This is a genomic window from Hymenobacter sp. M1-2 (assembly GCF_057808495.1).
This window is the reverse complement of sequence record NZ_JBTYZO010000035.1, coordinates 1-52,843: the sequence shown is the minus strand read 5'-3', so window position 1 is coordinate 52,843 and position 52,843 is coordinate 1. Positions and strand designations below refer to the sequence as shown.

At 59.4% G+C, this 52,843-nt stretch carries 22 protein-coding genes; 5 read left to right on the top strand and 17 right to left on the bottom strand.

Annotated features, from left to right (window positions below; translation table 11 throughout):
- Positions 1–628: 628 nt before the first annotated feature.
- Positions 629–1,696 carry a hypothetical protein gene (locus tag ACYSMN_RS23950; protein ID WP_488926457.1) on the bottom strand — a complete coding sequence of 356 codons (1,068 nt, stop codon included), beginning with the start codon at positions 1,694–1,696 and terminating at the stop codon, positions 629–631.
- A 205-nt stretch (positions 1,697–1,901) separates the two neighbouring features.
- On the opposite strand from ACYSMN_RS23950, the gene ACYSMN_RS23945 reads away from it, so the two are divergent.
- A complete protein-coding gene (locus ACYSMN_RS23945) occupies positions 1,902–3,992 on the top strand; it encodes an alkaline phosphatase (protein WP_488926456.1) in 2,091 nt (696 codons plus the stop codon).
- Positions 3,993–4,081: 89 nt separating this feature from the next.
- On the opposite strand, the gene ACYSMN_RS23940 is transcribed toward ACYSMN_RS23945, so the two are convergent.
- From ACYSMN_RS23940 to ACYSMN_RS23890, 11 genes are all read right to left on the bottom strand, one after another.
- Positions 4,082–4,711: a nucleotidyltransferase family protein gene (locus ACYSMN_RS23940; protein ID WP_488926455.1), complete on the bottom strand. Its 630-nt coding sequence runs from the start codon at positions 4,709–4,711 to the stop codon at positions 4,082–4,084.
- Positions 4,708–5,889 (bottom strand): XdhC family protein, encoded by a 1,182-nt coding sequence (locus ACYSMN_RS23935; protein WP_488926454.1) that lies wholly within the window; start codon positions 5,887–5,889, stop codon positions 4,708–4,710. The genes ACYSMN_RS23940 and ACYSMN_RS23935 overlap by 4 nt, the downstream gene beginning before the upstream one ends.
- A 15-nt stretch (positions 5,890–5,904) precedes the next feature.
- Positions 5,905–6,153 carry a hypothetical protein gene (locus tag ACYSMN_RS23930; protein WP_488926453.1) on the bottom strand — a complete coding sequence of 83 codons (249 nt, stop codon included), beginning with the start codon at positions 6,151–6,153 and terminating at the stop codon, positions 5,905–5,907.
- A gap of 182 nt (positions 6,154–6,335) precedes the next feature.
- Positions 6,336–7,358: an FAD binding domain-containing protein gene (locus ACYSMN_RS23925; RefSeq protein ID WP_488926452.1), complete on the bottom strand. Its 1,023-nt coding sequence runs from the start codon at positions 7,356–7,358 to the stop codon at positions 6,336–6,338.
- 165 nt (positions 7,359–7,523) lie between these two features.
- Positions 7,524–10,010: a xanthine dehydrogenase family protein molybdopterin-binding subunit gene (locus ACYSMN_RS23920; protein ID WP_488926451.1), complete on the bottom strand. Its 2,487-nt coding sequence runs from the start codon at positions 10,008–10,010 to the stop codon at positions 7,524–7,526.
- A 5-nt stretch (positions 10,011–10,015) separates the two neighbouring features.
- Entirely contained in the window at positions 10,016–10,669 is a 654-nt protein-coding gene (locus ACYSMN_RS23915) for a (2Fe-2S)-binding protein (protein WP_488926450.1), read from the bottom strand.
- Between the two features lie 417 nt (positions 10,670–11,086).
- The gene (locus ACYSMN_RS23910; RefSeq protein ID WP_488926449.1) at positions 11,087–12,418 is read right to left on the bottom strand and encodes a family 1 glycosylhydrolase; all 1,332 of its coding nucleotides are present in this window, start codon (positions 12,416–12,418) and stop codon (positions 11,087–11,089) included.
- Between the two features lie 188 nt (positions 12,419–12,606).
- Complete coding sequence (locus tag ACYSMN_RS23905) at positions 12,607–14,283, bottom strand: GMC family oxidoreductase (RefSeq protein ID WP_488926448.1); 1,677 nt, start codon at positions 14,281–14,283, stop codon at positions 12,607–12,609.
- 192 nt (positions 14,284–14,475) lie between these two features.
- Positions 14,476–15,054: a gluconate 2-dehydrogenase subunit 3 family protein gene (locus ACYSMN_RS23900; RefSeq protein ID WP_488926447.1), complete on the bottom strand. Its 579-nt coding sequence runs from the start codon at positions 15,052–15,054 to the stop codon at positions 14,476–14,478.
- Between the two features lie 159 nt (positions 15,055–15,213).
- Positions 15,214–16,161, bottom strand: coding sequence for an SDR family oxidoreductase (locus ACYSMN_RS23895; protein ID WP_488926446.1), 948 nt, complete (start codon positions 16,159–16,161; stop codon positions 15,214–15,216).
- Between the two features lie 231 nt (positions 16,162–16,392).
- On the bottom strand, positions 16,393–17,163 hold the full coding sequence (locus ACYSMN_RS23890) for an SDR family oxidoreductase (RefSeq protein ID WP_488926445.1): 771 nt from the start codon (positions 17,161–17,163) through the stop codon (positions 16,393–16,395).
- A 148-nt stretch (positions 17,164–17,311) separates the two neighbouring features.
- Here ACYSMN_RS23890 and ACYSMN_RS23885 point away from each other — a divergent pair, with 148 nt between their 5' ends.
- The gene (locus tag ACYSMN_RS23885; RefSeq protein ID WP_488926444.1) at positions 17,312–17,701 is read left to right on the top strand and encodes a winged helix-turn-helix transcriptional regulator; all 390 of its coding nucleotides are present in this window, start codon (positions 17,312–17,314) and stop codon (positions 17,699–17,701) included.
- 181 nt (positions 17,702–17,882) lie between these two features.
- Positions 17,883–21,890: a T9SS type A sorting domain-containing protein gene (locus ACYSMN_RS23880; protein ID WP_488926443.1), complete on the top strand. Its 4,008-nt coding sequence runs from the start codon at positions 17,883–17,885 to the stop codon at positions 21,888–21,890.
- Positions 21,891–22,248: 358 nt separating this feature from the next.
- Here the strand turns inward: ACYSMN_RS23880 and ACYSMN_RS23875 are convergent, their stop codons facing one another.
- The 5 genes from ACYSMN_RS23875 to ACYSMN_RS23855 form a co-directional block, all read right to left on the bottom strand.
- Positions 22,249–23,229, bottom strand: a complete 981-nt coding sequence (locus tag ACYSMN_RS23875; protein WP_488926442.1) for an NAD(P)/FAD-dependent oxidoreductase — start codon at positions 23,227–23,229, stop codon at positions 22,249–22,251.
- A 332-nt stretch (positions 23,230–23,561) separates the two neighbouring features.
- Positions 23,562–26,822, bottom strand: a complete 3,261-nt coding sequence (locus ACYSMN_RS23870; protein ID WP_488926441.1) for an SdrD B-like domain-containing protein — start codon at positions 26,820–26,822, stop codon at positions 23,562–23,564.
- A 517-nt stretch (positions 26,823–27,339) separates the two neighbouring features.
- A complete protein-coding gene (locus ACYSMN_RS23865) occupies positions 27,340–33,564 on the bottom strand; it encodes a right-handed parallel beta-helix repeat-containing protein (RefSeq protein ID WP_488926440.1) in 6,225 nt (2,074 codons plus the stop codon).
- Positions 33,565–34,444: 880 nt separating this feature from the next.
- The gene (locus tag ACYSMN_RS23860; RefSeq protein WP_488926439.1) at positions 34,445–41,467 is read right to left on the bottom strand and encodes a cadherin-like domain-containing protein; all 7,023 of its coding nucleotides are present in this window, start codon (positions 41,465–41,467) and stop codon (positions 34,445–34,447) included.
- Positions 41,468–41,767: 300 nt separating this feature from the next.
- A complete protein-coding gene (locus ACYSMN_RS23855) occupies positions 41,768–44,509 on the bottom strand; it encodes a 4-alpha-glucanotransferase (protein WP_488926438.1) in 2,742 nt (913 codons plus the stop codon).
- Positions 44,510–44,694: 185 nt separating this feature from the next.
- Here ACYSMN_RS23855 and ACYSMN_RS23850 point away from each other — a divergent pair, with 185 nt between their 5' ends.
- On the top strand, positions 44,695–49,914 hold the full coding sequence (locus ACYSMN_RS23850; RefSeq protein ID WP_488926437.1) for a translocation/assembly module TamB domain-containing protein: 5,220 nt from the start codon (positions 44,695–44,697) through the stop codon (positions 49,912–49,914).
- Positions 49,915–49,968: 54 nt separating this feature from the next.
- A complete protein-coding gene (tamL, locus tag ACYSMN_RS23845) occupies positions 49,969–52,356 on the top strand; it encodes a translocation and assembly module lipoprotein TamL (protein ID WP_488926436.1) in 2,388 nt (795 codons plus the stop codon).
- The last annotated feature ends 487 nt before the right edge of the window (positions 52,357–52,843 follow it).

The following is a 52,843-nucleotide window of genomic DNA, read 5'->3' as shown; positions in this document are numbered from 1 at the left end:
TTCCTTCCCCATCCCCTCCCCCCGCTCCCGCTCCTGCCTGGCCCAAACCCCCCCCCCCCTTTCCCCCCCCCCCCCCCCGCTAGAATGTTGTGGGCCTCGTGTTCTACAACCCTGCCGCCGCTACGCGGCTACTCCGCACACTTGGGTTAGCTAAGTGGATTTGATTGTATGTCAAGCAGGACGGTTTTTAGCTACTTCAGACTGCTCGCTGCTTGTGGCACGGACTTCAGTCCGTCGCCCCCCACTTACTTATACTCGTCATGGAGTGAAGTGCGAAAAGCAGCCGCCTGCGGTAGCGACGCGACCCTTCGGGTCTCGGCGTTGCACGAGGCCCGTAGGAGGGCCAACCGGCGCGGCCGCCGAGACGCGAAGGGTCGCGTCGCTACCCCCGTTCTCGCAAACCATTTCGTAACGAGTATAAGTTACTACACACAACCGCGACCGGGGGGGCCGTACGCTTCTTTGGCTTGCGCTTGCACGTAACTTTCCACTCAGTGAAAACTCTACGCGGCCAGCCCTTTCTTGCCGGCACCGCCGCGGCGCCATTTTACACCTGCTCAGGCGGGGTGGGCAGACGAGCATCTACTAGCTCGCCTGCCGTTAGTGGCGCTGCTATATTCTTAGCGGCTTATTTCGCGGAGGCATCCATCTTGCGCGCGGCTACGGCTGGTGTTGTGGCCTGCTGGAAAGCTTTGGCCTTCCACACGCTCACCTCCTCGGCTCCTACCACCCATACCCGGTGCTTTTTGTCCACGGCCAGTAGGCTAGGAGTAGCCGACGCGCCCGGCACCGTTAAGGGAACGAGGACCTGGGGCGTGGCTACTTTATCGGTAGTGGCTTCGAAGCCGGCTAGTTCGCCATCTGGCTGGTCGGGCAGCAGCAGCAGGCCCATGGCTGTGGCAAACACATACCCCTGGCCGGGTACTTGGGCCACACTGGCTACTTCGTTGCCGGGCCGCCCGATGTACTTGACGGTGGGCAAATGAGCCTCCCTCGCTCCCGCCCGGCCGGGGCGCTCGAACACGCTCACGCCTTCCGACATCAGTACCCACAGATTACCGCGGTTGTCGAGCAGCAGGTTGTCCACCAGGTTGTCCGGGATTTCGGCGTTGGCTACTCCTTCTTCGTTGAAGCGCGTCCATGCGCCGCGCTGCCAGCGGTGCAACCCGATATTCGTGGCAATCCAGACGGAGCTATCTGGGGAGGTTAGCCCGGCATTGACAGTAGGAACGCGCAGTTGCGCCTGCCACTGACCAGCCACGAACTGATAGGCCCCGTACCCAAACGCCCCCGCCCAAAGGTGACCAGCCGCATCCGCAAACAAGGTGGTGACAGCCGCCTGCGCGGCCGGTTCCGGCAAAGCCGAAGGGTGGCCGCGCCAGTTCTTGGAGCTTATCATCAGCAGCCCTTGGGGAGTACCCAACCACAAAACCGTATCCGTAGCCAGGGCGCACCGGATAAGAGCAGGACTCTGGTAGCGCCGCACGAAGCGGCGGCCTTCCTGCCGGAAGATGCTGCGTTCCGTGACCAGGTATGTGGCTTTGCTGGCCGTGAGCAAGGCCACGGGTTTTTCGTGGCCTGCCAGCGAGTAACGCACCGGGCGAGCCAACAGCCCCTGGGGCCAGCTACTCGCCCACAGGCAGAAAGCAAGTAGCAACAGCAGGCCGCGGACAGCGGGCGTAGGAATCGAGTTCATGGTTCTGGGGTGGGAGTGGCCACTTGCAAAGGTAGATTTCTGGAATGTAGAGTACTTGTAACCATTGTGTTACCAAACCAGATTCCTCGGTGGATTTTGTAACACACAAGTCACGCTGGCATAACCTCACCGTCACACGCGGGTGGGACTTTTACGAACCGATAGTTCTCGTTCCCGCACCTCACCAAAACCATTTTCTAGGCTCATGAAAGGTAAAATTCTACTCAGTGCCTGTCTGCTCACCGTTGCGGCAGGCGGCGTGCCGGCCCAAGCGCTGGCGCAGGCCGCAAACAGCAACGTGATCATGTACATCGGGGATGGCTTCGGGCTGGCTCCCAAAACGGCGGCCCGCATGGCGATGGGGCAGGGCCGCGATGGTAAGCGCTTCACCACCGATGCCAACTTCCAGGTGTTGGCGCTCGACAAGCTCAAGCACAACGCCACCGTTACGACGCACTCCCTCAACTCCTGGATAACGGACTCGGCTCCCGGCGCTTCGGTGTATGCCTGCGGCAAGCGCGGCAAGCAAGACAACGAGGTGATTTCGCTGGACCCGGCCAACGGGCAGAGCATCGAGACCATTCTCGAAGCGGCTAAAAAGCAAGGGTACGCCGTGGGGCTGGTGAGTACGGCCCGGATCACGCACGCTACTCCGGCCGCGTTTGCCAGCCACATCTGGTACCGGGACCTGGAAGATTATATCGCGGCCCAGTACATTGCCTCCACTCAAAGCCAGTACGAGGCCATCTTCAACGCCAGTCCGACGGCGGCTTTTCGCTATACCGCGGCCCGCGACTGGGTGTTGCCGACGCCTAAAGTAGGCGTGGAACTCGATGTTATTCTCGGGGGCGGCTCGCGCCACTTCCTGCCGCGCAACGTGGCCAGCCCGTACGAAGCCATCGTCGATGCCGCTGGCCAACCCATCAACAGCCCCGCCGGCACGCCCGCCACGCTGGGCCGCGGGCGCCGCGCCGACGACGTGGACCTAGTGGCGTACGCCGTCAACCAGCGCAACTACGGCTTCGTGAACAGCCGCGATGCGCTGCTCAACCTAAACTTGGCGCAGTACGGAGTAGGCGGCAAAAAACTGCTGGGCCTGTTCAACGCCTCCCACGCCAGCTTCGAGCAGGACCGGCAACTCGCCGCGCCCTACGAGCCTTCGCTCGCCGACATGACGCGGATGGCCATTCAGGTGCTGCAAGCGAAAAGCAACGGCAAAGGCTTTTTCCTGATCGTGGAAGCCGGCCGCATCGACCACCTCGAGCACGCCAATACGGGCGGTATCTCGGTGGTGGCCGGCGCCGGCGGCAACCAGTACACCGTAGACGCTGACAAGCCGGTGTACCAGGGCGGCGGCGAAGCCAACTACGTGGCCACGCCCGCCACGCCCCGGCTCAGCAATGTTTACGCCTCAGACTACATGATCAAGGAAGTGCTGGCCTTTGACTACGCCGTGGCCGAAGGACGCGCGCTCATGAACACGCCCAACGCCGGCCGGACCCTGCTCTTCAGCACCTCCGACCACGAATGCGGCGGCTTTACCGTAACCGGCTTGCACGACGAAGCCGACGCGCAGCAGAACGGTACCAAAATCCGGACTTACTCTGGCCAGATCACCAAATCGGTGGCGGCCGAAGCCGGATACGCAACGCCTTCCAACCTGGTCCGCGGGGACGGCGGCGTGGGTGGTTGGTTTCCCGAGTACGTGATGACTTCCTTCCAGGGAAAAGACTACCCCAACCCTACTTCGGCTACGGGCAAGCGCATTGTGGTGGCCTACGGCTCCAACCCGCTCACCAACGGCAACGGTACCCGCGCCAGCACGGGCGCCAGCGGCAACCAAGGCGCTACCCCTGGCAACCACACCCCGCAGGACGTGTGGGTGGGAGCCGAAGACAACACCAACACCCACGCCTCACAAATCGGTGGCCGGGGTCTGCTCGACAACACGGCCCTAACGCCCATCATGGCCAATTTTATGGGTCTGACCATGTTTGAGCAAACACTAAGCCTGCGCGGCGGCAGCCGCGACGAGCCTTCAATTGGCCTGCAACTGAGCCCGGTGCCGTTCGAAAATAGGTTTAAGGTTTCGTTTACCGTAGCCACTCCTTCGGCCGTCAAGGTGGAACTCTTCAACGAGATGGGCCAGAAGGTGCGAACGGTCGTTAATCAGCAAAACTACCGCAGTGGCAACCACACCGTTGCCGTGGACGGCACGGGTCTGAGCAGCGGCCTTTACATTGCCACAGTCACGGTAAACGGCCAAGTCGTTTCCAAGAAAACGATCAAGCTGTAGAGAATCAGAACAGAGTATTTCGTGGAGATTATCAAGAGGAGCGGCTACGTCGCTCCTCTTGCATTATAGCCGTTTCGGGCAAGGGCGAACTATTGTCCACCTACCCCAGTACGCTGCAGCAGTTGCTCGTACTGGGCGGGTGTGTCCACGTCCATCTCGCCGTCGGGGAAGGGCACCGAGGCTACCTGATCCTTTAGGTTTTGCAACAGGCGACGGGCACCTTCGGCGGGAGGTAGCGCGTGCAGCAAGGGAAAGAGGCGGCGTTGGAATAACGCTGGCACTCCAGCGGCGCCAGCGTACACTGTAGCGGCGGCAGGACGACCAGTGCGGCTGGGCTGCTGCGCCAGTTGCTGCAATAATTCGGGCGTTATCAGTGGCTGGTCGCATAGCATAATAAGCACGGCGCCTAACTGAGGGAAGTCGTGTTCTAAAGCGGCCAACCCAGTTTGCATAGAAGCGCCCATTCCGGCGGCCCACTGCTCATTGCGAACAATAGCATGGAGCGGCAACCCAGCAGCTTCGGTTACCAAGGCTTCGTGCACGGCTCCCGTAACCATGGCCACGGGTCCTAGCTCGGCGGCTAAGGCTACTTCCAGCGCGTGCCGGAGCAACGTGCGGCCCCGGTACGGCAACAATTGCTTGGGCTGCCCAAGCCGCGTAGAAGCACCGGCGGCCAACAGCACTATTCCAACCTGGCCTTCTCCTTTTTCAGTCCTCATACTGCTACGGGCGCCTGGGCTCCTGGCAGCGTGGGCAAGATCGTACCGGCGCGTTTAGCATGAATAGGCCCCGGTGCCGCCCGCAAAAAGCCCCCCGGCGTCTGGGTTAGCACTGCTTGGATTTCAGCCACGATGGACACCGCAATTTCTTCGGGGGTCTCGGCCCCAATATGAAGGCCGACCGGGCTGTGCAAACGGTTTTCCAGCAGGCCGCTCGTGTCGTAGCCTTCGGCGCGCAGGTCGGCCAGCATTTGTTCGGCTTTTTTGCGCGGGCCAAGCAAGCCGATGTAAGGCGTACTGCTTGGTAATACATGGCGCAGCACTACTAGCTCGTACGGGTAGTTGTGGGTCATGAGCAGGACAAACTCTCCCGTTACAGGCGCCGAAGGTACTTGAGCCAATGGCACTACTGTCACGGCTTCTGCCTCGGGGAAACGAGCCGGCGTGGCTAGGGCCGGACGGCCATCGGCTACGCGTACTCGCCAGCCCAGGGCCGCCGCCATCCGCACCACGGGTTGTACGTCGTTGCCGGCACCGTACACGGCGAGGCGCACTGGCGGCCGGAGCCACTCCAAAAACACGCGCAACGAACCGTGCTCCGTAGGGTAATCCTGCGAGGCGGAAACACCTCGCTCCAACACCTGCCGGGCCGCGCGCAACAGCCATTCCGTCGGCGTGTGACCTTCGGGCTGCAACTGCCCATACACAACTCCAACCGAGGTTAGCAACAGACGCCCATCCAGCCGCACCCGCGTGGCGCCGGCTAGCTGGAACACAGTGGCCAGCACGGCGGGTTGGGTTTGCTCATCGGCTACCCGCAACAGTTCTACGGGGTTGGCAGGATCGTCAAAATCCAACGGCTCAAGCAGGATCTGAATGATGCCGCGGCAGCCTAGTTGCGCACCTTGGTTCAGGTCGTCGTCGGGGTCAGTGGAGTCGTAGGTTACGAGGGTGGACTGGCCCCGCAAAATGGCTTGGCGGGCCCGACGCCGGGCGTCGCCTTCGAGGCAGCCGCCGCTGATGGCGCCCGTCAGTTCACCTTCAGCCGTCACGAGCATACGGGCACCGGGGCTGCGGTAAGCCGAGCCTTCTACGTGCACCACCGTAGCCAGCGCGCACGCCCTACCAGCGGCCCGGCAGGCATCGTAGGCAGCAAGCAGGCGGCGAAGCTCGGACATAATTACACGCTTTGCTTATTGCTTATCGGGTGTTGTGGCCGGCGCGTAGCAAGTACGGCCCGGCCGGCAGCTCAAGGGTTCCGCGAAGTCATCATCGGGCCCAAAGGACTCCATCGTACGCAGACACCACGAGGTAGCCGTCATTGGGTCCACGAGCAGCCACGGGTCATCACCACCTTCGTTGGTGCCCAAGCCGGTTTTGCTGCGCAAAAATCGGCAGATGTTTTCGTGGACTTCGAGTTGAACGGGAATGTACTCCGGCATGTGGGGCCTTAGCTGACCTCACCCCCTAGCCCCCTCTCCAAAAGAGAGGGGGAACTAGCTTTTAGAACTAGCTCCCTTCCTCAGATGAGGAGGGGTTGGGGGTGGTTGATGACCGTTGAACGACTTATTAGAAACTAGAGCTAGTTCCCCCTCTCTTTTGGAGAGGGGGCTAGGGGGTGAGGTCACCCTTGCGCTGCTTTCAAAATAGCCCGCCGGATGATGGCCGCGAAAACAGGCACTTTGTAGGCGTTTTGCTGTAAAGGCGTCACGCCTTGTACGGCGGCTTGGGCGGCGGCGCGGGCGGTGTCTTCCGTGACGGGCTTGCCAACCAAAGCTGCTTCTGCCGCGGGTACGCGCAACGGAACCGGGGCAAACGCGCCGAGCACGATGCTGGCTTTGGAGCATTGTCCGTTTTGCTGCTCCAGCACCACAGCTACGTCGGCCACGGCCCAGTCGTAGCTTTCCCGCTCACCGAACTTGATATACCAGGAGCCGGTGCCCGCCGCTGGCTTGGGCAGCAGCACGTCGGTGATAAGCTCGTTGGGCTGAATGCTGTTTTCGCGGCGCACATCGGTTTCGGGAGTCACGAAAAACTGCTCCAGCGGCAGCTTGCGGGTGCCTTTGGGGCCGGTCAGTTCCAGTTGGGCGCCCATGGCCAGCAGCGCCGTACTGATGCTGGACCCGTGCGGAGCTGAGCAGACTTGATTGCCGGCAATGGCGTGAAATTTATTCTCGGCGTTGGGCAGGTTGGCGAAGCACTCGGTCCCACCCTTTTTGCGACACACGAAATGCTCGTTGCGGAAGTACCAGCAGTGAGGCCGCTGCATGATATTGCCGCCCAAAGTGGCCGCGTTGCGCACTTGCGGCGTGGCCGCGTGGGCGGCGGCTTCGGCCAGAGCCCGGTAGCTTTTCCGTAAGTCGGGGCTGCGCTCAATGTCGGCCAGCGTGACCAGGGCGCCGAGGTGGGTACCTACGGCGGCGTCCACGTCGATGCGCGACATTTTGGGCAGATTTAGCACACTCACTATCCGGGCCGGCTGCAAGATGTGCTCCTTCATCAGGTCCAGCACATCCACACCCCCGGCTTTGAAAATGGTGGCCGACTCGGGCTTGGAAGTGGGCAGCATGACGTCGGCTACCGGCAGCGTGTTCTCGGCCGTGGCCTGCTTAACGCTCGTGGCGTCGGTCCATTGGAAAGCATTCATGGAAGTAAGAACCTAGAAGTGAGAGCTGAGAACTTAGAAGGCTGGAGTGAAGAGGTGAACATTAGGGTCGAAAAGCAAGCAGAGACGTGTGAAGCGAGACAAGCCATTGGCTCAGTTCCTTCTCTAGGCTCTCACTTCTAACTTCTCAATTCTATAATCTCACATCTAGCTTCTCTTTTCCGCCAGGGCGTTTAGAACCCGTTGCGGCGTAATAGGCAGCTCGCGGATACGCACGCCAATGGCGTTGTACACGGCGTTGGCTACTGCTGCCGCCGTGGCCACGTTTGCCGATTCGGCCACGCCCATGGCATCGGTTGAGGAAGTGGCGGTATATTCTTCCACCAGCAGCACCTCAATTTGCGGCACTTCGCGGGAGCCGAGAATCTTGTATTGGTCGAGGTTGGCGTTCAGCATGTGGCCGTTGTTGCGGTCCATGTGGCGGTTTTCGTACAACGCCCAGCTGATGCCTTGCAGAATGCCCCCATTGATCTGGCTTTCCAGCGCCAGCGGGTTCAGCGGCCGGCCGCAGTCGTGCGCTCCTACCACTCGCTCCACCTTCACGTAGCCGGTTTCCGTATCGACGCTCACCTCCACGAACTGCACCCCGCCCGACTGTCCAAACGAGACGCCCGGCCGATAAAACCCGCCGTAATCGTCCTTGCGCAGCTCCGTGGCCGACACTTGTTCCGAGGGCAGTTTCTGAGCGGCTTCTTTGAAGCTCAGGCTCTTGCTCGGGTTGTTTTTGACGATGATGCGGCCGTCTTTGAAGGCCAGGGCATCCGGCGCAGCGCCCAAGGCCGGGGCCGCCGCCGCCAGTAGCTTCTGCCCCACTTTGTAGGCGGCATTGCGAGCCGGCGGCGTGATGGAACCCGTGGTTTTGCTGCCGCCCGAAGCTGGGCCGGGCGGGTAGTTGGTATCGCCGATGCGCACGGTGACTTGAGTGGGTTTCAGCCCCAATTCTTCCGCTACTACCTGGGCCAGAATGGTGCGCACGCCAGTGCCTAGGTCCTGCACGCTCGACATGATTTCCACCGAGCCATCTTGGTGCAAGCGTACTTCGCAGCCGGTGCCCATTTCCACAAACCTTCCCCACTCCGACTGCGCCACCCCGATGCCCCGCTTCACCACGCCGGGCGAGGCGCCGGGAGCCAGACGCTTGGTCCAACCGATTTTCTCGGCGCCCATCTTACGCTGTGCCCGGCGGACGTCGCTCTTGTCGATTTTGTCGCGCAGGGTTAGGGCGTCTTGGTTGGTGCGTTCGGCCAGTTCATCAATGAGTTGCTCCAACGCAAAAGCTCCTTGCGGAGCGCCGGGAGCCCGGAAGGCGGCGCCGGGGCCGGCGTGCACCAACACATCGTACTGTTCGCTCTTGAAATTGGGGTTGGTCAGGTACATAGTTTCGGCAATCCAGCCTACGCCGGCGCCCAGGCCTACCCCGGCCGTGCCGTAGCTGGTGAGCTGCATGGCCGTGAGCGTACCGTCCTTTTTGGCGCCAATGCGCAGGTTTTGCACCGTGGCCGGGCGGTTGCCTTCGGAAAGATGCTCCTCGCGCCGGTCCAGCATGAGGCGTACCGGCAACCCCGTTTTCTTGGACAGGTGCACCGCAGCTACGCCGTAGTTGCCGGCCCCGTATTTGGCGCCAAAGCCCCCACCCATAAACTCCGTGATAACGCGTACCTGGGTTTTGGGCAGACTAAACAACTCGGCAAACTCACCCCGGGCCCCGCTCACGCCTTGTGTGGACAAGTACACCGTGAGGCCGTCCGGTTTCCAATCGGCCACAATGCCGTGGGTTTCCAGCGGAGAGTGCGTTTGCACCTGGGTTCGAAACTCGCCTTCCACTACCAGTTCGGCTTCCTTGAAGCCTTTGGCCACGTCGCCGCGGGAGCCGCCGAATAGGCTCTTGGTGGATGGGCCGCGCACGTTGCCTTTCTGGGGCAGGGCCGCAGCAGCTCCGCCCCCGCCGCCAGTACCGGCTTGGTTGATTTGGCGGCCGCCAAATACCAGCGGGGCGTCGGGCTTGCGGGCATCGTCCATGTCCACCACGAAGGGCAGCACTTCATACTCCACCTTGATCAGGCGGACGGCTTCTTCGGCGGCTTGCTGGCTCGTGGCGGCCACCGCCGCAATGGGCTGGCCCACATAGCGAATCACCGGAAATTTCCCGCCGGTGGGCTCCACTTTGGGGTTGGCGTGGTTGGGGTCGCGCACTTCCACGGCGGTGCCTTGCACGGTATCGATGATGTGCACGGCTTTCACGCCGGGGTAGCGCTCGGCGGCGCTAGTATCCACGCTCTTGATGCGAGCGTGCGGATGGGGCGAGCGGTGCATTTTGCCGTAGAGCATGCCAGGCAAATGCACGTCGTAGGTGTAGCGCGCCTGGCCGGTCACTTTCAGCTGAGCATCGAGGCGCTGAGTGCGCTTGCCCAGGACGTTCAGGTCTTTATTGATGGGCAACACGGGCGGCTCGTCGGCGGGCACGGTGCGCTGCACGGTGCTCAGGTTCACGCCCGGAATGCCCACGGGCATAGTTAGGGTTTGCGTGGCGCCCGGGGCGGCGTTAACCACCGCTGGTGCGGCTAGGGCCGCCGCCAGGACCTCGAACTTGCCCGCCTTCTTGGCGCTCTTTTTCAGTTTACGATAATTAGCCATAGCAATCACCCTTTGGAAACAGTAGTGGAACCCTGCGCTACAGCCAACACGGCCTCGAAAATTTTGGGGTAGGTACCGCAGCGGCAGAGGTTGCCAGCAATGGCCGTTTTCACGTCTTCCAACCCAGGTTTGGGGTTGCGGTTGAGCAAGGCGGCGCAGCTCATCACCATGCCCGGCGTGCAGAAGCCGCACTGCATGGCATCGTGCTCCATGAACGCCTGCTGCACCGGATGGAGCTTGCCGTTCTTGGCTAAGCCTTCCACGGTCGTGACCTGGCGCTTGCCTACTTCCACGGCCAGCGTCATGCAGGAGTTGGCGGTTTTGTCGTCGAGCCAGACGGTACAGGCTGAGCAGGCGCCGCGGTTGCACACCACTTTGGTGCCGGTCAGCTGTAGTTCGTCGCGCAGGACTTCGGCCAGGGTTTGGCGAGGCTCGATGTTCACCTTGCGGTTCTCACCGTTGATTTTCAGCGTGATACTCGTGCGACCGGGCCCAAGGGCGGTGGGCGTAGCGGGCTCAGGTTCGGCCAGGCCCGACAAGCCAGTGGTGGCCATTACGGTGCCCGCGGCGGTGAGGCCGGCTCCCTTCAGGAAGCCCCGGCGCGACATACCGGAACTAGAAGGCGCTTGTTCGGGGAGTTGTTCTTCGGGAGGCATCATAGCAGGCAGGGGTTGGAAGGACGAGACACAAATAAGCAAACTCAGCACGAGCTGCTATGTTGCTGTCCGCTCTCTGTAATTTTTTGCTTTACAGCGAAGAACAGCGGTGATGTTGCTGAGAATTAAAGTAGGCATTCCAGACAAAGAGTTGCAAGCTGCTCACTTATTCTAAAGCTATTTCGCAACTGCTGTACCAAGCGCATAAGCATGGCAAACTCCGTCACAAACATTTAAATTACAGCTATTTAACAACGGGCTCAACGTCATTTTCCTTGTTCAAGGCTAAATGATTCTCTGATTATTCGGAGTTAATACAGAGCTTAACTTCTAATCTCCAACTATTGGGAGCCGGTATCAAAGACGAATAAGCTGCCTCCAAGACCGGCTACATCACTTGGCACACCGAATCTGGCCAGGTTACACTTCCACCTTCAGCACAGCGGGCCGGTCGGTGATGGCGAATAGCTCGCCGTGGGGCACCATAGTGAGCTGGCCAAACTCGCGGAGCATCATCTTGTAGCTTTCTCCCACGGGCCGAATTTTGCGGTCAAGGTCGTAGAGGCCGCAGGGGTTTACGGTGAGGCGCTTTTCGGCGAGGGCAATATCCCAATCGAGCTGGTCGAGCAGAGAATACCACGTGAAGCCGACCACGGGCACGCCGTCCTGGCGCATGCGCAACACGTTCACCCACTGCTTCCAAAGCCAGCATTCGGCGTCGTGGGCATCGAAGGTGTTGGTTTCGGTGTGAAACACGGGCTTGCGGTAGCGCTGGTAGTACTGGTGCGTCATGTTGTACCAGCCGAGTACGTCTTCCGCGGAGCACCAGTCGCCGTTGGGCTTGATGATGCGCTCGTTGCGGCCGTAGTAGTCGTTGCCCATCACCTGGTAACCGGGCGGCTCGCCGGCCATAAACCAATCCAGCTCCTGGCGCGTGAGGCCGTTATCGAGGCAGTACAGCAGCACTTCTGAATCGAGCGGGTGGGCGTAGAGCAGATCTAGGGATAGAAACCGGAGCTTGTTGAGCAGCTGAATCTCGGGCGTGGGCACGGCGCGCATCTCGTGCACGTACTCCGCCGACTCACTCTGCACAATCACGCAATCGGGCCGGTGTTGGGCAATCTGCTGGGTGCCCATGATGCTGGCCGCCGCAGTGTGCTTCATGGCCGTGATGAAGGCCCGGTCGTCGCGGAGTTGCTCGTTCCAGATGCCGTCTTTGGCGGAGGCGCGGGCCGTCACGTAGATTTCGTTGACGGGCGTGTAGAAGCGTACCCAGGGGTAGCGTCGCGCTACGGCCCCGCAGTATTCGGCGAAGTGCACGGGCAGCTCTGGGTTCTGAAAATTGCCGACCCAGTCGGGCACCCCAAAGTGCATCAGATCCAGAATGGGCGTGATACCGAGGCGCTTGATTTCAGCCATCGCCAGATCGGCAAACTCCCAGTCGAATTTGCCAGGCGCCTTGTGGATGCGGTAGTAGGGCAGGTTGTAGCGCAGCACCTTGAGGCCCATGTCCCCCACCAAGCCGATGTCTTCCTTGTAGCGGTTGTAGTGGTCGGTTTCGGCCAGCAAGTCGCGCCGGATGGTGCCGTTTTGAATGGTAGGGTAGGAGCACTCGATGCCGGTGGCAAACATGAAATTGCCGGGCGCGCCGGTGGGCAGCCCGGAGCCGTCGTGGCCGCTGGCACCGCCGTACTGGTCGCCTTCGTAGTGGCCGTCACCGAATTTTGCTTTGATGAGCGTCAGGAAGTTCATACGTCGCTGATTGCGGCTGCTTGGATTGGGCTGTTTGTATTGCTTACGCTGCTGGTTTGCCGCCAGAACGGAGCGGCGGACAACAGTAGCGCGAAGCTCCAGCTTCGCGCGTCGTTGCTGAGGTTGAACGACTGGCGTGAGGTAAACAACGCGTGTCGTTCAACGATGCGCGAAGCTGGAGCTTCGCGCTACTGTTTTCGCTGGGCGGCCAGAAACTTATCGGCGGTGCGCAGGCTGAGAGCCATAATGGTGAGGGCGGGGTTGACGCTCAGGGCACTGGGAAACACGGAGTTGTCGCAGATGTAGAGGTTGGGCACGTCGAAGGCGCGGCCGTCGGGATTCACTACGGCGTCGTCGCCGCTGAGGCCCATACGGGCCGTGCCAATAATGTGGGCGTACCGCTCGTAGGACCAGATGTCGCGGGCGCCAGCGGCCTCCCAGATGCGGCGCATCAGCTGCTCGGCGTGGCGGTTCATGCGCTGCTCGTTCTGTTGAGCCGTGAAGTGCACGCGCGGCTTGGGCAAACCACGGGCATCTTTTTCATCAGACAGTTCCAGGAAGTTGTCTGCGTGCGGCAGGCAGTCGCCGAGGATGTTGATGCCGGCCACGTGGTTGTACTGGCGGATATAGTCGCGCAGCGGCTGGCCCCAGAGTTTGCGTTGGCGGGCGGCCTGCGAAGCAAACGTAACGGGCATCACTCCAATGCTTTGTAGCAAGTAGCCACCTACAAAATCGGCGCCTTTGGGGCGGTGGGTGTCTTCGGAAATCAGGCCGCCGGGAATGCCTTTGTAGGGCCGCACGGCTTCCTCAAACGTACCCCAGACCTGCATGCCCGGATGCGCCATGAAGTGCTTGCCTACGTGGCCGCTAGTGAGAGCCAGTTCGTTGAGCAGCAACAGACGCGGCGTTTCGATGGCCCCGGCGCACAAAAACAGGTGGCGGCAACGCTGGCGCAGGGTTTGGCCGTGTTGCTCGTACACCACGCCCGTCACGCGGCCTTGCTCGTCGCGCTCAATCTCCGTCACGAAGGCCCCGGCCCGGATTTCAGCACCGTGCGCTTCAGCCAGCGGCAAAAACGTAACGTCCATGCTGGCCTTAGCGCCCACGCTGCACCCGGCCTGGCAGAAGCCCCGGTTGGTGCAGGCTTCGCGCCAGCCCACTCCTTCCTGGTAGTAGCGCGCCGACAGCGCCGCATTGGCCGCGGGCGAGGTCTGGATGCCGAGCTGCGCGCAAGCCCGCTGCATGAGCTGGGCCGCCCCATTGAGTGGCAGCGGCGTCAGCGGGTAACCCTTGCGCCGCGTGGGGTCCCAGGGGTAAGGCGTGGGCCCCGATACACCCAGAAAATGCTCCAATTCCTCGTAGTACGGCTCCAACTCCTCCACCCCAAAAGGCCAATCGACGCCCTGGCCGAAATCGGTGTGCAGGGTGAAGTCGGCGCGGTGGGCGCGGGGCGTGTAGGCGGTGTAGTGCAGGGTGGAGCCACCTACGCCGGTGCCGGAGTTGTTGTTGCCGAAAGCCACCGGATTCTGGCCGGCGGACAGCCGCTCATCGTTCCAGAACAGGAAGGTCTGGGCCCGCTCGTCGGTGGCGTACTCCGTGGTGGGGTCGCGGCGGGGGCCGGCTTCCAGGGCCACCACGCGCAGGCCAGCCATAGCCAAGCGAGCCAGCAACGGCGCCCCGCCCGCACCGGTACCAATCACCACGCAATCCACCTCGTCCACGGGGTCGGGGAGCGGGGCAGGCTGCTCCAACTCAATTGGCGCTTCGGCGGCATTTTCGGCCAGAATAGCTTGCAGCAACGGGTCCTGCACCGCCGGCTTCACCGGGTTCAATACACCTTCTTCCAGGGTTTCTTCGTCGGGCATGGGGTTGATGTGCTGATGGGTTGATGGGCTAATGTGCTGATGGGCTGACGGGTTGATGTGGTGCCTTGTTGTGAGTTGATTGCTGTTCCCAGGACTAGGATGGAACGATTAACAAAGTGTTGGCTAGCATTTGTATCTGGAGCCATTAACCCACAAATCATCAGCACATTAGCACATCAACCAATCAGCACATCAAACATCCAGCTCTCGTTCTTCTCGCTCGTTGAGGCCGATGCGTTGCCAGCCGGGCACGTCGGCCATGCCCGCGTAGCCGATTTCTTCCTGGGCCAGCGGGTGGGAATAGTAGATTTCCGTCAGCTCGGCGAGCAATTCTTCGAAGAAGCGGCCCTGGGGCAGCAGCTGCCAATTTTCGCCGGCGGCAGTGCCGGCGGCTAGCTGTTGCAATACGGCATCTTGCTGCGCTTCGCTCAACTCTACGAAAGATTGCTGAAACTGCGCTTGCGCGGCTTGGTTGATGCCACCGAGCCCGAGCCGGTAGGCTTCCCGGTCGGGGGGCATGGCATCGTAGCGCCAGCCATCGGTGGCGCCATCCAGCAGCCGCTTGTCGATTGCGGAAGCCAGCGCGATAGGCGTTTCGCGCTCGGGCTGCGGGATGAGGCGAGCCGCTACGGCTTGCAACAGCGCGTACGTAGCCGCCTCGAAAAACTGCGGCTCGTAGTGCGCTGGCTCATCAAGCCGCGCCTCCAGCGCCGCGCGCGTGGACGGTGTTACGTGGTCGGTTTGCAGCAGCGCTCGAACAGAATATTTCATTGGTTTTTGGTTGGTAGTTTTTGGTTTTTGGCGGGCAGTTGGTTTTGGTGGTTGCTCAGTGACTAAATCAATGACGCCACCGAATAGCTCTGTTATTCAGAAAGATGGATCAGAAGATAACCAATAGCCGATAGAGCCCACCAACCAAAAACCAACTCCTCACTGGTCGCTGCTCATTTTGCCGCCCGTGACGTGGACGAGGGAGCCGGTCATAAAGGAGCCGTCGGCGGAGGCTAGCAGAACGTAGGCGGGCGCTATTTCGTCGGGTTGGCCGGGGCGCTGTAAGGCCACCTCGTAGCCGAACTTCTCGATTTCCTCGCGCGGCATGGTGCCCGGAATGTTGGGCGTCCAGACTGGGCCGGGCACCACGCAATTCACCCGAATGCCCCGCGGTCCGAGGTAGGTGGCCAGGCTTTTGGTAAGGGCGTGAATGGCCGATTTCGTGCAGGCGTAATCCACTAGAATTGGGATGCCGGTGAGGCCCACGATGCTGCCCGTATTGATGATGCAGTCGTCTTTTTGCAGATGCGGAATAGCGGCCTGCGCCAGCCAGATGTAACCGAGAATGTTGGTGTCGAAAGTGCGGCGGATCTGCTCTTCGGGAATGTCCTCGAACTTCTCCTGGCTCATCTGAAACGCTGCGTTGTTGACGAGGACGTTGAGGCCGCCCAGCTCGGCGCGGGTGCGGCGCACCGCCTGCTTGCACTGCTCCGGGTCGCGCACGTCGCTCTGGAGCAGAATGCACTTGCGGCCCTGGGCTTCGACGAGGCGCTTGGTTTCTTCGGCATCGGCCACGTTTTCGTTGAAGAGCACGGCCACGTGGGCGCCTTCCAGCGCAAATGTTACCGCCACGGCCCGCCCAATTCCCGAGTCGGCTCCGGTTACCAGTGCAATCTTGTCTTGGAGCTTGGCTGCTGGCCGGTAGGTGCTGAAGCTCATGTCGGGCTGGAGCTGCATATCGGCCTGAGCGGCCGGATAGGGCAGCTTCTGGGCGTGTTGCTTCATGTCCTTAGCTGTGGGGCGCTTCGGGGCAGCTTGCTTGGTCGGGACTTTCGGGGCCGGTTTGGCGGCTTCGGGCGTTTTAGAGGCAGCAGTCTTTTTAGCCATAACAGCACGAATAGTTCAGGTTTAACTCGGCTATACGCAGAAAGCCCCGGCCGGGTAGTCCGGCTGGGGTTTGGGGAATAAATTAGCTGAAAATTAGAGGGTTTTTAGGTTCGGGGAGGTTATCATTCCGAGCGGAACGAGGAATATGGGTTGTTTTGTAGTGAGTGCCCAGATTCCCCGTCCCTGGCTTGATGCGCCACATGCTCGGAATGACACTTGTATCTGGAAGAGCTAGCGCTGCACGCCAGCCGCGCCAACGGAGTTGTAACCGCCATCCACGAGCAACTCCTCCCCTACCACGTAGCTGGAATCGTCGGAGGAAAGGAAGAGCACGGCTTTGGCAATTTCTTCGGCTTGGCCGGGTCGGCGGAGCGGCACCTCGCCCGACACGTGCGTAAAGAAGCCTTCTACTTGCTCGTCGTTGTAGCCAGCCCGCCCGATGATGGGCGTGCGGGTGTAGCCGGGGCTGACTACGTTGACCCGAATATTGCGGGCCGCCAACTCGTTGCTGAGGTTGCGGGCCAGCTGGCGCACGGCCGCCTTAGAAGCCGCGTACAACGAAGCACTCGGCATGCCCGCGTGAATTGCCGCCGTGGCGTTGATAACGATGGCGGCCCCATCGCGCAGCAGCGGCTCGGCTTTCTGAATGGTGAAGAAGGCACCTTTTACATTGATGTCGAAGGTTTCGTCGTAGAGCGCCTCGGTGCTGTCTTGCAGGGAGCCGCCCTTAAACACTCCGGCATTGACGAACAGCACGTCGAGGTGGCCGAACTGCTCCTTCACCTGGGTATACAGCGCGTCGAGATTGGCGAGGTCGGCTACGTCGGCCCGGACGGCTACGGTGCCTGGGCCAATGAGGGCTGCGGCTTGGTCGAGCGTGGCCTGGTCGCGGCCAGTGATAACGACTTGCGCGCCTTCCTGCGCGTAGAGCTGCGCCGTAGCCAGCCCGATACCAGAGTTGCCGCCCGTAACGAGGGCTACTTTTCCTTGTAGTTTCTGCATGATTTCCACTGCGTTGAATCGACCCTGCCGGTGTGGCGAGGTGGTGTTGCAAAGGTTCGGCGCTCAGGATACTTTTGTCAAGTAGACACCTAAAAGTACTTCTAGTACCTTTAGGAAACTGTTGCTGATAATCAACCGATTATTTTTCATGAGAAAGCAAAAAGAAGCTCCGGCGTGCGCTATTACGGCGGCCTTGGACGTGCTGGGCGGGAAGTGGAAGGTGTTTGTGCTCTCCTACCTGGCCCAGCGAGGCACGCTCCGGTTTGGCGAGTTGCAGCGCCTCATCCCGAAGGTGACGCAGAAGATGCTCACCCAGCAGCTGCGCGAGTTGGAAGATGCAGGCCTGGTGCACCGCCACGTGTACGCCGAGGTGCCGCCCCGCGTGGAATACCGCCTCACGGCCCACGGCCTCACGCTGGAACCGATTCTGGCCTCATTGCGCGAATGGGGAAACCTCCACCGGGAGACGCTCGGCCAGCACGCGTTGCCCGGCATCTGCACGCTGGAAGATACCGCCGTTGCCGCCGAGGTAGCGTAGGCAGCCTCGCGGCGGCGGTTTTGCCGCTTATAGCCGCATTAGCAACTGACTTTGTGGCAAATGGCTTACTAGCAAGAATAAGAAATGGGGCGAGTTGCGGAAAAGAAAAGATAGAATCCTAACTCGGCAATAGCCTGTTTTTTCTATCTTCCGCCCAACATTTTCATTTCCTGATTCTCGTATGAAGCACATTCTTTACTCTTTGCTGGCGCTTGGCCTAAGTCACTCGGCGGCCGCCCAGCTCACTGGCTCCTACACCATCGACCCCGGTGGCAGCGGGCCTACCAACTACGCCACTTTCGCGGCGGCCGTGGCGGCGCTGAACACCCAAGGTGTGGGGGCGAGCGGAGCTACTTTCCTGGTGAAAAGCGGCGTCACTTTCGCGGAGCTGGTGCCGGCCATTACGGCTAGCGGCACGGCAGCCAACCCCATCATTTTCCGCAAAGACGGCGCGGGCACCAACCCCAAGCTGGAAGGTACCGGCACTGGCGCCACCGATGCCGCCGTGACCTTCGATGGTGCTGACTACGTAACCTTCGACGGCATCGACGTGAACGACGCGGCGGCGAATGTATCGCCTACGCCGCAGTTAGAGTTTGGCTTTTGGCTGAAGAACGGCGCCACCCACAACACGGTGCAAAACGCCACCGTGGACCTGAGCCGGACCAACCTCACCAGAACCTCCGGCATCTATGCCCAGGACGGCAACAACAACCTGAACCGCTTCCTCTCGAACACGGTGCAGGACTGCTACTACGGCTACAACTTCGACGCTGGCGGCACCAACTACGACGATGGCAACGAAGTGGGGCAGCTACCGGGCGGCGCGCCTAGCCGCGTACTCAACATCGGGGCCGTTGCGGGCGGCGCTACGGGCACCGTGTACGGCATCTACCTTCGCTCCCAGACCACGGCGCGGGTCAGCAACACTGAAGTAGCCACGCTCAGCGGCGCCGGCTTCGTGTACGGCATTTATTCCACGGGCACCAACAACACCGTCGACATCCTCGACAACCGCGTGCACGGCCTCACGGAAACGGGCACCACGGCGGCAGTACAGGCCATTTACGTGAACAACGGCGCCACGCACCGCATCGGCCGCAACCGCACCTACGACATCCTGGCGGCCGGCACCTCGGCCTTTGCCTCGGGCATGGACATTACGGGCGGCACCACCAACTACGTGTTCAACAACTTTGTGTACGACGTGAAGGCTCCGGCCAGCACGGCGGGCACTTCGGTGCGGGCCCTGAGCTTTCGGGGCGGCACCAACAACTACTGCTACCACAACACCGTGGTGCTGACCTACGCTGCCACGGCGGCTACCAACAAGAGCGGCGCCTTTTATATTTCGGGCACCCCGGCCGTGGATTTGCGCAACAACATCTTCGTAAACCTCGTGACCGGGTTGCCAGCCGGGGGTGGTGGGGTAGCAGCGGCTTTCTTCAAGAGCACCGCCACGCTGACCAACCTCGCGGCCACGTCCAACAACAACCTGTTCTTCGCTGGTGCGCCGACGGCCGAGAAGCCGGTTTTCTACGGGGTGGCTACGACGCCCGTCGTCGACCAAACGCTGGCGCAATACAAGCTACGGGCGGCTCCCGCTGAGCAGGCGTCCGTGGCGGAAAACGTGCCCTTTGTTAACGCTCTCACCGACCCGCACATTCAGCCCGGCGCTACCACGCAGGTGGAAAGCGGCGGTGTTGCCCTAGCTGCCTCTGCCCTCCCCGTACCCACCGATATTGATGGCGACGCCCGCACGGCTAACAGCCCCGACCTGGGTGCTGATGAAGGCTCTTTCGTGGGAATTGATGTGAGTGGGCCGGCTATTATATACCAGCCGCTCGGCAATAGCTCCACTACCACCAACCGCACTCTCAGCGGCGTTTCCATCCAGGATTTGTCGGGCGTGGATAACACGGCGGCCACCGGGCCCCGGCTCTACTACAAGAAATCAACGGATGCCAACGTGTTTACGACGGCCAACGACGCCACCGGAAACGGCTGGAAATGGACCACCGGCAGCACCACGCCCAGCCCCGGCTACAGCTTCGTGGTGGACGTGAGCAAGCTGCGCGCCACCCCCGCCGTCGGCGACACCATCCAGTATTTCGTGACGGCCCAGGATCTGAGCGTCCCTGCCAACGTGAGTGCTTCGCCGGCTTTGGGTTTCGTGGCCCCGTCAGTGGCGAACATCGGCAGTGCCCCTAACCGCCCTAACTTCTACAAAGTAATAGGCTCGTTGAGTGGGCTGAAGCTAGTGGGCACCCAGACCGGCGCTGACTACCCGACGCTGACAGCTGCCATCAACGACCTGAACGCCAACGAGCTGACTGGCCCGCTCACGTTGCGTCTCACCGATGCCGCTTATTCCAATGAGACGTACCCCATTACCCTCAATGCCAATCCTGGTTCCAGCGCCACCAATACCATCAGCATCAATTCGGCGCGGGCGGGTACTACGGGCTCCACTTTCGCGGGCAACGCCGCTACGCCGCTGCTCATCGTGGACGCCAGCTACGTGGATATTTCCGGCGAGCAGCCCATGGGCAGCCAGTTTGATTCTTACCTCACCTTCACCAATGCCGGCACGGCCGCCAGCAGCGGCGTGCTATTCGTGACGGGTCGCAACGTGCGGCTGAGCTTCCTGACTCTGAAAGCGGCCAGCTCAGCCACGGGCTACGGTGTGGCGTTCAGCGGAGCGGCCACTTGCCAACTGCGCCGTTCCTTCATTAGCCGCACCAGCATCGGCGTGCAAGCGCAGAGCAACTGTACTGGCATCATCGTCAATAACAACACCATTGGCTCCACGGTAGCCGCCGACAAGATTGGTGGCAGCGGCATTGTGATGCTGGCTACCACGGGGTTTGAGTTGTACAACAACACGGTAGCGGGCGTAACCCGCGCGGCCACTGCGTCGGTGGCTGGTATTGTAGTGGGCACCACCAGCACCAACGGCTTCATCTCAGCCAACAACATCCGCGACATCTCGCATACCGGTACTACGGCGGCCGATTCGTATGGGGCTTACGGCATTCGGCTCTCGGCTGGGGCCAACGCCAACGTGCGGGTCGTGAATAACGTCATTTCCGACATCAGGAGCAACGGTGATAACGGTTTTCTGTTCACACCGCACGGCATCTATGCCTCGCTTGGGGGTGGCTATAAGCTGTACTACAATACTGTGCGACTGACGGGCAACCTGCCTGGCGGTACCACGCCCGTAACGGCGGCTGTGGCGGTGAACACCGAAGTGACGGATATAGAGTTGGTCAACAACCTGCTCGCCAACGAGCAAACCACCACGGCTACCGGTGGCAAAGCCTACGCCGTGTATTCGGCTCCCACTACCTCGCCCTTCACCACCATCAACAACAACGCCTACGCCGCTAACGGGGCCCGCGCCGTCTTAGCTTACGTGAATGGCGCTGACCGCGCCACCCTAGCTGCGTTGCGCACCGCCACCGGCCAGGACCAAGCCAGCCTGACCGCCCAGCCGTCTTTCGTGCTGGCGTTTCCCGGTGACCTGCGCCCCACGCGTACCTGCAACCTCGACGGCGCGGCGCGGCCACTTCCCGGCGTCCCGGTGGACTACTCAAACACTATGCGTAGCGCCACAACTCCCGATATCGGGGCGTATGAGTTTACGGAGACGTTGCCGGCCCCAACGGCGGCCAACCAGACGGTTAATTTCGGCCAGCCCGTGCCGCCGCTCACGGCCACGGCCAGCACTGGTACCGCCGGCACCCGCGTGTGGTACGCCGATGCCGCCCGCACCCAGCGCCTGTTTGCCGGCGACTCCTACGCCACCGGCCGCACGGCCATCGGCGTGTACACCTACTACGTGGTCGATTCGGTGAATACCTGTGTGAGTGCCAACGCTATCGTCACGCTCACCATCCGGCAGGTCCAAGGCACCGTAGCCGCCCTCCGCGACTTGAACGTGAGCGTCTATCCGAACCCGGCCCAAGCCGCGCAGCCACTCACGCTGGCGATAGAAGGCCCAGCCCGCCTCATCGAAACAGAGCTGCTTGATGCTCTAGGCCGCCCGGTATACCAGCAGCAAGTGCGCCATGCCACTTTGACCTCCCGCACTGAGCTTTCCTGGCGTGGCGTGTCGCCCGGCATCTATTTGCTCCGCCTCAGCACCGAAGGGCAGACTACCAGCCGGAGAGTGGTAATTGAGTAATAAGTAGGTAGGCCAAGTAAAACGAAGCCATGCGAAGCTGATTGCTTAGGCAACGCCTCTCCAATAAAGGCCGTTTCACTGAAACAAGCCCTTGATGTTGAAACATCAAGGGCTTGTTATTTTAGTGGGTTTCCGGCGCAAACTAGAGCGTCGTACTTTCTTCAAACAGCCAACTTTGGACTGGTGTACCGTGTGCGTCGCTGCATGATATAGGCTTTCAACCCTGGGAAACCGGGCTGCTCTGATATCCCAGGGCTGAAGCCCGGTCTACGGAGTGAAAGCCCAACAACTATGTTCCCAACAGCGAAACACGCCTTTAAGAACCTCTTCTAAGTTCTCACTTCTAACCTCTAAGCTCTCACTTAGGGCATTCTTCGCGGGTGAGGCTTTCGTTGATGTTGATGGCAGCTTGGGCGCCTTTGGCGGCGGCTAGTAGGGCTTGCTGCAAACCGGGCGTGGTGTCGCCGGCGGCGTAGAGGCCGGGGAAGGTGGTTTCCGCGTTTTTATTCACCCACAAGCTGCCTTTCTTGGTGAACCGGCAGCCTAGCTGCACGGCCAGGGGGCTCCGCTGCTCCTGATGCGGATGAATGAAAAGTGCCGCCCGTTCCAGCGTCTCGCCATTTTCAAACACGATGTGCCGCAGCTTGCCGCGCTTGGTGCCTTCCAGCCGGCTAATCTTTTCTTTTCGCACCCGAATACCGTGCTGGCGCAGGCGGCGCAGCGCGTTGGGCGTAAGGTTGTCCGACCCATCGGTGCAGAGTATCACGTCCTTGCTCCAACGGCTCACTAGCAGGGCCAGTCCCGTCACGCTTTTGCTGTGTCCAAACACCGCCAGCGGCTCGTTGCGTACTTCCCAGCCGTGGCAATAAGGGCAATGAAGCACACTGGTCCCCCAGAGCTCCTGCATGCCTTCCACTGCGGGCAATACGTCTTCCACGCCCGTTGCCAGCAAGACCTTGCGCGCGGTGCAAGTTTGCGGCGGGCCAGATTGGCTTTCCAGCATTAGTTGGAACCCACCAGGAATGACTTCCAAGGACGTTACTCGCGCCGGCCGCACCTCCACCGTACTATACGGTTGTAGCTGTTCGTGGCCGAGCCGTATTAGATCAGCGGGCTTGATACCATCGCGGGTGAAGAAGCTGTGTACGCCCGGCGAAGGAGCGTTGCGCGGCGTCCCACCATCACAGACCAGCACCCGGCGCAAACAACGACCCAACACCAACGCGGCGCTCAGGCCCGCGCTGCCCGCGCCAACTATCACCACATCAAAATTGAGAAGCGGAGTGGCTGGCGGACGATGACGGCGTGGACGGGGAGTGGCGGAAATGAGGGCAGGCATAGCACAAAGCGGGAAAGATGTAGTGCTATACTGCCTTGCGCCGAGCAGGGTTGAAGTCGAGTAAGCGCTGGCTCTGCCTTGAACTCGACCAGAAGTCTTCATTATAGTCTATTGGTTTTCAAAGTATTATTGTTCTCACTCTCCATTACAGCAGTTCAGTCTGCAGAAAATAATTTCATAAAAAAAGCCCCGCCAGCATTCGGCGGGGCTCTCGTAGCAATTAGGTTCTTCCTGGTGTTTCAACCCTAAACAAGTAGTTCGCTACTTGCTGAAAATTCGCTGTTTACGCAAGAACTATGCACCAAGCACTACCAACTAAGCACTATAAGACTTTACTGCTTCACCAGGTGCTGGCCCAGACGCAAGCCGTTACCGCGCACTAGCAGCAGGTAAGTACCAGCGGGCAATGTCCGCACATCCACCAGCTTGTTTTCCCCACCCGCAACTGAATAAGTGCCTAGCAAGCGGCCCGTGGCGTCAAGCAGCGTGGCTTGGTAAGTGCCCCGGGGCAGGCTGCTCAGGTCCAGCGTTACAGTTTGCTCGGCCGAGTTGGCCGGGTTAGGGAACACGCCTAGCTGAGTGGACAGCAGAGGTTGAGTGTTGAAACGCACCGTGCGCACCGGCGAGAAAGAAACCGTACCGTCGGTATCTACTTGGCGCAAGCGGTAATACACCAGGCGCTGCGTTTTGGTACCGATGCCAGCATCCGTGAAGGAGTAGGCGGTAGCTGCTTGGGTGCTGCCCTGCCCGCGAACAGTGCTTATCAACTCAAACTCATTACCGGTTAAGCTACGCTCCACATCGAAACGGTCGTTGTTTTTCTCGGAAGCCGTGCTCCAGTTTAGTTGGGCGTCTAGTCGTGCGGCGCGTACTTCAAACTCTTTCAGTTCTACCGGCAGCACACTGAAGGTGCTCACCTGGTTTACGCCGCACTCCGAGGTACCCCGGCCAGGCAAGTAAGCAATAGCGGTTACTACATCGCCATTGTTGATGTTGGAGGCTACGGCAGGGAAGGTATAATCGAACGTACCGTTGGCCGCGGCCGTGAGCGTACCCACATAGTTCTGCGCCTCGCCGTGCGCCACCGTCGGGTTGTAAGTGGCGTTGGAAGCATCTGAGTAGATAGGGCCGTTCTGGTTGTTGTCGGCGTTGTTGGCGGCATATACCTCCACGGTAGCGCCCCCGAAAATGCTGTTTCCAGCCACCGACGTGTTAGGAGTGCCGCTCTGCTGGGCCCGCCCAATAAAGCCTTGCACGCGCAGTTTGCCGCCGGGGTTGGTGATGCTCGTAATCACGGGATAGTCCATCCCAGTGTTGCCCTGCCGATCTATGAAGCTGCCATCGTTAGGCGTAACCCCGTCGCCCTGGCCGTAGCGTGAGCCGCCTTCAGCGTTGGTGCTATTCACGAAGTATGTGGCCGGCGTATAGTCTATCGGCAGCAAACCCTGCCCGCCCGTAGTACCGTCGCCATTGTCGGAGATGGAGTTTTCGCTGATGCGTACGTCGCGCTGTCCGTAGTTGATTACAACCGCTGAGGATTGGTTGCCGATGAGCAGGTTGCGGTAGATGAGGTCGGAGTTGCTGCTGGTTTCGGTGCCGACCCGCAGCAGGTAGTGAATGCCTGAGCCTTCTAGCCGGGTGGTAGCGCCACCCTTGCCATTGCCCGTTATCGTGTTCAGCTGCACTACGTTGTTACTCACGCGGCCAATCTCGAATTGGACACCGCTACTGTTGCTATTGGCAATGCGGTTGCCTTCGATGAGCAGCGGTCCCGCCGCTCCGTTGTCGCCCACGGAAATAGCGTCGCCCCCGGCTACGAGTTGGCCGTTCTGGTTGAATTCGTTGTTACGAATCACGTAACCCGCCGTGCCACTGCCCGCCGAGTAGTTGAGGCCCGAGTTGCCCGCATATGCAATGAGGCAGTTTTGCAAGGTGCCCGTGGGGTTAGACAGTTGTACCCCGGTGTTGGTGATGGGCAGCGTAGCGGGCAAATCAGCGCTAAACGCCGTCGTCCCAATAGCATTTGCTTCTAGCAGCATCCCGGTGCTGCTGGTGCCACTCACACTCACGCCCAAGGTACCGCCGTGGATGGCCACTCCGCGCAATATTCCATTCGCCGCCTGAAAAGTCACGGCCGCCGTAGTATTGCCAGCGGGCACTGTAATTTCCACTTCGGGACCGGCAATCTGGCTCAGAGCCAAGCCGGTGCTAGCTCCTACCCGGCCACCCGTTCCTAGCCGTACCGGGTTGGAATTATTTTGGCTGGTTTGGGTGGTGCCGTCGAGTGCCGTGCTAGCGCCCGTGATGGCTGGCAATGAGCTGGCCAAACTAAGCAGCGCCCGGCTGGCCGTAGTGGCGGCCACGCCACTCGCGTTGGTGAGTTGGTTCACCAAACCTGCCTGTAAGCCAGGACGCGCCAGTCCGTCGGGAATCATGAAAATGCTGGTTTCCTGACCAGCCGGAAAGTCGGTGCCGCTAGTAGTTGAGCCGGTGAAGTATGGCCGCTGGTCGAAGGAGGCAGCTGGATTACCGAGGGCGTTGGCATTGAGTATAAATTGCCGCAACGAGCCTTGGCCGGCGTCGCGGGTGGTAGTCACCACATCGAAGCTATACCCGAAGTCCACGTTGCTTACGGTAGCGGCGGCTACCGTGACGGGAGCCACGCTTTGCGGCGCCACCGTGGCGGTAGTCAGAGAAGTCAGCGTACTCGCCGCGCTGGTTATCTGGAAAGTACTGGTGGTATAGGTGCTGAAAGCCGTAGTAGAAGTGGGCTGCACTTGCCCTACTTCAACACCATTGACTCGAATGTTTAAGGTTTGGTTGTTGGTGCCGTTGCAGCAACCGCGCTGCGCTACCTGCAGTCGTAGGCTGTAAGTGCCTACAGGCAATGTCAGAGTCTGCTGCACTGAGCCAGTGAACTGCACGAATGCCACTTGGTTGCCGCCAGGCGCCGTGGGTGCCCCAAAGGCGCTGCCAGTAGCAGCAAGGCCCGAGGACCCATTGAAAGCCCATGTGCCGCCGCTCACGTTGTACTGGTAGGCGTTGGTGCCCGTACCTACACTAGGCGTTTCGAACGAGGCATTGCCCACGGCACCGCTCACCGCAGTGGTACCGTTGAGCACTTCCACCAAGTCTACAAAAGCGGTGTTGTCGCCGCCGCTAGGGTTGAGGCCCTGAATAACGAGCGTAGCATTACTGCCTGAAGACCCTGCACCAGCATCTTGCTTTTCGGGCGCCTGCCCTCCTACCCGGTTGCCGGCGTTGGCATCGTTACCGGCGTACGTTTGCACTGGCAGCAACCCCGTCGCGTAGCCAGTGCGCGCCGACGAGACCGTGTTATTAAGCACCCGCACGCTGTAGCTGCCATCGGACACTGCCGCAAATGTGTACGCTCCGTTGGCATCGGTGGTGGTGTTGCGCAAGTAGACACCGGTGCTGTTGTACAACTCCACCGTAGCGCCGGAACGGCCCACGGCGTTACTGCCCAACGCAACGCGGCTTCGGCCGGCCCCTCCTCCGTAGTTGGCGTCTTCGAAAACTGTGCCCGTAATGCTTTGAGCAACAGCATCTGTTCCGCCTAGCAAACCAGCCATTCCAAGCACAATGCTGGACCTTAGCAATGCTTTCATCAAAGAAAGAATCTTAAATTATGCTTGGAAAAAATGTTGCAAGCTCCACAAAACTACCTAGTGGTTGTCATAAATGAGTTATGTAGGTATTACTTTATTTTAATCGACAAACTGAGCTTACCAGTTGATATTGCAAGCGTAACATATTCACCTTCATTACCTACCACCGCACGTCACCAGGCGTGCCAACAAATCGAGAGCAGCCGAGCACTAGTGGGACTTTCATACTAGCTGTACTCCCTTCTGACTCTCCGTATGTAAGCGGCTAATTGCTATGCCAGCTAAGTGGCGCAGTGGACATTTTCAGTTGGTCCGAGCTTACACGAATCTGACAGCCCAGTTATAACACCTTGTTTGTGTTGGCATCCCAAGTGGCTTATGAAGTGAGTTGCGCCAATAACACGGCCCGTAGCCCAGGCAGGACAAACAAAAAAGCCCTTCCTCGAGTGAGGAAGGGCTTTCTTGTTTTGAGTATTACGACTTACTCTTTAACGAACCGCTGGCTAAAGTTGAGGCCATTGCCACGCACAAGCACCAAATACATACCCGCAGGCAACGAATTCACGGTCACCACTTTGTTCACTCCTCCTTGCACGCTGTAGCGGCCAAGCAGTCGGCCCGTGGCATCGAGCAGCGTGGCTTGGTAGGCCCCCGCCGGCAGCGTCGACAGGTCCAGCGTGGCCGTGCGCTCGTCGCTGTGGGCCGGGTTGGGGTACACGCCCAGGCTCGGCTGGCTAAGGGCCACGCTTGTGCCAAAGCTGACGGTGCGCACAGGGCTATAAGTGCTTGTGCCGTCCGTGTCCACCTGCTGCAGGCGGTAGTAGACCAGACCCGGCTGTTGCCGGCCGATGCCCGCATCAATGAAGGCGTAGTTCGTGGCTTGGCTGGTGCTACCCTGGCCCCGCACTTGGCCGATGGCCGTGAACGTGCGTCCGTCGAGGCTGCGCTCCACCGCGAAGTGGTCGTTGTTCTTTTCGGAAGCTGTCGTCCAGCGCAAGTGGGCGTCGGCTTGCACGGCCGTCACCTCGAAGCTGGTCAGTTCCACCGGCAGTGGGCCCGCCGTCGTCGGCGCGTTGCCCGAGAACTCCGATGTGCCTTGGCCCGTCACCGTCGCCGTCGCTGTAATCAACGTGCCTACTTGATTGAGCGTTGTCTGCTGCGCCGTGCTGAGCGGGATGGTGAACACGAAGCGGCGGGCGGCGGCTTCGCTGCCTTGGTCACGGCCGTTGATCAGGCCACTGTAAGCACCCACCCGAGCGTCGCCGTCGGCGGTGCTGCCTTCGGTGCGCGAGAAGAGGTAGGTGACGCCTTCACCGAAGCCCGAGCCATCAGCCGCGGCCAAGAAGAACTCCACCACGGACCCGGCCGGCGCGAAGCCCGTCACTTGCAAGTTTGGACCGTTGACCTTCGCCTGCGTGATAACCGAGAAGTTTAACAGGCCGTTAGCCCCGGCGGCGGCTGTCTTACCATCCGCGTTCTTGGTTACACCATCGCCAGACGGTGCACTAGTGCTGGAGAGGTCGATACCTAGGTCGCCATTGCTGGAAATACTGTTCTGCGTGAACTGGTTACCCGAAGTACCCGTCACCGCCGCAATACCATCGCCCGTGTTATTGGTGATGGTGTTCTGGCTGAACACGTTACCGTTGCCGGCGGAAATGGTAACACCGGCCCCGTTGCTACGGATAATGTTGTTGCTTATCGTGTTGGTGTTGTTGGTACCACTGATAAACTCAATACCGTTGCCTCGGTTGCTGTTGATGGCATTGCCCGTGATAGAGGCGTTGGTAGTGCCACCCGTTATCTGAATTCCAGCCGCAGCCGCATCCTGAGTCGAGCTACCCAGGATGACGTTGTTCGTTATCGACGCCCGAGTAGCGCCGCTTAGGCGGATGCCGCCAGTATTGTTGCCGCTGGCCGTAACGTTCGTAATGGTCGTTGCAGCGGCCCCATTGACGTACAGTGCGCTTCCTTGCAAGAGGCTGCCGTCGCCGCGGGCATTGCTGAGGCCGAGGGAGGAAATCTGGGTGGAGGCCCCCGTGACTTCTAGCCCTCTGAAAGAGTTGAAGTTGATCAGCACTTCCGGCCCCGTGGTAGTTTCGGCGATGGCCGCTACATTATCACCGGTCGCGGCCGTTTGCTTGCCCCCATCCAGAGCGGTGTTGCTGTCGGTGATGGCAGGCAGAGCCGAGGCCAGCGTGATGGTAGCCGTGTTTCCGGCGAAGCCCCCGTTTATGCCGGAGCGCAGACCAGCCGGCACATTGCTCGTGCGGCCATCACTGATCATGAAAATGCTGGTTTCCACTCCCGCCGCGGGGTCCGTGCCGGTGTCCGTGCCGTTGTTGTTGAAGGCCGTCTGGTTGAGGTTGGTGTTGACGAGGGCGTTGCTATTGAGAATGAACTGGCGCAGGGAGCCTTGGCCGGCGTCATTGGTGTTGGTAATGACGTCGAAGTTGAAGCCAAAGTCCACGCCTTGCACTGGCATGGGCGCCGTGGCAATGGTTACGGTCCCGATAGATTGCGCGACGCGTCCTCCGGCCGTCAGGTCCGCTAGGGTCTGGCTGCCTGTGTTGGCGTTTGCGTCAGCGAGGGAGGGGTTTTCGCCACCCACCCGGTTGCCATCGGCCCCGTTGTCGTAGCGGAACGTTTGCACCGGAATCAGGCCCGTCACGTTGTTCGTGTTGCGCGCCGACTTCACGGTGCTGCTCACCACGCGCACCGTATAAGTGCCTGCACCCACATTGAATGAATAGAAGCCATTCGCCCCGGTAGTGGTGGTGGTAACCAGTCGACCATCAGTGTCATACAGCTCTACCCGGGTGCCTGCGCTGCCAATAGCATTGTTAGCGAAGCCCATATCCATAGCCGAACGGTTGGCGACTACGTAGTTGCGGCCGCTGCCGCCGCCGTAGTTCTCATCGGTGAAGATAGTACCCGAGAGCGTGGTGGCCGTGGTGATGGTCAGATCCAGCGTAGCTGTGTTCGGGCCTACGTCGCTACCCTGGTTGGTGCCTTGGGTGGGCGAGTTGGTGATGCTGGTGATCGAAACGGCCGTATTAGCGGCTACGTTGGGGGCCGTAATGCGGAAGCTAAACGTGCTTTCAGCGCCCGAAGGCACATTGTTAAGCGTGCCGAAGTCGAGGCTGCCGGCCGAAGAGGCGTTGGCCGGTGCCGTGTACGAGGTTCCGCTAGGTAGGGCTGCTTGCTGTTCAGCCGAGAGCGTAGCTCCCACTGGCAGCGTTATGCGCCGAATTTGAAACGACGCTACAGCTGGGCCGTCGTTGGTGAAAGTAGCTGTAAACAGTCCCGAAGCAGCGCCGGCCGCAATAGTAGAGGGCCCGGTGAGCGTGGTCTTAACGTCGGCTACGCAGTTGGCCGCCGCCTGAATGAGCGGCGTCTCCGGTACCGTTACATTCGTGCGGAACGGGGGCGTATCGGCGGAACCAGATGTCGAGCCATAGGCGATGTTGCCAAGCGTGGTACCGTTGATGCCCGCCGCGAACGAAGAACCAACGCTGATGGCCGAAGAGCTAAACGCCACGCCGCCCGAGCCGCCGCCACCGGGGCCGTGGGGTGAGCCATTTCCGGTGTTAGTACCACCAAAACCGCCTTTAGCCAGCACGGTCACTTTGTTGAGGCTGTTGGTAGCAATAAGCACCACGCTACCACCGGCTCCACCGCCGCCGCTGCCGTCGTTGCCGGCCACGTAGGTTGCGTCGGCGCCACTCACGTCAATGACGCCTGAGTTGACTATGGTGCTGGCCCGCAGCAGCGCTATACCGCCACCGGCCGCGCCCGAGCTAGCGAAGCCCGCTTCGGGAGTGCCCGTGCCGTTGTTGGTAGTACCGGCCCCGCCGCCACCACCCATGATTACGCGGCTCGGTGCTGCCTGTAGGAAAGGCGCGCCACCGTCGCCACCGCTGGGCAGGTCGGAATCATAGCCGTCGCCACCCCGGCCGCCGCTGCCGGCATTTGAGCCGCCACCGCCACCAGTATTTTCATCGTTAGCTGGTGTTCGGTCCGTGATCGGGTGGGTGTCGGTACCGCCGCCGCCGGCGTTGCCCGGAGCACCCCGGCCATTGCTGCCGTTGGGGTAGCCTTCTACGCCGGTATCGAGCAGGGTGCCATTGTTGTTGAGGAAACGCGGGGTACCCGCAATGCCTTCACCTTTTGAGCCGTTAGCGTCGAGGCTAGCCGGAGTTCGGTAATCGGTACCGGTCAGGTTCGTCGTCGGATCGGCGCCTCCCAGCTGCCGGCCCGCTCCACCGCGGAAGCCTTTGCCCCTCAGGTCGATTTTGTGGTCGTTCAGGTTCAGAGCACCAGCGGCATCAAACACGAATACCCCACCAACAGCGCCGTTCCAGGCCACTACGTTCAGGATATCAGCGTTCAGCGTGAACGATTGATACTGCGGCACGCGCACTACCTGAAAGCGCTTCTGGCCGTCGGTGCCAGTGAAGTTGGCGTTCTGGTAGGTGTTGGTTAGCGGATCGACGAGAGGCACAGTGGTGCTGCCGGCCGTGTACGAGGGAGCCACGATGGCGTACTCGTATTGGCCGGCGGTGGCACTGAGTTGGCCGCTGCCCGGACCATCAACCACACCGTCGCCGTAGGCGCTGGTATTAGCTGAGTTGATGGTCGCCCCCTGCATCTGCATAATCATGATCAGGTCGCCAGCGGCAAGAGGCGTACCCGAGGTTGGCAAAAAGTTAGCGCCGACCGTAAGGCTGCTTTGCCCAGAGGTGGCGCTCACTCCTGGGTAGTAGGTATTGACGGAGAAGGTGCCGTCGAAGGTGCCGTCGACACGGGTGCCGGGCAATGAGCAGCGGTTCTGGGGCAACGAGGTGGATATGGTGGTCGTCAGCTGGGCATCGGACCGCGTGCCGTTGTTGTTGCCCGGGAATAGATCCGTGCTGGTAGTAGCCGTTACTGTCTGCACCTGCGCCGATACGGAGCCCGATGCTGGCGCTGCAAACCGCAGCGTGAAGGGCGTTGAGCTACCGGCCGCCAAAGTACCCCCATTGGGAATGGTGAACGTAACAACGCCGGTACCGAAGTTGTAGCTGCCGCCCGCCACTGTTACGGTAGCAGGTTTGTTGCCCGTGAAAGTCAGTTGAGCTGTGACCCCGGTGGCGTTGCTAGGGCCGTTATTGGCCACGAGCACGTTATAAGTGGTTGGAGAGTTCGGCAGCGCCTGAGACGGACCGTTGATGGTGACGGCCACGTCGGCTTCCTGCGTGACGGTAGTGGTAACGTTAGCATTAGCAGCCGAGCCATCGTTGTTGTTTGGCGTGGGATCTTCGTTGGAAGTATTGCTGGCTTTGACCGTAATAGTGCTCACTCCCGTAACGGGAATACGTATCCGTACCAAGTGCGAAATGCTACCACCAGCCGCTAACGAGCCTTCAGCGGGGAAGGTAGTGACCCCGGCATTGTACACGCCTTGGTCCGAAGAGCTAACATCAACTAGGCTGGTAGGCGTCACGGCTACTCGAGTCACAACGTTAGTAGCAGCAGTGGTGGTGCTCGAATTTCGAGTGGTAACTATATAGCTCACAAAGCCCCCCGCTGGGCCCGTAGTTGGGCCTGTAATGGTGGTTTGCACGTCTGCGATGCCGCCTCCCAGGGCAGTAGTCAGGGCAGCTGTATTATTATCTCGGTTGGAGTCAGGAGCGCCCGTTAAAACTGTGTTGCTGGTGGCCGTGATGCTAGTGCCCGTGCCTGGTGTAGTATACCGGAAAGTAAACGAAGCCGAGCTACCGGCGGCCTGGTTGGTAACCGTACCAAAGTTGAACGTCCGCGAACCAACATCATAAGTTACGCCGCCCGCGAAGGTTTGCGTCGTAGCGTTACTACTGGTAGGACCGGCACCGTTCACAAAAATGTTGGTCACGGCCGCCGACAAGGTGAGCGTGCGCGTTGCGCTTGGCGCAACAACTGGTCCGTTGTTGGTGTAAGTAACCGTGAAGGTGCCGGTTGGAGCGTTATTAGCAAATGAGTTAGGGCTAGGCGCAGTTATAGTTGTAGCTAGGTCGGTGGGGGCCGACGTAACGTCTACACTCAGCGTGGCCTGGCCGGAAGTAGCTCCCTTTTCATCCTGCACGGTGTAGTTCACGGTGGCCGTGCCAACAAAACCCGCCGTTGGAGTAAAGCTAATAGTGCCTTGGTTGGCCCCGGCGGCGGTGTTGGCCGTGAACGTCCCGCCAACTTGTGCACCCACAAGTGCTATAGTTGCCTTATTGATGGTGTTAGTACCATCTGGGTCTAAGTCGTTAGCCAGTACGGCAATATTGGCTAGCGGAGCTAGGCTTGTCGTCGTGGCGTTATCCGCTACTGTCACTGGGGCGGAGTTGGTGAGAGTCAAGGTCAGCACCCCGGTGTTAGACGTCTGGGGCGTAGCCGCCGTGTTCTTGACGTTGTAGCCCACTGTAGCATTACCAACAAATTTATTGGGGTTGGTGAAAGTGATAACGCCAGTGCTTGAGTTAGCCGTAAACACGATGCCGTTGGCATTAGTGTAGCTCCGGCTGGTGGTGGGAGTAGCGTTGCTGGCGCTCAGGAATACAGTTGTCGCGTCGATTGGATTGCCGTTATTGTCGTCGTTACCCAACACATTAATTGTCGAGGTCGAAGTATAAGAGGCTGTAACGTCATCATTGTAAGCCGTCGGTGGTCCAATCACTGTGATGCGTTGACTGTCAGCCACCTGCCTTCCTGTGTTATTGGCGTTGCTAGCCGAAACAGTCGCCACCGCCGTGAATGAAGGCGTAGTAGGAACGACGAAGGAGATTGTGAAATCAAGAGTGCTACGGTTCTTGTCTAGGCTGTAAGGCCCCCCTGTGAACGATACTGCACCAGTACCCGGATTGTACGTAGCACCACTTCTTCCTGTGCCATTGAACGTAACATTAGTCAAGTCTCTAGGCAACCCTGTCACCGTTCGCACTACAGCGTCGGCCGTAGTATTTCCACTGCCTGTATTAGTGATAGTGACTGTCAACACTAGTGGCGCTCCAGGGTTGACAGTGTTATTTGTCGCATTAGAACTAATAGACACTCCCAAAAAGGGGGTTTGTGCCCAGGCCTTGAGGCTGCCAAACAAGATGAAAAGCCCCAGGAAAAGCCCGAAGCGTAGTAGAGTTGTTCTCATATTAGGAATTTGGGTTGTGAGTTGAGAAAAAATTAGACTGAACAGTAGCGAAGCATTCTAACTACATAAGCTTCTTTAAAAGCCTGAATGCTACAATTCTACTTCATGTCCAATATGCAAATTAGAATTTTTTGATGAATACAGGCGTGACTCACCAACAAAGAGCTAAGCAGAAGGACAATTGCCTATGCTCTTGTATATTAGCACCTTCTAATTTTTATGCAGCAAACTACGACTTATAGCTCATTTCAGATTTACTCCTTGGTTAATATTTTGAGAATCTTTCTCTACAAGAAAAAAAAGGTTCTTCTTTATAAATATTCCCACATAATACATTCTTGAGGAAAGGGCACAAATATCATTCACAGGCTAGGTGTAGAAAACAAAAAAGCCCTTCCTCATACGAGGAAGGGCTTCTCATTTTGGGTATTACTGCTTATTCCTTAATCAGGCGCTGGCTCAGCTTGAGGCCGTTGCCTTGCACGAGCACTATGTAGGTGCCTACTGGCAGCGTCTGCACATCCACGGCTTTGTTGATTCCGCCCTCCACTGAGTAGCGGCCCAACAAGCGGCCCGTGGCATCGAGCAACGTGGCCTGGTAGTGGCCCTGTGGCAACTGCGACAAGTCCAGCGTGGCTGTGCGGTCTTGGCTGCTGGCCGGGTTGGGGTATACGCCCACGCTCGGCCGGCTGCTGGCCACTACCGTACCGAAACGCACCGTACGCACCGGGCTGTAGGTGCTTGTGCCGTCCGTGTCCACCTGCTGCAGGCGGTAGTAGACCACACCTTGGTGCTGGCGACCAACGTTCACATCGGTGAAGCTGTAGGCGCTAGCTTGGCTGGTGCTACCCTGGCCCCGCACTTGGCCGATGGCCGTGAACGTGCGTCCGTCGAGGCTGCGCTCCACCGCGAAGTGGTCGTTGTTCTTTTCGGAAGCTGTCGTCCAGCGCAAGTGGGCGTCGGCTTGCACGGCCGTCACCTCGAAGCTGGTCAGTTCCACCGGCAGTGGGCCCGCCGTCGTCGGCGCGTTGCCCGAGAACTCCGATGTGCCTTGGCCCGTCACCGTCGCCGTCGCTGTAATCAACGTGCCTACTTGATTGAGCGTTGTCTGCTGCGCCGTGCTGAGCGGGATGGTGAACACGAAGCGGCGGGCGGCGGCTTCGCTGCCTTGGTCACGGCCGTTGATCAGGCCACTGTAAGCACCCACCCGAGCGTCGCCGTCGGCGGTGCTGCCTTCGGTGCGCGAGAAGAGGTAGGTGACGCCTTCACCGAAGCCCGAGCCATCAGCCGCGGCCAAGAAGAACTCCACCACGGACCCGGCCGGCGCGAAGCCCGTCACTTGCAGGTTGCCGCCGTTCACTTTCGATTGCGTGATAACCGGGAAGTTCAGCAAGCCATTGCTACCCATGGTAGTCGTCTTACCATCCGCGTTCTTGCTGACATACGTGCCAGAGCCTTTGCTTGCGTCGTCCGTGCTATTAAGCAAGTCGATGCCTATCTGGTTGCTGGCCGCGCCACCCGTGGAAGTCACCACAGAGCCGTTACCACTTATTGAATTAAGCGAGAATACGTTATTAGTTGTACCCGACACACTCATGATACCAGCGCCGTAGTTGTCGCGGATGATGTTTTGAGCTACCGTGTTGTTGGAACCGTACAAACGCACTCCTGAAGTTTCTCCATTGGCTCGGCCGTTGCCGATAATGGTGTTGCCCGTGATGGTGTTGCTTCCAGTTGAAGCGAACGAATCAACCCCGGCACCCGCGTTGTCGACGAGCAGGTTGCCGGTTACTACCGTGCTTGAGCTGTTTTCGATGTCAATACCGTCGAGGTTGGTGGTACCGATGCCGTTGTTGCGGATTTCGTTGTTGCGAATTACCACGCCAGTCGAGCCGCCTTCTACCCCGATGCCTTTGCCGCTGGCGTAGCCAATCAGGTTGTTTTGTACGATGCTGGCCGTAGCGCCGGTGAGGGTGCCGTTGCCATCACCATTGATGATGCGCAGGTTGTCGCCGCCGCCCGTGGCCGTAGTACCGGTATTGAAGTCCGCTTTCGTGGCCGAGAGGCCCAAGAAGTTTGCTTCTACTAGGAAGCCCGTCACGTTACCAACGCGCACGTTGGCGTTGGCGTCGTCGTTGGTGGCATTGCCGAAGCCTACTACCGACAGGCCCCGCAGGGTGGTACCCGCTGCCTGCACGTCCAGGCCGATGCCCAGGTTAGCGGCGCCGTCCTGAATCTGCACTTCCGGGCGCTCCACCTGGCTCAGGGCCAGGTCGTCGGTGGTGCCGCTGATTTCGTCTACCCCGTTGGCGCCGGTACCTACGTTGCCGCCCAAGCCAAGCGCACCCGCGTTGGTGTTGCCCACGTTGGTAGTTTGCTTCGTGCCGTCGAGGCTGGTGCCAGCATCCGTAATGGCGGGCAGCGCGGTGGCGGGCGTAATAACAGCCACACCAGCAGTCAAGCCGCTGTTTAGGCCGTTGCGCAAGCCAGCCGGTGCGCCACTAGCTGCTCCGTTAGGAATCATGAAGATGGTGCTTTCCACACCCACCGTACCATTGACTTGAGCCAAATTGGTGTTGGGCAGCGCATTGCTGTTCGTGATGAACTGACGCAAGGAGCCTTGGCCGGCGTCATTGGTGTTCGTGATGACATCGAAGTTGAAGCCGAAGTTCACGCTGCCCACCGCGGCCGGGACGCTGGCTATGGTAACGGTTGCCAGGGACTGTGGCGTGACCGTGCCGGCTGTGAGGCTAGCCAGTGTCTGGCTACCAGTATTGGCTGCGGCATCCTGCTTTTCAGGCGCTTCCCCACCCACGCGGTTCACATCGCCGTTCACGAAGGTTTGTACTCCTATCAGACCAGTGACATTGTTGGTGTTGCGCGACGAGGTAACCGAGTTGTTCACCACGCGTACCGTGTAGGTACCCGCTGCTACGTTGCCAAAGCTGTAGGAACCGATAGTGCCGGTGGTAGCCGTAGTGGTGGTAGTTACTAGGTTGCCGCTGGCATTGTAGAGTTCCACCCTAGCTCCGCCTCGGCCTACGCCCGCCGCGTCAGTCAAGCTCCGGCCGGCACCGCCGCCGTAGTTCACATCCTCGAAAATGGTACCACTGATGGTAGTAACCGGTATCACTGGAATGGTGTAGGTAGCTGCCGTGTTCGACTGCTGGTTGGAGTTGTCCACCGCGAAGAAGGTGAATGTAGCATCGCCGCCAAAGCCCGCCGCTGGGGCAAACCGCAACTGAGCAGCCTGCGCAGCGGTAATCTGCTGGCCCGCCGTTAGGGCCGTGCCGTTGAGCGACAGAACGCCCTGAGCGGCTGTGGGCAACGTAGCAATGATGTAGTTGGTGACGGTACCATCCTGATCCGTACCGGCTAACGACTGAATCGCCGTTGGGCCGCTTGTGTTGAGCATAGCTGGCGAGTTGGTCACGTTCGTAGCCACTGGAGGCACGTTGGTTAGGCCAGCGCAGAGCACCGAAAAGGGTACTACTTGGCGGGCAATGCCACTGCCGGTCGGACCGGCATATTCAAACTTGAGGCTATTGCCGCCCTCGGCTTCGGCATAAAATATCAATACGTTATGCGAGCCAGCGGAGAGCGCAACGGTGGCCGTCACCGTGGTACTGCCATGCAGACCGCCATTGTTGATGGTAGCCGAAGCCGCAGTCGGCGTAGCAGCCAGAGCTGCACCATCGAGCCACAAATACGAGGCGTCGTCGGAGGAAAGGTAGAACGTGTACAAACCAGCTGTCGGCACGGATATATTGCCGCGGAACCGGGCGCTAAAGAAATTTGGATCGGCAACCGTGCCTTGCGCCGGAGGAACGATGTTGCCCCAGGTGCTCGTAGTGAAGTCTAGCTGGCTATCGAAGCGCGATACCCCAGCAGTGCGACTGGTGAAATAGCTCAAGTCGTCGGTAGTAGCGGCACCGGTGCTGAAGCTGCCGGCATAATACTGGCCATATAAGCCTGCACTAGCCGTTCCACCACCAGCATATGACGGGCCGCAGGTGCTGCCCACCGGAATAGTGTAGGTAGCTGCAGTGGCGCTGGTCAAGCCCAGGTTATCGGTAGCGGTGTACGTGAAAACGGCATTGCCCACGTACCCTGGATTAGGATCGAACGTGAGTTGGCCAAGCTGGTTGGCTGGAATTATCTGGCCCACTGTTACAGCCGTGCCGTTGAAGGCCAGTACTCCGTTGGAAGGCAGACTCTGGATGGTGAACGAAGCAATGCTGCCATCAGGGTCGGTGCCTGATAGTGACGGGGCAAGCACGGTGGCCGCCAGCGTGTTGTCTAAGGCAGCGTTGGTTACGTTGTTGGCTACGGGTCGGTCACTCACCGTTACGGCAATGGTGGCCGCGTTGCTAATGGCGCCGTTGTTGTCTGACACCGTGTACGTAATAGAGCTCGTGCCGCGGTAGCCCGTTACGGGTGCAAACGTCACATTACCGGCGTTATCTACCGTGTACGTGCCTTGGCCGGCCACCGTCCGGGTGATATCCCGAGCTGGAGTGCTAGGATCCAAGTCTATCAAAGCCAAGTTCAGCGTGCCATCGGCATCACTGTCGTTGGCGCTGATGGAAAACGTGATGGCAGTATTGAGCGGCGTAACGCGCGAATCGTTATTGGCTACCGGCGCTAGGTTACACGTGCCGAAGTAGACGTCATCAATACCTAGGTCGTTGCCGCCTTCTACAGTTGTTACGTTGCGAATCTCAAACGTAGCCGTGGTATTTTCTCCCGAGTACCAAACGTCCGAAAACTGCACCCACTGGTCGGGCGATTCAGGCAGGGTTACCGTAGCCGAGACCGAGGCGCCGTTGATGACGAAACCCACGGTGGGGTCAACCAGATCAAAGCCAGGCCGGATCAAGTTATTGAAGAACGCCGAAAACGAATAGTACCGCCGGGGCTGTACCGTGATGGTCTGGGAATACAGCGTCTTGATAGACAGGGTCCCGTTGATAATCATGAATTTATCACCCGTCGTGGTGCCGTGGCCGGTCTGGCCCCAGTCGCTACCCGTTTGGCGATATTCAGCGGCGCTGGCATCTACTGCGTAAGATCCGCTCATTCCCAAAGGATTGCTACCAGGAGCATTCACAATAGTGGAACGCGGTACAAATGCGTAGTCGGTATTAAAGCCGAAATCCGCGGGGCTCGAACCCGAGTTGAAATCCGGGTTTCTCAACAAGTTATTGCCGGAAGTAGCCGTACAAGCCGAGTTAGAATCATAAACGCGTAGTGCTACCGTGGCCGTGGCGCATGCCACTGGGGTGCCATTGTCGCATACCTGGTACCGGAAGCTGTCGGAGCCGAGGAAGCCGTTGTTGGGCGTGTAGGTGTAGCTGCCGTCCGCATTGAGCACCAACGTGCCATTGGTTGGTCCGGTAACCAGCGAAACCGTTAGCAATCCACCTTCCGGATCGGTATCGTTCAGAATGACGTTGCCCGATTTGGCCGTGTTGCGCGGCAATTCGTTGCTGTCGTTGCCTGCTACAGGCGGCCGGTTAATGGGCGTGGTGATATTGGCGTTGGCTGCTGAGCCGTCATTGTTCGTTGTAGTGGCATCCGTGGTGCTGGAAGTGCTGGCAGCCTTGCCCGTTACCGAGGCTACCCCTGAAGGAGCTGGAAACGATACGGTGTTAGTAGCCGCCGCTGCGCCACTGCCCAGATTGGGGATGTTACCAAATGTCACGAGACCGGTTCCCATATCATAGGCGCCGCTGCTAACCATTACTCCCGTAAGGCCGGCCGGCAGCTTGATCGTTTGAACCACGTTGGTAGCCGCGTTAGGCCCCATGTTGGTGCTCGATACCGTGTACGTAATCGTGGTGCCAGCCAGTACAGTAGCCGTGCTACCACTGATAATGGTCGTAACGTCGGCCGTAATGGCGCATTGCGCGGCGTAAGAAAACGTAGTTACGACCCCGCTGCCGCCTTTAGTGGCACCGTTAGCCGGAAACTCGGTGAGGCTCGAAGAGGAGGTAGTGCCATTGGCGGCACCCGCAACACTTGTGGTAGGAGTACCCGAGGTATACGCAATGTAGCCGCCGCCACCGCCGCCGCCGGGTCCTTCTGCCTCGGTCGAACCGGCTTGCAGGCCGCCCATACCGCCTTGCGCCGTAAGAGTAATGTTTGACAAAGCTCCCGCGGAATTGATAACGATGGTACCACCCGCACCACCGCCACCAGGGGCGTCAATTGCGCCAGAAGTAGCTGCCGCCGTGCCATTCGATACGATGCTACCGCCGCCCGCTACCGTGCCACCGCCCAGGATGTAGATCAAGCCGCCGCCGTTACCCCCGCCGGTACCCCCGCCGTCATTAGCGTCGCCGGCACCGCCACCGCCACCTAGAAACAAGCGGCCCGTGTAATCAAGAGGCCGACCACCCAGACCGCCGTAATTCTGGCGGCTGTCACCACCCCAGCTCGCGTTGCCAGGACCAGTAGCCGCCGCGTTCTGGTCACTAGTCGAATAAGAGTATCCGCCACGGCCTCCACCAGGAGAGGTGGAAGTAGCGAAATTAGCAGACTCTTGGTTCCAGGCAACATCGTATACGTTGACCGTGACAACTCCACCAACAAAAGCATTTCGCTCTGGATTGCCAGTGCCCGTCCAGGTGCCCGTGCCAGCGTTGGCACCGCCGCCGCCGCCCGAGTTGTGAGAGTTACCGCCGCCGCCGCCGTTGGCCGCAGCTCCCCGGCCGTAGCGGCCATTGAGAAGGTCGTAGTCAGCTGCTGAACCAGCAATACCCTCGCCTTTAGCCGCGCCAAAAGACGTGAGGGCAGACCGGCGGCCATTACCCGCCGAAGGGAAAGAAGAGTTAGTGGAAGTGGTAGCAGCGCCGCCCCGGAAGCCTAAGCCCGACGCGTTGATAGACGAGCCAGTGTTCAAGGTGATGTTGCCGCTTACGTCCACCGCTACTACGCCGCCCGTCGCACCGTTCCACGCCGGAGCCGTGATGGTACCAGTAGACGTAAGCGTGAGCGTAGTATAGCGGGGCACGCGTACAATTTGTGTTTTGCCCGCCACCGTGTACGAGTTAGTTAAGCCGCAAGCGAATGTGATGGACGTAGCCGATGGTACTGCCGCCACTTCCAAGAGTTCGTAGCGGCCGGCGCTATTGTAGTTGGTGACATTACCGTAAGTAGCCGCATCCGTCACATCGATGGTAGCCCCCTGCATCTGGATAATCATCACCAAGTCGCCAGCAGCCAAGGCGGCATTCCCATTAGCGTTCAGGGCACTGGCGTTCACCGTAATGGTCTTACTTCCGGCTGCCGCATTGGCAGTAAGCGTGGCGTAGGCGTTAATCTGGGTATTAGCCACAGTAACAGCTCGGGCTCCGTTTTTACCTGATTGCGCAAAAGCGGCCGGCGCAGACAGCAGCAGTAAGAGCCACCGGGCTGAGAGCAACCACCGGGCTGGGGTAAGTAAGCGTGTTCTCATGTAAGAAAGTATGTGTGCTTGAGAGTTGAAGATTTCAGTATTTAGGGCCAGCTACCTAAAAGCGCGTTGGACCAGTACAAAGCTACTTCGCGCCCAAAGCTGAGCCGCTTCGTTTTCGGTGAATGGGAAAATTCACCCGGTGAATCTCGGCTGTCAGGGGAGCAACTTTCTCGGCTCTGAAGTGATATTTCTGTCGCGCCGCCGCTACGAATTATCTAGTCAACTCGGATTTACTGCAGGCATAAGAAAGCCAAAAGCCCCACCTCACGGCAGGGCTTTTGGCTTGTGAATTCAGTGAATCTAATAGACCTGACTACGGCCGCTGTTGCGGACCAGTTGCTGCACCTCCTGGTTGAAGTCATCAACTCCGGCTAACTCTTCCAAGGGCAGGTGCAGGCGGTATTTCCAGAAGTGCGTGGGGTTGGCGGGCACGTTGATCTGTTCTTCGTGCGGGTCCGCGCGGCGCAGTTGCTCGCTCATGGCCAGCAAATCCTGAAGCGGGAAAATGGCCCACATAGCCGGCGAGTGCAGGTGCTGCACCGTGATTTCGCGCGCCACCCACGGCTCGCAGTGGTACGGCGCCTGCTCGCCCCAATGACCCAGAATAGTCTCGAAAAAGCGCTGCGTTTTGGTGTGGTCTTCCTCCCACCAGCCGCGCACCGTACTCATGTCGTGCGAGCCGGGACTCACTACCGACAGATACGGCGCGGCATCCGGGTGGCCGAACTCCACCTTCGGGTCGGAGGGCATACGCTGGATGTTGAGGCCCAGCATGCCCAAGGCCCGCATCACGCCCGGCACTGATTCGGGCACCATGCCCAGGTCTTCGCCGCAGATGAGCATGTTGGTGGCGTAGCGCACGGGCGGCAGCTTCACCATGCCCTGGTCGCGCCAGAAAGTCTCGTGCCGGCGGTAGAAGAAGTCGACGTAGATATCGTCGTAAAGGCGGCGCTGGTCCTGCTCGTTCAGTTCGCCGAACGACCACGTTTTATTGAGCGTGATGCGCGGGTGGTAGAAGTCGGGCCGCAGGTCGTCGGGCACGAAGAGCACTTCATTGGCCACGCTGTAGAGGTGGGTCCGTAGCCACTGATAATGCGCGGTATTGGCTGGGTCGGCGACTATTTTCTGTTCGAACACCGTTTCCATCTGGCGTTGGGTGCGCACGTGCTCCTTCAGCCGGATAGCCCCGTAGCCGGCATCCTCCATAAACTCGTCGAATACTGCCTGCGCCTGTCCGTGGAAGATGTGCTGGAGCATGTGCCAGCGGATGTATGGTTCGCACAGCCGGCCGTAATTGAACCAGCCCAGGCGCTGCTCAATTTCGTGCTGGTGCAGTGGCAAAGCCGGCGAGAAGTGCCCCAACAAGCCTTCCACGGAATGACCCGGAATCTCCCAGATGCGGAAGAAACCCAGAATATGGTCGATGCGCAGCGTATCGAAGTAACGCGCCAACTGGCCCATGCGCTGCTTCCACCACGCGTAGCCGTCTTCGGCCATCCGCTCCCAGTTGTAGGTGGGGAAGCGCCAGTTTTGGCCCGTTACCGAGAAGTCGTCCGGGGGCGCGCCGGCTTGTTGGTGCATGTGGTAGAGTTCCGGCTGCGTCCAAGCGTCCACGGAGTGGCGGTAGATACCAATGGGCAGGTCGCCTTTGAGCACCACGCCGTGCTGACGGGCGTACTGCACGGCGTCGCGCAGCTGTTTATCTAAGTGAAACTGGGTGAAGAAGTGCAGCCCCACTTTATCGAAGCCCGGCGCATCTTCGCGGGTCAGCTCGGCCACCTTGGCGGGCGTGCGGTATTCCTCGGGCCACTGCTGGAAATCGGCGGTGCCGAACTGGTCCCGCAGCGCGGAAAACACGGCGTACGGCTCCAACCATGCCCCCTGTTCTGCCCGGAACGCCTGGAAATCGGGGTCGGCCAGGAAAGCCTGCTTCTCTTGCTGGTACAGCCGCCGCGCGAACTTCCATTTAGCTTGCATCACGGGCTCGTAGTCCACGAAGTCGCGGCCGTTTAGCTCCTCGCGCTGTTGGTCCAGTTCCTGCTGGGCCGCGGCATCCTGCAACGGCGCAATGGCATCGAGGTTGAGATACTGCGGGTGCAAAGCAAACACCGAAATTGCCGCGTACGGATACGAATCAACCCAGGTGTGCGTGGCTACAGTGTCGTTGATGGGTAGAATCTGCACCAGCTTCAGGCCGGTACTCACCGCCCAATCCACCAGCAGCTTCAAGTCCGGAAACTCCCCGACTCCCAAGCCTTTACGGCTGCGTAGCGCGAAAACGGGCAGGGCCACGCCGGCCCCGCGCCAGGCATTGGGATAGCGGAAATTCTCATCGGCGCGCACACGCTGAGTGCGGCGGTCCGACGACGGCGAAATGATACGGTCGTCGCCGGCTTCGAGCAGGACGATCTTCTTCTCGGCTGGCTCCCACACCCCATACTTATACTGTACTACGCGCTCCGGTTGCTCCAGCGCCACCTCGGCAGTCCAGGTTGGGTAGTCGGCATCGGAGAGCAGCACGGCTTTGCGAGCATCCCAGGCGCCGAGGGCCGGGTCGGAACCGAGCACGCATAGCTGGTGGCCGGGGTCTACACGCGGGGCAGCCAGTTGGAACCGCACCACTGAATCGGCCACGCGGGCAGTTTTGGCGAGCTTATCCGCTTTAGAAACGTGGGGGCGCCGAAGCAGGGCTTCGGCGAAAGCCGCCGTGAACAGCTCGTTTTCCGGCTGGGCGGCCGGGCGCCAGTAGTCTTCCAGCACCACGCGCGTAAACTGGTGGCCGTCGTAGTGCACCTGGCGGTTGGGGCCCCACTCCCAGTGCTTGCCGCCGTCTTGGTCGTCGAGCAGAATATACTTGTATTCCACCATGCCGGGCGCGTCGTCGGGCAGGCTAATTTCCTGGCTCCAGCGGCCGAGTTCGGGGTTGTAATGTAGGCTAAGTGCGTGGTCGAGGTTCCATTGGCCCAGGCTGGGCTCGGAACCGCACACCACCAGCCGCTGGCCCCACGCGGTGCGAAAGGGCAAAGAAAAACGAAGAATCATGGGTCGACAAGGATAAGGCGCGAAAGATAAGAGGTGAACCGGTGATTAAGTAACCATAACCGTAATGGATTCCATTCCAGGCTGGTTTCGCCTTCGACTCTTTATGGTATTATTCGCTCTACCTCACCTCTTTCCCAACCCAAAGCCTGTGTTTGCCGTTGATTTTGACCGAACCTTAACCGTTTTTGGTCATCAACTCCTTGCCTACTTACGCCCGCCGCGCCCTGTACACCGTCCTAGGGCTTGTGGCTTTTGTGTTGCTCCTCGTGATTGGGGTAGTAGTGGCGCTGCAATTTCCGTCGGTGCAGGACTACGCTGCCCACAAAGCCGCCAACTACCTCCAGGATAAAATCGGGACGGAAGTCCGCATTGCCAAGTTTCGGTCCGACTTCCGGCACGCCATCAACCTCGACGGGGTCTACATCGAGGACCAGCAAGGTGATACGCTGCTGTCAGTGGGACACTTGGGCGTAGACCTCGACATCTGGGCCCTGACAAAGTCGGAAATCAACCTGAAGTCGTTGGAACTGAATGATGGCCGCTTGGCCATTGCGCGCACCGAGCCCGACAGCATCAGCAATTACGACTTCATCGTCAACGCCTTCGCCACCGGCGACACCACCACAACCACCCCGGCCGACACCACTGGCGCGGGCTTCAAGTACGACATCGGCGACGTGCGCCTAACCAACATCCACCTCACCTACGACGACCAGGTGGACGGCCTCAGCCTGCGCACCAAAGTAGGCGAACTGGCCGTGACGATGGACGCAGTGGACGTGGACGAGTCTATTTATAAGATCAACGAAGCCACGCTGCGCAACACCGGCATCATCATCGCGCAAACTAAAACTGCGCCGCCTGATACCGCCGTGGCGGAGCCCCTGGATTTGACCATCGGCCTGAACCGAGCCAACCTCAACAACGTCAGCTTAACCTATAAAAACGACCCGTCGGCACAGTTTATCAGCACCCGCGTGGGTGAGGCCGAAATTACGGCCGACAATATTGACCTGATTAATTCGCGGGTGGCGCTCAACACGCTGAAGCTGCGCAATTCCAGCTTCGCTTACGCCCAGAACGAGAACGTGCCGGTGGAGAAGCGCCTCGTGAACCCCGCCGAAGTCGTGCGCGACCTCAACGATGCTGTGGAAACCGCCACCGGCCAGCCCACCAGCTGGGTGGTCACGCTGAAACGTTCCGACATCAACGCTGTGGATGTGGCCTTTGACAATTTCAACGAGCCCCGGCAGCGCACCCGCGTACCGGCCATGGACTACAACCACCTCAAGTTCACGGACCTCACGCTGAATACAGAGAACCTGTTCTACTCCGAAAACCGCACCACCGGCCGCATTACGCAGCTAGCGGGCAAGGAACAGAGCGGCTTCGAAATCACCTCCACGAAGGCCGACCTAGTGTTCGACTCCGTGCAAACGCGGCTCGACAACCTGGACCTGATTACGCCGCACACCCGCATCCGCCACACTTTGGCTATGCGCTACCGCAGCCTCGACGCGCTGGCCGATACCAAGCAACTGCCCAACCTCGGCATCGAAGGCGACCTACAAGAGGTGCGCCTAGGTTTCCGCGACATCCTGTACTTGGTGCCTGATTTGGCCGGCACCCCGCCTTTCAACACCGGCCCCAACCAGTCGGTGCTGGTGAGTGGGCGCGTGAACGGGCGCGTGGGCGACTTGCGGGTGCAGAACCTGGAGTTTGTGGGCTTCCGCAACACCGTCGTGAAGGCCAGCGGCCGGATTCAGGGCTTGCCCGAAACCGACCAGCGCCTGTACACCGATTTTAACATTCAGCAGTTCACGACCACCGAAGCCGACATCAAAAGCCTCGTTCCCAAGGGTACTATTCCTTCGAACATCCGTATCCCGCCGCGCATGACGGTGGCCGGCACGTTCCGCGGGCGGCCTACGGCGCTGCTCTTCGATACCGATTTGCGGGCTACTACCAGCTTCGGCAACGTGGCGGCTAAAGTGGACTTGGGCAGCGGACCGAAGGGCCAGGAACCGATTACGGCTACATTCAGCACGCAGCAGCTAGATGTCGGGAAGATTCTGCGTGACCCCACCATTGGGCGCATCACGGCCAACGGCCGCCTCACGGGCCGCGGCGGCCTCGACCCCAATCTACTGCGCGGCCGCTTAGTGGCCAATGTGCAAGGCGCCACCTACAACGGCTACACTTACCGCGGCATCACAGCCACCGTCGATATTGACCGCAACCGCTATGTGATTGACGCGCGCAGCCCTCGGGACCCCAACCTAAACCTCGACCTATTGGCTACCGTGAACCTGCGCGACGCCAACAAGCCTAGCTACGAGGTGCAGCGCCTCAACCTGCGCGGCGCCAACCTCACGGCTCTCGGCTTTTACACCGGCGGCGACCTGCGGGTACAAGGCGACCTCACCGCCAACCTCAGCGGCGCCGACGCCAATAGTATCAATGGCACATTCTCCGGCCGCAACATCGTGATTGTGCGCGACAACCAGCCGATAGCGCTGGATTCCGTGAGTGGCCGCATCGTGCAGCGCCCGGGCCGCACGGAAGTGGCCGTCAACTCCAACATCCTCGACGTAAACCTGGAAGGCAACACAGCTCTCGGTGATATTGCGACGGTGCTACAGCAGCACATCGACCGGTATTTCGACCTGCCGGGCGTGCAGTTCAGGCCTTCGGCCGCCGACCGGCGCTTCACCTTTGAGGCCAACGTGAAGAACACCGTGCTCCTGCAAAAGCTGGTGCCCGACCTCAAGCAGCTCACCCCTTTCAAGCTTGCCGGCGCCTTCGACAGCCGCAGCGCCAACCTTACCGTCAACACCCGCATTCCGCGCATTGTCTACTTAGGCTTTGCGCTTGATTCGTTACGGTTCAATATCGACTCTGACCCACAGAAGTTGAATTACGCGCTGGGCCTGCGGCAAGTCAGCCAAGACACCTCACTGCGCATTCCGAACCCGACCCTAGCAGGCAGCATCCAGAACAACCAGATTGGTACTCGCCTGCGCATCGCGGAGTCGGATAGTGCCGAGCGTTTGAATATGGCGGGCGTGCTGCGCGTGTTGGGTGGCGGCGACTCCTACGCGTTCAGTTTCGACCCGAAGCTCATGCTTGATGGGGTGGAATGGACCGTGGCAACCGGCAACGAGCTGCGCTTCACCACCGCAACCGGCGCCATCTTCGCCCAAAACGTGGACTTCCGCCGCGGCGACCGTTTCCTGACGCTACAAACGTTACCCGGGGCCCGCTACCCGCTACAAGTCAGCATGGGTAACCTCGAAATCAACGGGCTGGCCCGCGCCGCTGGCTTGCAGGATTCGCTGGTGGCTGGTACGCTCAACGGTCAGGCCTTGGCCTTCAACCTGGGCCAGCCCCGGCAGGCTTTCACCGCCGACGCTGTGTTGGGCGGCTTCGTGTACAACAAGTCCATCGTGGGGGACATCAACCTGAAGGCGACCAACCCTGTGCCTGACCGCTACAACGTGGACGTGCGGCTCACCAACCAGCAAGGCACCGACGTGCAAGCTGTGGGCTACTACCAAGCCACGCCCGCCAGCCCCATTCAATTTGCTATCAACGTGAACCGCTTCAACCTGCAAACCGTCGAGCCTTTCTCGGCCGGGCAGTTGCGCGAAAGCAGCGGGGGCATCACGGGCAACCTGACAGTGAATGGCACCGTGAAACAGCCGCGCATTGATGGTACACTCACCACCACGCCCGACGCAGGCTTCACCGTGACTCAACTCGGCGCGCCCTACCGTCTGCCCAGCCAATCCATTGCCTTCGATAATCAAGGCATCCGCTTCGATAGCTTCACGGTGCTCGATTCGCTCGGCAACAAAGCCGTGCTGAGTGGCCGCGTCCTAACGCGCAACTACGTTGACGATTACCGCTTCAACCTCACGGCCAACACCGACCAGTTCGTGGCGATACAAAGCACGGCGCGCGACAATGAGCTGTTCTATGGCAAGCTTATTATCGATTCGGAAACCACTATTCGCGGCAACCTCACGCTGCCCGTCATCAACACCCGCGCCGTGGTAGTTGATGGCTCTAACCTCACCGTCGTGACGCCCAATGATGAGGCCGGTTTAGTAGCAACGGATGGTATTGTGGAATTCGTGGATAAAAGCGCCCCGCTCGATACCATGCTGGCCCGGCAAGTAGCGCTGGATTCCGCGAAAACTGCTTCTGGCTTCGACATTACGGCCCGCGTCACGGTTTCCGACGCCACGCCCTTTACTATCATCATCGACCCAATTTCCGGCGACAACCTGCAAGTACGGGCCAACGGTACGCTCAATACGGCCATCGACGCGGCGGGCACTATCACGCTCACCGGCCGCCTCGACGTAGCCAGCGGCTCCTACAACCTCTCGCTCTACGACTTGGCTTCGCGCAAATTCGACATCGGGCCGGGCAGTTCCATTGTTTGGAGCGGCGACCCATACAATGCGCAACTGAACGTAGCAGCCATCTACAGCGTGAAAGCCGCTCCCGCCGAGTTGCTTTCCGCGCAAGGTGTGGCCGATGAAACGCTAAATGCTGTGGGGCGCAACCAGCTGCCGTTCCAGGTGTACCTGAACGTAACCGGCGAGTTGCTCAAGCCAGTTATTGGCTTCGACATCAAGCTGCCCGAAGAAACCCGTTCAGAATTACGGGGTCCTATTGAGGCCCGTCTCGCCCAGCTACGCCAGCCTAGCGAAGCTTCGGAGTTGAACAAGCAGGTTTTTTCGCTGCTGGTGCTGAATCGTTTCTTAGCCGATGATCCATTCAAGAGCAGTAGCGGCAACTTGGTGGCTGAGCAATTGCGCGGCTCCGCCAGCCAAGTGCTCACGCAGCAGCTCAACAACCTCACCGGCTCTTATCTCTCCAATCTGGGCGTAGAGCTAGGCGTGAATTCCTACGCCGACTACTCCAGCGGCGCCGAGAAAACCCGCACCGACCTCAACGTGGCCGTGCGCCGCCAGCTCTTCAACGACCGTCTCACCGTACGCTTAGGCACCGACTTACCGCTGGGTGGTGGCAATCAAGCCTCGCAAGGCCAAAGCCAAAGCGGCATCAGCGCCTTCGCCGGCGACGTGAGCGTGGAATACAACGTGCTGGCTAACGGCCGGATTCGGTTGCGGGCCTTCCGCAGCAACGCCTACGGCGACATCGATGGCCAATACGTGCGTACCGGCGCCTCACTCATCTTCCAGCGCGACTACCGTGACCTAGCCGATCTATTCAAAGGCATTGACAAGGAAGTGAAGGAAGAAGTAAAGGAAAACCGCCGCCGCCAGCGCCGCGACAAGAAAGCAGCGCAAGATTCCACCCAAGTTGTCACGACGGCGCCGCGCCGCGATTCTACTCGCCTTGCCCAACGCCCAACTACCTCGGGCCGCTAAATCTTCATTCAGTAGTCTTAGGCGTGATGCCCGCCGGCACCTTTCCCGCGCAGTATGATTTTCAAGAAACCGTCTTTCCTTATGATGTTCAGCTCCTCTACTCGCCTGGAAAGTCGTCCGGCTTCTCGCCTTGCGGGGCGGAGAGCAGGCGCCGGGCGGCAGCTCCGGAGTTGGGTTGCGCTGAGCGTGCTGGCCTTTTCGGCGGCTTGCTCAGGCACCAAATACATCCCCAAAGACGCCAAGCTTTACACCGGTAGCACGGTGAAAGTGCAGTCCTCAAGCTCCGTTCCGAACGAGAGTGAACTAACGACCGAGCTAGAAAGTGTTATCACTCCCAAGCCCAACGCCTCCATTCTAGGGCTGCGACCCAAACTCTACTTCTGGCATCTGGGCGAGGGCAAAACCAAAGGCCTCGGCAAATGGCTGGCTGACAAGTACGGGGAAAAGCCCGTGCTGCTGAGCCAAGTTGATACGCAACGAGTGAAAGGCCTGATGGTCAACCGACTCAACAACAATGGCTACTTTAAGCCAACGGTCAAGAGCAAAGTGAACGTGAAGGGCCAGACAGCCAATGTTGACTACACGGCCTTGGTCGGTAAGCCTTATCTCATCAAGCAGATAGTATACCCCGAAAGAGACTCTCTGCTCGACCGTGCAGTTCGAGCCACTCAAAGCGGCTCCTTGCTGAAGGTTGGCGACCCTTACAATTTGCAAACGTTCGTTAATGAACGAACCCGCATCGATGCGGCACTGAAAAACCAAGGCTTCTACTACTTCACGCCCGACTATCTGCTCTTCCAAGTCGACAGCACGCTCGACAATCAAGTGAACGTGTATCTGAAAGTCAAGGAATCAACCCCGCCCCGTGCGGCGCGGCCCTACGTGCTCAACCGTGTCACGCTGAACACCAACTATTCGTTATCAGACACCTCTGCCATCGGGCGCCAACCGATTCTTTACAAGGGTTACCGTTACTTGCCCGACGAAAAGATGTTCCGGGCCAAGGCCATTGCCAACGCTACGTTCCTTTATCCTGATAGCTTATACCGCCGCCGCCGCGCCGACCAGACCCTGAGTCGCCTCATGAGCCTAGGCACGTTCAAGTTCGTTGATATTCGCTTTCGGCCCGCTCGTAATGTTCCCGATTCTGCGGGCTACGGCCATCTGAACACATTTGTACGCATGACGCAGGTGCCCAAGCAGTCCCTGCGGACGGAAGTGCTATTGGTAAGTAAATCCAACGGCTTCGTGGGCCCAGGCTTTCAGGTGCAGTATCGCAACCGTTCGGCATTGCGCGGGGCCGAGCAGCTACTTATAAACCTGACTGGCTCCTTCGAAAACCAGACCCGTACCGGCACTAACGCCATCGGTCTTACTTCCTACGAGCTAGGTCTTGATGCCCAACTGTTGGTGCCGCGCCTCATCACGCCTCCCTTCGATATTCAGCTGCGCAACTCCGATTTCCAGCCCCGAACTTCATTCGGTGCCGGCTACCGGTACGTGCAACGCCTCGAAGCTTTCCGGCAAGACGTGTTCAATCTGAATTACGGCTACTCCTGGAAAACCAAAATCACCAACGAGCAGGAGCTACGGCCCATTGACTTGCAATACGTCCGCCTTGCTAATACCAGCAACACGTTCCAGGCGCTGCTAGACAGCAATCAATTCTTGGCTAACAGCTTTCGCCAGCAATTCATTTTGGGCAGTAGCTACCGTTACACTTACAACCAGCAGTCTTTAGAACAGCGTCGCAACCAGATCTATTTTAGCGGTGGCATAGAAGTATCCGGCAACTTGGCCTATTTACTCAGCAACCTACGAGGTGCCTCGCGTAATGAGTTTGGCAAATATGAGGTGTTCGGTCAGGAATTCTCCCAGTACACTAAAGTAGACCTTGAGTTGCGCAATTACTTCCGCGTCTCTTCTGACCGCACCAGCGGAAACAAGATTGCTACTCGTCTGCTACTTGGCCTAGGTTTGCCTTATCAGAATTCCAATGTGCTCCCCTACCTTAAGCAATATGGTATCGGTGGTCCTAACAGCGTCCGAGCTTATGCAGCACGAGGTATTGGCCCTGGCTCCTACAACCCTGGAACTTCGAGAGAGCAGCAAACCAGCTTCTACGACCAGGTAGGCGATTTACGCTTTGAAGCCAACGCCGAATACCGTCAAGACCTTTTCCCCTATGTCAAAGGCGCTTTATTCGTTGATGCAGGTAATATCTGGCTGGTCAACGACGACCCTGAGCGACCAGGCGGTAAATTTGAACCCAGCAAATTTCTGAATCAACTTGCTATCGGCGCTGGTGCCGGTATCCGCATCGACGTGCAATTCTTCGTAATTCGCTTTGACGCAGCTGTCCCCCTTCGTGCGTCTTACGGTACGCCTGATGATGATGACAAGGGGCTCCGCCTGAATATTGCAATTGGTTACCCATTCTAAAAGCTGAGTCTTTCCTAAAACCCGAAAGGCCTCTCTAGTGATAGAGGGGCCTTTCGGGTTTTAGGAAAGACTCAGACTAAGAGTGCGTCATACCTTGATAGGTAGAAAGGCTATTAATAAGGACAAGTATACTTAATAGCTGCTTAAATAGATCAAACGCACTGCATCGTTTCTATAGCATATCAGCCACTAGTCCAAGCCCCTTCTCACTAGCCTTGATGATATGATTGAAGTACTAGCGGACCCCATTTATTGCTTCATGCACCTTATGGCGCCACCCAATATGCCTTAGGAGAGTCATTGCTTCCAAGTCCTGTCTGTTATCGAGCATGCATAGTGCTTTGTGTTGCAGAAAGTCACTGCTGTTAGTAAGCCGCAAGAACTACCAAGGTTCAGGAAGTTAGCACTATAGGCACCCATATCCACACGCAAAAGGCCCTCGGTGCGCCGGGGCAGGAGCAACGAGGGCCTTGGGGGTGTGCCCGCC

What these genes read in the sequence shown, in the direction of transcription:
- ACYSMN_RS23940 (WP_488926455.1), bottom strand. Translation starts at nt 4,711, where the DNA reads ATGAGGACTGAAAAAGGAGAAGGCCAGGTTGGAATAGTGCTGTTGGCC.
- ACYSMN_RS23925 (WP_488926452.1), bottom strand. Translation starts at nt 7,358, where the DNA reads ATGAATGCTTTCCAATGGACCGACGCCACGAGCGTTAAGCAGGCCACG.
- ACYSMN_RS23855 (WP_488926438.1), bottom strand. Translation starts at nt 44,509, where the DNA reads ATGATTCTTCGTTTTTCTTTGCCCTTTCGCACCGCGTGGGGCCAGCGG.
- ACYSMN_RS23885 (WP_488926444.1), top strand. Translation starts at nt 17,312, where the DNA reads ATGAGAAAGCAAAAAGAAGCTCCGGCGTGCGCTATTACGGCGGCCTTG.
- ACYSMN_RS23890 (WP_488926445.1), bottom strand. Translation starts at nt 17,163, where the DNA reads ATGCAGAAACTACAAGGAAAAGTAGCCCTCGTTACGGGCGGCAACTCT.
- ACYSMN_RS23950 (WP_488926457.1), bottom strand. Translation starts at nt 1,696, where the DNA reads ATGAACTCGATTCCTACGCCCGCTGTCCGCGGCCTGCTGTTGCTACTT.
- ACYSMN_RS23920 (WP_488926451.1), bottom strand. Translation starts at nt 10,010, where the DNA reads ATGGCTAATTATCGTAAACTGAAAAAGAGCGCCAAGAAGGCGGGCAAG.
- ACYSMN_RS23930 (WP_488926453.1), bottom strand. Translation starts at nt 6,153, where the DNA reads ATGCCGGAGTACATTCCCGTTCAACTCGAAGTCCACGAAAACATCTGC.
- ACYSMN_RS23900 (WP_488926447.1), bottom strand. Translation starts at nt 15,054, where the DNA reads ATGAAATATTCTGTTCGAGCGCTGCTGCAAACCGACCACGTAACACCG.
- ACYSMN_RS23935 (WP_488926454.1), bottom strand. Translation starts at nt 5,889, where the DNA reads ATGTCCGAGCTTCGCCGCCTGCTTGCTGCCTACGATGCCTGCCGGGCC.
- tamL (WP_488926436.1), top strand. Translation starts at nt 49,969, where the DNA reads ATGATTTTCAAGAAACCGTCTTTCCTTATGATGTTCAGCTCCTCTACT.
- ACYSMN_RS23915 (WP_488926450.1), bottom strand. Translation starts at nt 10,669, where the DNA reads ATGATGCCTCCCGAAGAACAACTCCCCGAACAAGCGCCTTCTAGTTCC.
- ACYSMN_RS23945 (WP_488926456.1), top strand. Translation starts at nt 1,902, where the DNA reads ATGAAAGGTAAAATTCTACTCAGTGCCTGTCTGCTCACCGTTGCGGCA.
- ACYSMN_RS23880 (WP_488926443.1), top strand. Translation starts at nt 17,883, where the DNA reads ATGAAGCACATTCTTTACTCTTTGCTGGCGCTTGGCCTAAGTCACTCG.
- ACYSMN_RS23870 (WP_488926441.1), bottom strand. Translation starts at nt 26,822, where the DNA reads ATGGCTGGTTTGCTAGGCGGAACAGATGCTGTTGCTCAAAGCATTACG.
- ACYSMN_RS23895 (WP_488926446.1), bottom strand. Translation starts at nt 16,161, where the DNA reads ATGGCTAAAAAGACTGCTGCCTCTAAAACGCCCGAAGCCGCCAAACCG.
- ACYSMN_RS23875 (WP_488926442.1), bottom strand. Translation starts at nt 23,229, where the DNA reads ATGCCTGCCCTCATTTCCGCCACTCCCCGTCCACGCCGTCATCGTCCG.
- ACYSMN_RS23860 (WP_488926439.1), bottom strand. Translation starts at nt 41,467, where the DNA reads ATGAGAACACGCTTACTTACCCCAGCCCGGTGGTTGCTCTCAGCCCGG.
- ACYSMN_RS23905 (WP_488926448.1), bottom strand. Translation starts at nt 14,283, where the DNA reads ATGCCCGACGAAGAAACCCTGGAAGAAGGTGTATTGAACCCGGTGAAG.
- ACYSMN_RS23910 (WP_488926449.1), bottom strand. Translation starts at nt 12,418, where the DNA reads ATGAACTTCCTGACGCTCATCAAAGCAAAATTCGGTGACGGCCACTAC.